This window comes from Paenibacillus sp. J22P169, assembly GCF_059691995.1.
This window is the reverse complement of sequence record NZ_JCAUAO010000009.1, coordinates 173015-230685: the sequence shown is the minus strand read 5'-3', so window position 1 is coordinate 230685 and position 57671 is coordinate 173015. Positions and strand designations below refer to the sequence as shown.

At 44.7% G+C, this 57671-nt stretch carries 42 protein-coding genes and 1 pseudogene (1 of these 43 cut by a window edge); 35 read left to right on the top strand and 8 right to left on the bottom strand.

Annotation, left to right across the window (positions count from 1 at the left end; all coding sequences use genetic code 11):
- The 10 genes and pseudogenes from AC58QG_RS30005 to AC58QG_RS29960 all read left to right on the top strand — a co-directional run.
- Nucleotides 1–434: the final stretch of an ABC transporter permease gene (locus AC58QG_RS30005; protein WP_497365725.1), read on the top strand. 466 nt of this gene lie to the left of the window's left edge; 434 of the gene's 900 nt are visible here — the last part of the coding sequence; its start codon lies off the left edge, out of view; its stop codon occupies nucleotides 432–434.
- 29 nt (nucleotides 435–463) lie between these two features.
- Nucleotides 464–1339 (top strand): carbohydrate ABC transporter permease, encoded by an 876-nt coding sequence (locus tag AC58QG_RS30000; protein WP_497365724.1) that lies wholly within the window; start codon nucleotides 464–466, stop codon nucleotides 1337–1339.
- 39 nt (nucleotides 1340–1378) lie between these two features.
- The gene (locus tag AC58QG_RS29995) at nucleotides 1379–2590 is read left to right on the top strand and encodes a BNR-4 repeat-containing protein (RefSeq protein ID WP_497365723.1); all 1212 of its coding nucleotides are present in this window, start codon (nucleotides 1379–1381) and stop codon (nucleotides 2588–2590) included.
- Between the two features lie 26 nt (nucleotides 2591–2616).
- Nucleotides 2617–3612, top strand: coding sequence for a Gfo/Idh/MocA family protein (locus AC58QG_RS29990; protein WP_497365722.1), 996 nt, complete (start codon nucleotides 2617–2619; stop codon nucleotides 3610–3612).
- 1959 nt (nucleotides 3613–5571) lie between these two features.
- A complete protein-coding gene (locus AC58QG_RS29985) occupies nucleotides 5572–13392 on the top strand; it encodes a LecA/PA-IL family lectin (protein ID WP_497365721.1) in 7821 nt (2606 codons plus the stop codon).
- Nucleotides 13393–13400: 8 nt separating this feature from the next.
- Nucleotides 13401–14642, top strand: coding sequence for an S-layer homology domain-containing protein (locus AC58QG_RS29980; protein WP_497365720.1), 1242 nt, complete (start codon nucleotides 13401–13403; stop codon nucleotides 14640–14642).
- A 613-nt stretch (nucleotides 14643–15255) separates the two neighbouring features.
- A pseudogene (locus tag AC58QG_RS29975) lies at nucleotides 15256–15657 on the top strand (MFS transporter); the annotation flags it as partial.
- A 403-nt stretch (nucleotides 15658–16060) separates the two neighbouring features.
- Nucleotides 16061–16735 carry an MBL fold metallo-hydrolase gene (locus AC58QG_RS29970; RefSeq protein WP_497365719.1) on the top strand — a complete coding sequence of 225 codons (675 nt, stop codon included), beginning with the start codon at nucleotides 16061–16063 and terminating at the stop codon, nucleotides 16733–16735.
- A gap of 761 nt (nucleotides 16736–17496) precedes the next feature.
- Nucleotides 17497–21423 (top strand): S-layer homology domain-containing protein, encoded by a 3927-nt coding sequence (locus tag AC58QG_RS29965; RefSeq protein ID WP_497365718.1) that lies wholly within the window; start codon nucleotides 17497–17499, stop codon nucleotides 21421–21423.
- 252 nt (nucleotides 21424–21675) lie between these two features.
- The gene (locus AC58QG_RS29960; RefSeq protein WP_497365717.1) at nucleotides 21676–22845 is read left to right on the top strand and encodes a copper amine oxidase N-terminal domain-containing protein; all 1170 of its coding nucleotides are present in this window, start codon (nucleotides 21676–21678) and stop codon (nucleotides 22843–22845) included.
- 785 nt (nucleotides 22846–23630) lie between these two features.
- Here the strand turns inward: AC58QG_RS29960 and AC58QG_RS29955 are convergent.
- The gene (locus AC58QG_RS29955) at nucleotides 23631–24569 is read right to left on the bottom strand and encodes a phosphoribosyltransferase (RefSeq protein ID WP_497365716.1); all 939 of its coding nucleotides are present in this window, start codon (nucleotides 24567–24569) and stop codon (nucleotides 23631–23633) included.
- 133 nt (nucleotides 24570–24702) lie between these two features.
- Between AC58QG_RS29955 and AC58QG_RS29950 the strand changes: the two genes are divergently transcribed.
- Nucleotides 24703–25086, top strand: a complete 384-nt coding sequence (locus AC58QG_RS29950; protein ID WP_497365715.1) for a VOC family protein — start codon at nucleotides 24703–24705, stop codon at nucleotides 25084–25086.
- 119 nt (nucleotides 25087–25205) lie between these two features.
- Here the strand turns inward: AC58QG_RS29950 and AC58QG_RS29945 are convergent, their stop codons facing one another.
- On the bottom strand, nucleotides 25206–25361 hold the full coding sequence (locus tag AC58QG_RS29945) for a hypothetical protein (RefSeq protein ID WP_497365714.1): 156 nt from the start codon (nucleotides 25359–25361) through the stop codon (nucleotides 25206–25208).
- 493 nt (nucleotides 25362–25854) lie between these two features.
- Between AC58QG_RS29945 and AC58QG_RS29940 the strand changes: the two genes are divergently transcribed.
- The 5 genes from AC58QG_RS29940 to AC58QG_RS29920 all read left to right on the top strand — a co-directional run bounded on the left by AC58QG_RS29940 (nucleotide 25855) and on the right by AC58QG_RS29920 (nucleotide 31382).
- Nucleotides 25855–27225, top strand: a complete 1371-nt coding sequence (locus AC58QG_RS29940; RefSeq protein WP_497365713.1) for an aldehyde dehydrogenase — start codon at nucleotides 25855–25857, stop codon at nucleotides 27223–27225.
- Between the two features lie 32 nt (nucleotides 27226–27257).
- A complete protein-coding gene (locus AC58QG_RS29935) occupies nucleotides 27258–28445 on the top strand; it encodes an amino acid deaminase/aldolase (RefSeq protein ID WP_497365733.1) in 1188 nt (395 codons plus the stop codon).
- Entirely contained in the window at nucleotides 28442–29752 is a 1311-nt protein-coding gene (locus AC58QG_RS29930) for a D-arabinono-1,4-lactone oxidase (protein ID WP_497365712.1), read from the top strand. Before AC58QG_RS29935 ends, AC58QG_RS29930 begins: the two co-directional genes overlap by 4 nt.
- 29 nt (nucleotides 29753–29781) lie before the next feature.
- The gene (locus tag AC58QG_RS29925) at nucleotides 29782–30993 is read left to right on the top strand and encodes an MFS transporter (protein ID WP_497365711.1); all 1212 of its coding nucleotides are present in this window, start codon (nucleotides 29782–29784) and stop codon (nucleotides 30991–30993) included.
- Between the two features lie 152 nt (nucleotides 30994–31145).
- The gene (locus AC58QG_RS29920) at nucleotides 31146–31382 is read left to right on the top strand and encodes a hypothetical protein (protein WP_497365710.1); all 237 of its coding nucleotides are present in this window, start codon (nucleotides 31146–31148) and stop codon (nucleotides 31380–31382) included.
- Between the two features lie 99 nt (nucleotides 31383–31481).
- Here AC58QG_RS29920 and AC58QG_RS29915 read toward each other — a convergent pair whose 3' ends face one another.
- Nucleotides 31482–32792, bottom strand: a complete 1311-nt coding sequence (locus tag AC58QG_RS29915) for an aminotransferase class I/II-fold pyridoxal phosphate-dependent enzyme (protein WP_497365709.1) — start codon at nucleotides 32790–32792, stop codon at nucleotides 31482–31484.
- A 158-nt stretch (nucleotides 32793–32950) separates the two neighbouring features.
- Complete coding sequence (locus tag AC58QG_RS29910) at nucleotides 32951–33535, bottom strand: GNAT family N-acetyltransferase (protein WP_497365708.1); 585 nt, start codon at nucleotides 33533–33535, stop codon at nucleotides 32951–32953.
- 19 nt (nucleotides 33536–33554) lie between these two features.
- On the opposite strand from AC58QG_RS29910, the gene pdxR reads away from it, so the two are divergent.
- Together pdxR and AC58QG_RS29900 are read left to right on the top strand one after the other, a co-directional pair.
- Entirely contained in the window at nucleotides 33555–35354 is a 1800-nt protein-coding gene (gene pdxR / locus AC58QG_RS29905) for a MocR-like pyridoxine biosynthesis transcription factor PdxR (RefSeq protein WP_497365707.1), read from the top strand.
- A 175-nt stretch (nucleotides 35355–35529) separates the two neighbouring features.
- Nucleotides 35530–36966, top strand: coding sequence for an NAD-dependent malic enzyme (locus AC58QG_RS29900; RefSeq protein ID WP_497365706.1), 1437 nt, complete (start codon nucleotides 35530–35532; stop codon nucleotides 36964–36966).
- A 59-nt stretch (nucleotides 36967–37025) separates the two neighbouring features.
- Here AC58QG_RS29900 and AC58QG_RS29895 read toward each other — a convergent pair whose 3' ends face one another.
- Together AC58QG_RS29895 and asd are read right to left on the bottom strand one after the other, a co-directional pair.
- Nucleotides 37026–38285: an MFS transporter gene (locus tag AC58QG_RS29895; RefSeq protein ID WP_497365705.1), complete on the bottom strand. Its 1260-nt coding sequence runs from the start codon at nucleotides 38283–38285 to the stop codon at nucleotides 37026–37028.
- Between the two features lie 30 nt (nucleotides 38286–38315).
- Nucleotides 38316–39104 carry an archaetidylserine decarboxylase gene (asd, locus tag AC58QG_RS29890; RefSeq protein WP_497365704.1) on the bottom strand — a complete coding sequence of 263 codons (789 nt, stop codon included), beginning with the start codon at nucleotides 39102–39104 and terminating at the stop codon, nucleotides 38316–38318.
- A gap of 110 nt (nucleotides 39105–39214) precedes the next feature.
- Here asd and AC58QG_RS29885 point away from each other — a divergent pair, with 110 nt between their 5' ends.
- The 3 genes from AC58QG_RS29885 (at nucleotide 39215) to AC58QG_RS29875 (ending at nucleotide 41372) form a co-directional block, all read left to right on the top strand.
- Complete coding sequence (locus AC58QG_RS29885; protein ID WP_497365703.1) at nucleotides 39215–39604, top strand: transposase; 390 nt, start codon at nucleotides 39215–39217, stop codon at nucleotides 39602–39604.
- A 131-nt stretch (nucleotides 39605–39735) separates the two neighbouring features.
- Nucleotides 39736–40983, top strand: coding sequence for a beta-N-acetylhexosaminidase (gene nagZ, locus AC58QG_RS29880; protein WP_497365702.1), 1248 nt, complete (start codon nucleotides 39736–39738; stop codon nucleotides 40981–40983).
- A 224-nt stretch (nucleotides 40984–41207) separates the two neighbouring features.
- Nucleotides 41208–41372 carry a hypothetical protein gene (locus AC58QG_RS29875; RefSeq protein ID WP_497365701.1) on the top strand — a complete coding sequence of 55 codons (165 nt, stop codon included), beginning with the start codon at nucleotides 41208–41210 and terminating at the stop codon, nucleotides 41370–41372.
- A 63-nt stretch (nucleotides 41373–41435) separates the two neighbouring features.
- Here the strand turns inward: AC58QG_RS29875 and AC58QG_RS29870 are convergent, their stop codons facing one another.
- Complete coding sequence (locus tag AC58QG_RS29870) at nucleotides 41436–42536, bottom strand: YheC/YheD family endospore coat-associated protein (protein ID WP_497365700.1); 1101 nt, start codon at nucleotides 42534–42536, stop codon at nucleotides 41436–41438.
- A 217-nt stretch (nucleotides 42537–42753) separates the two neighbouring features.
- On the opposite strand from AC58QG_RS29870, the gene AC58QG_RS29865 reads away from it, so the two are divergent.
- The 13 genes from AC58QG_RS29865 to AC58QG_RS29805 all read left to right on the top strand — a co-directional run bounded on the left by AC58QG_RS29865 (nucleotide 42754) and on the right by AC58QG_RS29805 (nucleotide 55119).
- Nucleotides 42754–43944 (top strand): glycosyltransferase family 4 protein, encoded by a 1191-nt coding sequence (locus AC58QG_RS29865; protein ID WP_497365699.1) that lies wholly within the window; start codon nucleotides 42754–42756, stop codon nucleotides 43942–43944.
- Nucleotides 43945–44035: 91 nt separating this feature from the next.
- Nucleotides 44036–47377: a WIAG-tail domain gene (locus tag AC58QG_RS29860; RefSeq protein WP_497365698.1), complete on the top strand. Its 3342-nt coding sequence runs from the start codon at nucleotides 44036–44038 to the stop codon at nucleotides 47375–47377.
- A 225-nt stretch (nucleotides 47378–47602) separates the two neighbouring features.
- A complete protein-coding gene (locus tag AC58QG_RS29855) occupies nucleotides 47603–48322 on the top strand; it encodes a sugar phosphate nucleotidyltransferase (RefSeq protein ID WP_497365697.1) in 720 nt (239 codons plus the stop codon).
- Nucleotides 48322–49323 carry a dTDP-glucose 4,6-dehydratase gene (gene rfbB / locus AC58QG_RS29850; protein WP_497365696.1) on the top strand — a complete coding sequence of 334 codons (1002 nt, stop codon included), beginning with the start codon at nucleotides 48322–48324 and terminating at the stop codon, nucleotides 49321–49323. Before AC58QG_RS29855 ends, rfbB begins: the two co-directional genes overlap by 1 nt.
- On the top strand, nucleotides 49320–50207 hold the full coding sequence (rfbD, locus tag AC58QG_RS29845; RefSeq protein ID WP_497365695.1) for a dTDP-4-dehydrorhamnose reductase: 888 nt from the start codon (nucleotides 49320–49322) through the stop codon (nucleotides 50205–50207). The genes rfbB and rfbD overlap by 4 nt, the downstream gene beginning before the upstream one ends.
- A complete protein-coding gene (locus AC58QG_RS29840; RefSeq protein WP_497365694.1) occupies nucleotides 50201–51289 on the top strand; it encodes a CgeB family protein in 1089 nt (362 codons plus the stop codon). Before rfbD ends, AC58QG_RS29840 begins: the two co-directional genes overlap by 7 nt.
- 16 nt (nucleotides 51290–51305) lie before the next feature.
- The gene (locus AC58QG_RS29835) at nucleotides 51306–52451 is read left to right on the top strand and encodes a CgeB family protein (RefSeq protein WP_497365693.1); all 1146 of its coding nucleotides are present in this window, start codon (nucleotides 51306–51308) and stop codon (nucleotides 52449–52451) included.
- A gap of 82 nt (nucleotides 52452–52533) precedes the next feature.
- Nucleotides 52534–52917, top strand: a complete 384-nt coding sequence (locus tag AC58QG_RS29830; RefSeq protein WP_497365692.1) for a hypothetical protein — start codon at nucleotides 52534–52536, stop codon at nucleotides 52915–52917.
- Nucleotides 52918–53063: 146 nt separating this feature from the next.
- Nucleotides 53064–53462: a glycosyltransferase family A protein gene (locus AC58QG_RS29825; protein WP_497365691.1), complete on the top strand. Its 399-nt coding sequence runs from the start codon at nucleotides 53064–53066 to the stop codon at nucleotides 53460–53462.
- Nucleotides 53428–54156 (top strand): glycosyltransferase family 2 protein, encoded by a 729-nt coding sequence (locus AC58QG_RS29820; RefSeq protein ID WP_497365690.1) that lies wholly within the window; start codon nucleotides 53428–53430, stop codon nucleotides 54154–54156. The genes AC58QG_RS29825 and AC58QG_RS29820 overlap by 35 nt, the downstream gene beginning before the upstream one ends.
- A gap of 59 nt (nucleotides 54157–54215) precedes the next feature.
- The gene (locus tag AC58QG_RS29815) at nucleotides 54216–54503 is read left to right on the top strand and encodes a nucleoside-diphosphate sugar epimerase (protein ID WP_497365689.1); all 288 of its coding nucleotides are present in this window, start codon (nucleotides 54216–54218) and stop codon (nucleotides 54501–54503) included.
- Between the two features lie 5 nt (nucleotides 54504–54508).
- The gene (locus tag AC58QG_RS29810) at nucleotides 54509–54865 is read left to right on the top strand and encodes an alpha-helical endospore appendage domain-containing protein (RefSeq protein WP_497365688.1); all 357 of its coding nucleotides are present in this window, start codon (nucleotides 54509–54511) and stop codon (nucleotides 54863–54865) included.
- Nucleotides 54862–55119, top strand: a complete 258-nt coding sequence (locus AC58QG_RS29805; protein ID WP_497365687.1) for a hypothetical protein — start codon at nucleotides 54862–54864, stop codon at nucleotides 55117–55119. Before AC58QG_RS29810 ends, AC58QG_RS29805 begins: the two co-directional genes overlap by 4 nt.
- A gap of 37 nt (nucleotides 55120–55156) precedes the next feature.
- Here AC58QG_RS29805 and AC58QG_RS29800 read toward each other — a convergent pair whose 3' ends face one another.
- Nucleotides 55157–56146 carry a ketoacyl-ACP synthase III gene (locus AC58QG_RS29800; RefSeq protein WP_497365686.1) on the bottom strand — a complete coding sequence of 330 codons (990 nt, stop codon included), beginning with the start codon at nucleotides 56144–56146 and terminating at the stop codon, nucleotides 55157–55159.
- Between the two features lie 359 nt (nucleotides 56147–56505).
- Between AC58QG_RS29800 and AC58QG_RS29795 the strand changes: the two genes are divergently transcribed.
- Nucleotides 56506–57660: a sulfite reductase subunit alpha gene (locus AC58QG_RS29795; protein WP_497365685.1), complete on the top strand. Its 1155-nt coding sequence runs from the start codon at nucleotides 56506–56508 to the stop codon at nucleotides 57658–57660.
- Nucleotides 57661–57671 lie beyond the last annotated feature (11 nt).

Genomic DNA, 57671 nt, shown 5'->3' with positions numbered 1-57671 from the left:
CTGAGTTTTTCAAAGGCATCCTTGTCAGCATTGGCATATGGAAAGAAGTTGGTTGGGGGATGATCATTTATCTTGCCGCTTTGAGCGGAATCAATCCCAATCTGTATGAGGCCGCTATGGTGGATGGAGCTGGACGATGGAGACAAATGTGGAGTATAACAATCCCTTCATTGTTGCCAGCGATTATTATCCTATTCCTTTTGCAAGTTGGTCATGTGATGGATTCAAACGTCGAACAAGTATTGGTCTTCCTGAATCCCTTGGTTAGAGATACTGGTGAAGTGATTGACACCTACGTGTATAGGGTAGGTCTTTTAAGTTCTCAGTTCAGTTATTCGACAGCCATTGGCATATTTAAGTCAGTGTTAGGTCTTGTACTGATTACGAGTCTCAACTACTTAAGTAGAAAGTCCACCGGGGAAAGCATCTATTAGATTTGATCTTCATGAAGGGAGGAACATTTGTGACAAATTCGAATAAAGAACGCATATTTCAATTGATTATAAGTTTACTCCTGATTCTTTTCAGTTTGTCTATGATTGCTCCGATGATCCATCTTATGGCTATTTCCTTCAGCGCGCCCCTTTATGCTGGAGCTAAGCAGGTTGCGTTTTGGCCAAAAGGCTTCAATCTGGAAGTTTATCGGACGATCTTGGAGATGGATTCACTTTGGCGCGCAATGTCTGTCAGCCTTTACATCACCGTATTTGGTACTATCATTGCTTTGTTCTTCACCTCAACACTCGCTTACACCCTAGCTCGACCTGCTATGCCTTACAAGAAACTGATTTTGAATGGAATGATCGTTACTTTCATTTTTGCGGCACCTTTAATCCCCAGTTACTTGTTGATTAAATCTTTGCATATGGAAAATACGTTATGGGCTTTGATGATACCCGGTGCACTTGGCGCATTCAACGTTATTATTATGAAGTCGTTTTTTCAAGGTATCTCTTCCGAGATGTTCGATGCTGCCAAAATTGATGGCTGTCATGAATTGAGCATCTATATACGTGTGGCCATCCCGCTTTCTAAGCCAGTTATTGCTACGATCGCACTCTTTCATGCGGTTAGCCAGTGGAATTCGTATTTCTCTGCGCTCATCTATATTCGTGATAAGAACCTACTTCCGGTACAAGTCATACTGCGAAATTTGGTCATCGAGGATTCGGGTAATACCTTGTCACAGATAAGTGCTGTAGATACAGTTGCAGCAGCAACTCCAGAAATGATGAAAGCCGGTGTCATTCTATTCGCAACGCTTCCCATTTTATTGTTTTATCCGTTCCTGCAAAAGTATTTCGTTAAAGGAGCCATGTTGGGCTCTCTCAAAGAATAAATGCAGAAGATCATTCGTACAACAATGGAGGGGTTTGATATGAAAAGCGAAAACTATATGGAATTAACAAATGATGGGGCTTGGTGCTTTTTTGCCGATCCTAGAGCGGTCCATTATGTTGGAAAACACAATAGAACATATATCGGGTGGCTGACACAAGCTGGCGATGTGATGATTGGCACTTACGATCACCATGAGGATACCATCGTTTCGATGAGCATCAAGAAAAGCCTGCAAATCGATGACCATGCTAATCCATCGTTATTCATAGCTGAAGATGGGCGTGTGACAATCTATTATTCAGCTCATAATGGGGAGAATATGTTCTTCAGAACGATGGAAAACCCCGAGGATATCACTTCTTTTGGTGCAGAATCCGAGCTACCGTACAATACAGAAGGCTCCTTTGGGTATACGTATTCACATCCCATTTATATGAAACAAGAGCAATTGCTTTATTTATTTTGGCGAGGTGGTAATTTTAAACCTAATTTCAGCACGAGCAGCGACGGGAAAACCTGGACTGAGCCCACAACGTTAATTTCTGGAGATGGCGCCCGTCCTTATATAAAGTATACTTCTCACGGGGATGATACAATTTGGTTCGCTTTTACGGATGGTCATCCAAACGCTGAATTAAAGAACAGTATTTACTGTGCATCCTTAAATGCTGGGGTTATTCGCCATGCTGACGGGAGAATGATTACAACGAGCGATGATCTTCCGATGCTCCCCAAAGAAGCGGATATGGTTTACGATGCCGGCTCTCACGGGACAAAGGCTTGGATCTGGGATATCGCCACCTATCAGAATGGCAATCCTGCCATCGTTTATACTGTCTTTCTTTCTGATACGGATCATCGGTACTACTACAGCTACTGGAATGGAAAGTCATGGGATAATCACGAGATCACATCCGGTGGCTCCTGGTTTCCACAAACACCAAAGGGCTCTGTCGAGAGCGAACCCTATTATTCAGGCGGCATCACGCTGGATCATCTTAATCCTTCCAATGTATACCTCTCGCGTTCAGTGAATGGGATATTTGAGATTGAGCATTGGCATACACCCGACTATGGGGTAACGTGGACGTCCACTGCAATAACTGCAGGGTCCACGCAACACAATGTAAGGCCTATCGTATCCCGCAGAGTCGACAATAAACCTGGTATTCTTCTATGGATGTGCGGCGATTATGTCCACTACACTCAATACCAAACAGCACTAATAATGAAACTGCTTGACCAGTAAGCACACAGAAAAGGTGAAACCACACAATGAGTGAAAGAGCATTGACTGTAGCCGTACTAGGAGCCGGAGCTATTGCCACCGATCATTTTGATGCTATCCAATCAACCCCGGGATTTGCCGCATGTGCAGTTGTTGATATCCAATTGGATAAAGCAAAGGAAATTGCAGCTCGATATGGCATACAAGCTTATCAAAACTATCGAGAAATGATCGAGCAAGAAAAACCAGACGTGGTGACTATCGCTTTACCTCACTATTTACATAAAGAATCAGCAATTTTTGCTGCCAAGCATGGTTGTCATCTGATGATAGAGAAGCCTATGGCTTTATCAATATCGATATGCGATGAGATCATAGAAGCTGCCCAATCAGCCGATGTTCGAGTTCTGATCGGTCATACCCAACACTATATAGCAGAAAATATACTCGCCAAAAGTATTATTCAAGGGGGCGATTTAGGACAAGTCGTCATGATTAACGATGTGCGACATGTGGACTATTTTAGAGATTCACGACCAGATTGGTTTTTGGAGAAGAAGAAGTCTGGAGGGGGCATTCTAGCTAATCTAGGCACACATTCTATTGATAAAATCCAATGGCTTACGGACAGTACCGTACGTAAAGTGAATGCCTCTGTCAGTTTTCATGGGCGAAGGGGTGACGTGGAAGGGAGCGGCGTCATTTATCTTGAGCTTGAGAACGGCATTCCTGCAACAATTGCTCAGTCCGGTTACCCAGGAGCATCACGCAACGAAACAGAAATCATTTTCACAGATGGCATGCTGAAGTTGCTCACTGGCGACAGCTTATGGATCAGCCGTGGAGGCGGGTATGAGCAACTGGAAGTACCGGATATGCCGACTCCCTTCCAGTTGCAATATACTGATTTGCTCACTGCCATCCGAACTTACACCGAACCAAGCTGTCCTGCTGTCTACGGGCGGGGAGTTATCGCAGCATTGGAGATGGTATATCGTTCGACGGAAACCGGTAAGGAACAGATCGGCCATCTCAAATTTTAAGCAAAGTGTGTTTGGCGATTCATTGAAAAGGTTCCCCCACCATCGTGGCAGTGAGTGTGGCGAGTGTTCCTGGCTATGAGAGGGTCATTAGAGGGCAAGTCATTGCGTCATGCTTGCTGAACTCAAGATTTCAGCCTCCTTAGCCTACCGTCACATCTTCCCAGAAGTAATATCGATGATTGCATCTGGCAGACTTAATGTAAAGCCAGTAATTACAAAAAAATATCATTAGAAAACATTGTAGAAGACGGTTTGGAATTGCTAATGAAAGACAAAAGTCAATCCAAGATTTTAGTCAAAATGCAATCATAACAAAATACCATTGAAAATCCCGAATTGGCGCATTAGCCCAATAATCGGGATTTTTTCACATTACTTTTGATAAGATTCCTAAAAGATAATAAACCAATCATTAAAGTAACTTCATAAAAAAAAGGAGCTACATTGCGCAAATTCCTTTAGCTATAGTTTTCCGAGGGAGTTTAGCCTCCGCTGGCTTTGTACAATAACATAATGACCGGCTCTATTTTATGTAACACTGTGGCTCTAATATACTGAAATGTTCAGACAGTGTGGCTTTTTTTGTCCCCTTGAGGTACACAGAAGGTTATTTAGTATGTCCTAACTGATATCATTATAACTTCAAGGGCAGAGTTTTTTCGTCGGTAAATTGGGCGCTGTTTTGTTTTCCGGTATGCAGCATCCGTAACTAATATTGATATGTATTTCCAACCGATCCAATATTTCTTCGATGGAATCGAGAAGAAGGCACCGGCAGACCAGCAAGGATTAATATACTTAGGACTACATATGTACCAATTCTTTTTGTATTGGAAGCACCCGGTAAATAAGTCGGATATGATGGACTTACGATGAATTCCTCTTAAAGGGAAATCAATCATACGAGGTTTGAAGCACTTTTGGTGCCAGAGAATAGCTGGAGTGCGTCCGCAAATACCCACTAGCAATTCCAGAATTAATGGAGATAATTGAACTAAAATATACCCAATAGCTGCATTCTGAAGCATTTGCATCCCTTTCTCTCGGTTCCCAACCATTATGAATAAGCAGCCTCCGGCGATCATAACACCAGCAATCGGATAAGATAGCGATTGAATGAGGTTATTAAGTGGATCGAACGCATGAAGAATTTAGCCCTTAACTGCTTCGGACATAACAGCCATGGCTGGAACTGCTTCGGTGACGATAGGGGCCGCGGTAGTTACTTGCCCTTCCCAGAGTTCCTGCTTTCAAATCATCGACCTTCCAATTATGATGGAAACTTTCATTTCTTGCATATTAGTACTTGTTGGCTAGTGGGGATTTTTCTTTGGAAGCTTCTTTAAAAAGATTCTATTTTATGACGGGTTTCGCGCTTTTTTTGCAATTTGAATAGACCCCGATCGACTCGAAAAAAAAAGTCCCTAGTTATTTTGTACTAGAAAGTCCTTGTTTTATCAGCAAAACTAGAATTATAGGAATATTTTCAAAAAAATAATGTATCAGACAACAACCGACTGTATCTTCAACTTGACTCGTTTATTATCTTCTTAGTGATACTGTTTGTCCGATTCACTTCTTCATGAACGCTTATTCGCTTATGTTCATCTGAAGTGAGCCAAATAAACAATCTATCCAATCTTAATATCCATAATGTCGGTTATATACGACAAATCTCATGGCGGGGTCCGGGCCAATCTCTTATTTATGCTGACTCTTCCGAATACCACTGTTGATGCGTTCAAATCATCTGAGATTGCGATGTCCTTTTTAACAGGTATGGGAATTATCAAGATGGGGGGCTTAATACGACGCTAAGGTAGAATGCTTTTTGTTGCTTTTTTAGTAAGGTCAGTTCTTGCAACTGCGGAAGTACTTCTAAAAGTCTAGTAAATACATACCTGATCCTTCATAAGAAATCTTATCGAAAATAAAAAAATAATATTGGAGTGATAGTGGTTGTCAACGATTTTTAAGAAATGCTTATTAGTATTATTAGCGGTTATAATTTCAATTCCAGGATTATCACTATCAACTACGAGTGCCCTGACCTTCGAGTTATATGTTAGTGCTCAAAAAGATCCAAGTCACGGTCAATGGGAGAATTCTAATTTAAATGTAAGTGCTGGAGAAACGCTCTTGGTAATAAGCAGTGGTTTAGCAAAATTTGATCCTCATTGGAATCTTACCAATCCGGATGGATATTTCTATGACAATACTCAAAAATTCGATCCTTCTACTATACTTCCCAATGCTCCAGTAGGTGCTCTAATAGGTGCAATTCAAACAGAAAATGGTAATATAATTTCCAAGTTTCTTTTAGGAAGCAATTACAATTTAACAGTCCCACATTCAGGAAGATTATTATTAGCTTATAATGACGTACCTGGTCAGTATTCGAATAATGGAGGAGGATATCAAGTTCAAATCAATACCATTTCACAACTTGACAGCATTTCTTTAGCGTTAAGTAATGTTAATTTAAAGATAGGTGAAATTTACCAAACAGTTGTCACAGCTACATATTCGGATAACACAACAATAGATGTAACAACACAAGCCCATTACTCGCTGTTGAATAACGAGGTTGTTAGTGTAAATACGGAGGGGTTTGTAACTGCAATTGGTGAAGGATCAGTCGTAATGACTGTTACTTATCAGGGTAAAATAACGGAAGCCTTAATAGAGGTTCAGAAGCAGTCGCTTGATCCACAAATAACAGGCGTCTCACTGGATACAACAAACTATAGTTTAGTAGTTGGAGAAACCCATCAAACTGTCGTAACTGCTACTTACTCTAATAATACAAAAGTTAATGTAACGAATATGGCTTTATATTCGGTTTCAAATACTGGTGTAATAAAAGTGGCTAGTGACAATACTATATCCAATGGATTGGTAACGGCTATAGGAGAAGGAACATCAGAAATTAAAATCAGTTATCAGGGATATACTGCTCGAGCTAGTGTTACCGTAAGTAAGCCAATTGAAACAAGTGGAGTAATTGCAGGTAAGGTTATAAACAGTAATCGTATTCCGGTTCAAGGCGCTCGAGTTGAGGTAAGTGCAAGTCTAGGCCAGGACGGGTACACATTTACGGATGCTGATGGGAATTATGTGTTCTCGAACCTCGACTCCAATACCTATACCCTTTACATTACTGCGAACGGGTATACGAACCAAACGAAAGATAGTGTGATCGTCACATCTGGACAAGCGACCATTGTCAATATTGTACTGGCATCAATAGGTGTCAATATACCAGTCCAAAGCATCATTATGGACAAAACAGAGATATCATTGCAAAGAAGCCTTGCTGTTCAAAAGCCTACATTCCAAATCAATGCTCTCGTTTTGCCTGTGAATGCTACAGACACATCAATCGTCTGGTCTAGCGATGATCCATCTGTGGCAAGTGTAGATCAAGACGGAGTTATTACGGCTTTGTCTGTTGGCGACGCTAATATTAAAGCAATGACTCCGGATGAAAGTGTCAAAGCATTTGCAAATATAATCGTAATGGAAGATATGGTCCCACCTATGATTCAAAATATCTTACCAGAGAGTAGTACGATAGTGGGAGCGCATCCAACTATAACTGTACAGGCTGCAGATAATGATGAAATATCCGAAATAGAGTTGTACGAACGTCCCTTTGCTCGTCCAACAGTAGAATGGGTCAAGGTAGATTCGGAGGAAGTACATCGGAATTCGGGAACTGTTTCATTTCGTTGGCAAACAGATAGTCATCAGGATGGAACCTATGATATTTTAGCCAAAGCTATTGATAGGGCCGGAAACACTAGTGAACCGAAAATGATCGAAATCGTTTTAGATGTCTCACCTCCCATTAGGCCAATAGTTACAGCTACAGCGAGTGTAAAAAAGGTTAATTTAAGCTGGGCGTCAGGCGGAGAGGCTGATCTTGATCACTTTATTATTATGCGAGGAACTTCACCGGGCGGACCATACCAGGTTATTGCCCAATCGAAAGATAGTACCTATACGGATAGCTTACTTCAACCAGATAAAACCTATTATTATGTCATAGAGGCTATGGATAAATACAACAACAGCAGTAGCAGCTCAGAAATAGAAGCTGTCCCAACTGATAGTATTGTGATTGCTCCCGTAGTAAACGTTGGGGATGACCTGACCGTCGCGGCCGGAAACGCAGTTGAATTTAGAGCTATATTGGAGGCGGGGGAACCGATTTCTTATCATTGGGATTTCGGAAATGGAGCTACTGCGGAAACTGAGATGCCGTCCTATACCTTTGCCCAGGCAGGAGTCTATATCGTCACATTAACAGTCACGGATGCGTTGGGCAATCGAGGAGCGGATCAGTTGACCTTGACCGTCGTGCCACAGGATAAGGTAAGTAAGCTTCGCGTGCAGGTTGTGGACGATGATACTGGACAGGCTCTGCCGTTCGCCGTAGTCATGGCGTTATCCGCAGATGGCACATCACAGAAATTCACTGCTGATGAGCGTGGTCTGGCACTGGTCGTAACAGAGCATGAATCTTATCGAGTGGCGGCGTATACACGAAACTATTTGCCTAAGATGACGAATGTAACGATAAAGGTACCGGAAACATTAGATCTTACGGTGCGACTCCAGAAAAGTCAGCTTGTTAGTGGTGACTTGAATGTCAAACAAATGACGCTGCAAGAAATTAAAGATGCAGGAATCGATGTAACAAATGCAGATAATCAGTGGGTTTACCGCTTTGAGGTTCACCTGCATTTCTTACCAAAACCATTGGTGTTTCCGGTTAATGGTCGAGGAGTACCTGTGGGATTGGGGGGACAATTTCCAAATGTAATCCCAGTACCGGGAGGAGGCAGCATATATCCGGTCTTAATACCATTCAAGGATCATCCTGAGGTAGCTCCAACGCTTGGCTATCTGGTTATCCCTGGTGAGGTAAGTTGGTTAAAAGAGTTTTTTGAAATTGGCATGGTTATTCAAAATGCGGCTGATCCACAATTTGTTATTGACGATGCTTCAGTAGATTTGAAGCTGCCAGTTGGACTCACCTTGATGAGTACCGGGCAGGGCTCCAGTCCAGCAAGCTTGAGCTTGGGCTCGATTGCGGGTCAGGAGCAGAAAGAAATCAAATGGGTTGTGCGTGGTGACCAGAAAGGTAACTATCAGATCGGCGCTGAATTCAAGGGTGTGTTACAGCCGTTTAATGAACAGGTGAATACGATGTTCAGCACGACCAAGCCATTCCATGTTTGGGGTGACGACGCCATAAAGATGACTGTATACGCCCAATCTCAGGCTGAAAAAGGATACCCGTATCGAGTCCGATTTGATCTAAGCAACGTGTCGGATACGACTATATACAACTTTAACTTTAGCCTGCAGCAGGGTGGGGCGCAAAATTTTGTATACGTTTCCGGACCATTGAGGCAGTCTATATCAGAGCTTCCAGCAGGACAAACGAAAACTTTCGAATACACATTAATACCAACACTTTGCGGATGTCTGGACTTACCGGGATCATTTGTAGCTAAAACGGGTGGAAATGCTGATATCCAGACGGAAATTAAGTCAATGGTAGGGCCAACATATGATGAATGGCGTACACCCATCTTTCGGCAAAGCTATGAAGGTGGGGATGTGGTCAAGTTAACGTGGGGAGTAGTAAAAGACTCCAAGGTTAAAACGTACAAGATTTATAAAGTAACAGATGATCCAGAAAGTCCTTTACTTTTAATGCATACCCTGACTCCAGATGAGATGAAAAACAAACTTGTAAAACCACTAATTAGTACGCTTGAACCATTTTATGAAATTGAACTTCATGTTGGGCCGAGCGAGAACGATCGTTTCGTGGTAGTCACGGTGTTTGATGATGAACGCGGAGAACAGCCACAGCACTTGATGGATTGGTATGGGTTTGAGCCTGCGACTCCTTCGGTTATTTTACCTGGTGGCGGCATAACCGGAAGACCTGTCCCTCTGATCAAAACCAGCGGACGCAATTCAATCGAATATTCGCTGATTCCAACAAGCAGGGGGAAAGGCTGGGAGCATAACTTTAACACCCATTTAACCCGCTACGAAGATGGGAGTGTAAGAGTCATTTGGAATGACGGAAGCAGCAATTTGTACAATCCGGATCCGAATGGACATTATGTTTCCAATCAGGATACTGCCCGGCATGATCAGTTTGTTAAAAATGAGAATGGAACCTTCTTGCTGACTCGTCCTAGCTTTGAGAAATTTAGGTTTAAGCAAGATGGCCGATTAGCGGAAAAGGCGGATCCTCATGGGTTTGTACAGAAGCTTGATTACGATGCGCTGGGGCAACTTGTTCGAATCACGGACACTACATTTCAGCAGTGGGTGGAGATCAAATATACGGACAAAGGGTTGCCTAATCTGATTCAGGATAATCGTGGCAGACAAGCTGTACTGAATTATAATGCAAAAGATCAGCTGGAAAATCTCAGGGATATATGGGGAACAACGCTGAGCTACGCTTATGACGATCAAGGACGGCTAAATCAAGTCACCGATACAGCAACGCAGGACAATAAGAAATATGAGTATGATAATAAAGACCGAATATCTGCGATGTACCAAAATGGACAGAGCAATCCAAGCAGATTCAGTTACGAACTAGGTGGGGATGGATCCAGTCGAATTAAATTAACCGATCAGCAAGGATTAACAAATGTATTCATTTATAATAATGTAGGTCAATTGCAGAGCTCAACAGATCCAGAGCAAGGTGTCATACGGTATGAATATGATGAGCATGGCAACATGGCCAAATCGATCAATGTATTCGGTAAATCCTCCAATTACGAGTTTGATGCAAACGGTAATATGAAAAAAGCAACCAATCCGTCCGGCCAGTCTATCTCATACGAGTACGATGATAAGGGACATGTGCTGGCAGAAGTGGATCACCTTGGGGGCAGATCCGTTTACACCTACGATAGTTTGGGGGATATGACGAGTATGATATCTCCTGAAGGCAAGATAACAAGAATGGAGTACGATGATCGCCATAATCTCGTATCCACAACGAGTCCGAGCGGCAGCAAAATGACGTATTCCTATATCAATGGCGTGATTCAAAGCATAACCGATGCTGGCGGCGGCAAAACCTCCTATACATACGATGTTTTTGGGAATGTAGTTTCTGTGACGAATGCCCTCGGTAAAAAAGTAATGTATTCTTATGACGCGTTTGACCGGGTGTCCGAAATGACAGATCCGCTCGGGAATATGCAAAGGTTTGAATACGATAGGCATGGCCAGTTAATTAAACGAACGGATGCGAAAGGTAATGTCACGCAGTATGCATATACAAAGAACGGATTGCTGGCCAGTGAAACGGATGCATTCAATAGCAAGAAAACCAATCACTATGACAGTGAGAACCGATTGGTGATGACGGTTGACGTAGCTGGAAATAGCACCAAATGGGCGTATGATGGTAACGGGAGAGTAATTCAGGAAACGAATGCGTTTGGGCAAGTCAAAAGGTTTGAATATGATGCTTTTGGAAATGTAATCGCAGAGGTGGATCCTAATGGCGTAAGGCAGGAAGTGCGAGCTTACGATGATGCGGGGAACTTGACACAGGTTGTCAATGCTAAAGGTTTTACTAGGAAATATGAGTATGATGCATTAAATAGGCTTGCCAAGAGTTTGGATCCATTAAATAGAGTGACGCAGTATCAGTACGATGCCATGGGACGGCATGTGGTCACGGTAGATCCATTGAATGGCGTAGCTCGTCAGGCTTTTGATGCGGATGGCAATCGTACTGAAATAATGGATCCAAACGGAAATCAAACGATATTCCAGTATAATGTCGCTGGTAGAGTAACAGAGGTTCAGAATGCAACGGGCGGCAAATTGCAGTATGAATACGATCAAGCAGGTCAGGTCACTAAAAAGACTAATGCACGTGGAGATGTCATCGAAAATCAATATGATGATGCGGGACGCCTAGCCAAAGTGATCAGCAAAGAAGGCCAGAGTGAATTCCATTACGATGCTGTCGGTAATCTGTTATCGCAATCGAATAGTAACGGGACACTACAGTACCAGTATGATGCATTAAATCGTGTAATCGGTTATCAAGATATTTATGGCAATCAAATTGGGTACGCTTACGATGTGTCCGGAAACATGAAAGAATTGACTTATCCGGATGGAAAGAAAGTGTACTATGAGTATGATGCTTTAAAGCGATTGACCAAAGTAACGGACTGGGCTGCACGTACTACGACATATGCTTATGATCAGCGTGGAAAACTCGTAGAAACCAGACGCCCTGAACGTTCCGTGGAAAGACGAGAATACAATTCGCTCGGCGAATTAGTCCGACTTATGGACACGGCTGCCAATGGTAATATCATTCATGATTTTAAATACGAATACGATGGTTCGGGTAGTGTGGTGAATGAGAATGTTGCTTTTCAACCAGATCCGAACATCCCCGACAAAAACGTTCAAATGTCATATGGACCAGATAATCGAATTGTAAGCTACAATAACAGCCTTGTTTCCTTTGATGCCGATGGGAATATGATTGAAGGACCGCTTGCTGGCGGCATGTCAGCCTTTGAGTATAATTCCTCTAATCTGCTTATAAAAGCAGGCTCCGCAGCTTATCTATATGATGTAAGCGGTAAGCGTATGGCGGTTACGGAGCAAGGTATTACCACTCGATACGTTGTTGATCCGCTTTCCGTATTAACTCAGGTGTTGATGGAGACGGACGAGAACGGACAACCTAAGGCATATTATGTATATGGTCTTGGTCTTATAGGCTCTGAGTCAAAGGAAGGCACCTATGTCAATTACCATTTCGATAGACGTGGCAGCACGGTAGCTTTGTCGGATGAAGTGGGCGCTGTGACGGATCAATTTCAATACGACCCGTATGGCAAATTGGTTAGACATATCGGCGAGTCAACCACTCCGTTTCAATTTAACGGACGGTATGGTGTTGTTACGGATGCAAACGGGCTGTATTTCATGAAGTCACGTTACTATAGCCCGGAGATAAAGCGATTCATTAATCAAGACGTCTTGTATGGTGATATTGCATCCACTCCATCCTTAAATCGATACGCATTTGCTAACGGGCAGCCGATTTCCTTACTTGACCCCTTCGGGCTATGTGCGTTGGAGGACAGCTGGTCCGAATTGTTCAATCGTGTTTCGGATTGGATCGACGGTCACAAAAATACATTGGGGCTAGTAGCATGGGGATTGACTTTTACGCCTTTGGCGTTAGCAGGTGTGGGTATGAATGGACTTTTGTTCGGCAACTCGTTTATACGTACGGTGCAAGGGAAAAATGACGTTGATGAACTGGTTTGGGATTTGATAGGTATAGGAGCACTAAAGATTGGGACAAGGGTCGTCGCAAGGTCTAGGGATATTACATTTAGATATGAAGTAGATAAAAAAATTAAGGGTAACGCACATATGAATGCTTCGGTTGAATTTTCAATGATTAATGACAAATACAGTAGCTGGGAGGTGCTAAGGTTGCTTCAAAATGAAATACGATCGAAAAGAGCATGGGAGATAGCAGATCAAGCATATCGTAGGTCTAACTATTCCTCAAGCACATTAGAATCCATTTGGAATATTTCAACGCAAGCCGTAGATGATTTTAAAAATTTAAAAATTAAGGAGCTTGTAGGGGCTTATGACGAATGGTTCGATACGACTTTTAGTGAACAGCTTCAATTTGAAAAAAATAAAGCAATTTATCCAAATTATCGAAGATAGTATATGAGGTGAGAAATATTAAAACTTTTCGATTCTGGTTGTTTTTATTTGGCATTTTCTTTACTTTCAATTTCGTAGCTCAAGCTGCTACCTATACGTATGATGAATTAAACCGTCTGAAAAGCGTTACTTATGAAAATGGGATAACCATTAACTACACCTACGATTCTGCCGGAAACCTGTTAAGCGCAACTAAGAGTGCCCAACCGTTACCCCCAAACAATGAGAATAATACACCGTCACCACCCCCACCACAAAGCGGTGGTGGAGGTGGCGGGGGTACTGCAAATAACTATCCTATTTCAGCTTTACATGGTGCAGGATTTACGTTCGATGAGCTGAAAATGATAATTTCTGCAGGGGCAGTAGATAAGGATTTGAAAGTCAATGTAAACAAGATAAGTGATACAGTAATTATTCCAATTAATTCCAATTTACATCTAGTCGGAGACGTTTACGAAGTAAAGGCAGATATTGCAGGCGAGCTTAGTAAACCGGCTACAATTGTTCTTGCTTATGACAAAACGAAGGTAGACTTAAACCAGACCCAAATAGCCATCTATGGTCTGAACTCTGAAACTAGCAGATGGGTGAAATTGGACAATATTACAATAGATACATCAGCGTCTACGGTGTCAGGAACCTTCACTCGCTTTACGAAATTTGCCTTATTCGTCGAAGCATCTGCTTCGTCTGATCCACAGAAGGCAGAGGCTGCTCAATTCGCTGATATCAAAGGGCATTGGGCGGAGGAGAACATTCTAAGTCTTATGAAGTCTGGAGCTATTAACGGGTATGGGGATCAGAGCTTTAAGCCGGATAATAACATTACACGTGCTGAATTTATTGCGATCCTTGTCAAGGCTTTGAAGTTAAGTGCGCCATCTGGGGGAACCTTTAGCGACATAACAGATCATTGGGCTAATTCATGGGTTCTTACCGCCGCGGCACTTGGTATCGTGTCAGGATTCGAGGATGGATCCTTCCAGCCGAATGATTCTATTACGCGTGAACAAATGGCAGCTATCGTGGTTCGGGCTGTTCATCTTCAGTCGACAAGTAAAAGGATCAGCTTTAACGATATCAATGTTATTTCCAATTGGGCAGAGGGATCGCTTGCTGCAGCAGTTGAAAATGGTTTGATGAACGGCTACGAGGATCAAACGGTTCGTCCTAAAGCGAACACGACTCGTGCAGAAGCAACTACAGTGATTCTTAGAGCGTTGTCATTATTTAAAAATAATAAATAACAATGGGGGCATGGCAAACAAAAAGCCTGACGGTTCAACTTCGTCAGGCTTTTTTGGGCTTCAATTCAACACCGGCCTCCGGAGAACCGCCAGATAGTGCCGGTGCTTTCCGGCTACTTCTCAATCTCGTTAATATAGAAATGGGATTCATGACTGAGGGCGATTACAGCAATAAAATGTTCTTTTTATTCTAAAAATTTACATCTAACAAAAGAAGACTGGAAGGAAGAACAGAGAAGATGGCCGGACGGCTGTTCAATAAACTTTCAACCTATTAAGTTTATTGCATCTTGGTTTTAGCGCAGATCGTGAAGCGGGAACTCCAGTCATGCTTGAAATTCGTTTACGCAATTTCCAAAAAAGACTACGGGAAGTGCTCGAATAAATGCTCACAAATTGCTCACACAATACGGTAAAATCCAATGACTTAATATAAATGATGTTACAGTACACTACTGTCATGATGCTGATAACGGTTACAGGAGAAACTCGCGGTCTAAAAATATCTTAAAAATAACAAAATAGATACTTGTTGACGAACTGTTGACGAACTTCGTCCACAAGCAGCAAAGAGCAATCAAATTCAACATAATGATGTTCGTTATTTTCTGGGCTTGGGGGCGTATTATCTAATCGTTTGGGGACACAAAAAACGATTATGATATCTTTTATGTGTTTGGCAGTTTCCAGTTTGACGTACCTGCTCATGTTTAACACACATTCGGTGTGGCTGATTTCGTTTATCTTTTTGCTTGGAGGCGCTGGAGCAGGCTTCGGTACAGCTTCGATGCAACCGGCCTCATTGAACTCTGTTCCCAAACAAATGTCGGGTGTGGCGTCGGGGGTTTATATGACATATCGTTATATGGGCGGTTTACTAGCTTCGATATTCGCAGCGCTGTTCATCGATTACCACTTGTTATTTTATACGCTTTGTGGACTATCTGTCGTAGGAGTCGCTGTTGCTGGGCTGATGTTCGCAAGCGTAGAAACGAAACGTGTACCGATGAAATAAACAGTATCCAATATTTATAATAATCAATTGACACAAAAGGTTTTTTCGAAGCTGCGAGTATTTTGCGATTTTCGCGAAACTCACAGCTTAATTTTTTGTTTAATTATCTTAGCATAACGTTTGAACGTGCAAACCAAGACTCCCCGATTAGTACGTAATTGTCGCAACCACCGCAATACCTAATATAGGCACAAAAAAAGCCGATTAGAAGAGCGCATTCGCACCTGCTTCAATCGACTTGTTCCTGATTCTTTATTGGTCTAGACATCGCCTGATTTAAGCATCGGTTACCCCAAAACTTAGAAATAACATTTGATATTATTCAGTAGCAAAAATTGATCTTGGATACGCCAGATATTACAATGGAATTAAATTATTTTGCAAACATTTCGGAGGTGTAGTAATGGCAGAACAAGCAGGAATTCAACCACTTATTTTGGATATGAACGTCAATGGCAATCCGTTCGTCGTACATGCGACATTACTTTGGGACGAGCAAGAAGTCGTTCTCATTGATACAGGAATCCCTGGTCAGCTAGGACTTATACACGACAAACTTGCCGAAGCATCCTTCCCTTTTGAAAATCTGACGAAAATCATTATTACTCACCATGACATGGATCACATTGGTAGCCTGCCAGAGCTCGTGAACGCTTCAGAGGGACGGATCGAAGTGCTGGCACACGAAATAGGTAAGCCTTACATTTTAGGGGAAGTGCCTGCGGTTAAAAGCAAGCGTCTCGCTACTCCATCCAAAGTGGATGTGACGCTTCAGAATGGGGACGTACTCCCTTATTGCGGAGGCATTCAAGTTATTTTTACACCTGGACATACGCCAGATCATATCAGTCTGTATCACCCAAAAAGCAAAACATTAATTGCCGGGGACGCGCTTACGTCGCAAGACGGTGTGCTTATGCCTCCAAATCCTCAATTCACGCCGGATATGCAGTTAGCTCTCAAATCCGTAGCAAAGCTGCTGGACTATGACATTAAAACTATCATCACTTATCATGGCGGCGTTTGTACGGAAAATATTAAAGGACGTCTTGCTGAAATAGCGAGCGTTCAAGAATAAGCCAATTCTTAGATTTCAGGGATGTACGTAATTTATTGTTTAAAAACGCCAAGCCTAACGCATTTTCTGTGTTATACTTGGCGTTTATTTTTAGTTCAAATAACTATGGGTAAAAGACCAAAGCCAGCGCAATGGAGAGAAGATATCATTGATAGGGTAGCGGAAGCATGCAAAGGGCCAGGAGGATCACATCTACTTCGCTTCCATGATTGCTAAAAACAACCATTATCACAAACCCCCGATTCATTTGCTATGCTCATTGCTTCTCGAAAACGAGGAGCAATTTTTTTGTTCTGAAATTTTGCTTGCATAACTAATACATAGTGTCACAAAGCGAATGAGCAATCGATTTTGATATTCCCTTACAAAAATGTATCAAAAGACTGATATTACCCAAGTAAATCCAAAAAACTTTATATTCTTTTAGCTCGTTTCGACAGTCGATCACCTTGTATTATATATATTACAAATGTTAATATCATTAATGCTAACATAAATTGTGAGGGAGTTGATGTATAAAAAGAAACGTTTATTGCTTCTACCAATCGTAATATTTTTATCTTTAGTCGTGGTAACAACTGCCTTTGACTAATCCCTGATGCGAAAGTTCCGAACTCTTACTTACAAATTGGCGCAAAAAATGATGTATCCACTGTAAAAACAGTTTCAGGGAACATTTATCGGATTGAGCGGTTCCATTTTTTCCACTGCTGTAAGCAGTGGGGAATTAAATAAAGCGACATAGAAGGAGTTTTTTTGTCATGAAATTCTTAAATACGAAGAAAATTTTTATGGCATTAGCCTTAACCACAATGATTACGACAGCAGTTACACCGGTATCGTCTGCTGCCTTTAGCGATGTTCAGGGGCATTGGGCAAAGAGCTCCATCACGAAGTGGGCCGATTATGCCGTCATTAATGGCTATGCTGGGTCATTTAGACCAGATGATTCAGTGACAAGGGCAGAGTTCTCAGCGATGCTTAACAATTTGATGAGATACATCGAAAAGGGAGAGAATATTTTCTCTGATATTAATTCTTCACAATGGTATTACGACGATATGGTAAAGCTACATGCCGCCAGAGTCATGAATGGTGATAATGGGATGGCATACCCCGAACGAAACATTACGCGGCAAGAAGCTGCTGTGTTGGTTGCCAAAGCATTCGACCTTCAGGGCGACGTGGGATCACCTGCGTTTAGTGATTCGGATACGATCGCGGATTGGGCCCACACTTCTGTAAAGATCTTGGCAGCTAAAAAAGTGATTTCGGGTATGCCGGATGGCTCCTTCAGCCCTAAATCAAATTTAACTCGAGCAGAAGCCATAACGATGTTTAACAACTTCGTTCAAACGCTAATCTCCAAGCCAGGTGAGTACTCCCAGAATATAGATGGAAATTTAGTCGTAAATTCGCCTGGTGTTGTCCTTAACAACATGAAAATATCGGGGGACTTATATATTGCTCAGGGCGTGGGTGAAGGTGAGGTCACGTTAAATAATGTAGAAATTACCGGTTCTGTATTCGTACGCGGTGGTGGCGAACACTCCATTATTTTCAACAGTGTTAATGTAGAAGGTGCGCTAGTTGTTAACAAATATAATGGCAAACTTCGTGTCCTAGCTACCGGAAGCACTTCTGTTTCCGTTACCAAAATGGAAAGTGGGGCCCTTCTGGTTACAAAGCAGCTTACCGGCGGTGGTTTTGAAAGCGTAGTAATCCCAGCAAATGTGACAGCAGGTCAAGAGATCATACTCGACGGACAATTTAATAAGGTCATTAATCAGTCCACCGGTATACCTATTACAGCTAACGGCACAATTAAAGAGTTAATCGCCGAGGCTCAAACAAATATTAAAGGCAGTGCCGTGATCAATAAAGTGACAAATGTTGGCGGTGTCCAGACAACAGTAAATGATCGTCCAATTCAACCCTCTAACAGTGGTACCAACACTACGCCAACCCTTCCAACGGCAAACGAAGACTCTCAGAAGATTTCAGTTACCGGCGTTTCGATAAATGAACAGAATCTAGCTTTAATTGTCGGCGAAACTAAACAGCTTAGCACAACAATTACACCAAGTAACGCCACAAATAAGAAAGTATCGTGGAAGGTTGTGGATAATAGTACGGATGTCGTAACAGTCGATCAGAACGGACTTCTCACAGCGGTTGGACAAGGCATTAAGACAATTGAAGTAATTACCGAAAACGGTGGTAAAACAGCTCGAGTAGCTGTAACCGTAACGAAGCCAGCCCTAAAAGTCGCCATTTCAAAATTCGAAGGCTCTATTGTTGATTCTAATGCGACCTCAGAAGCTTCGATTCTTACCAATAGCAGTAAGCTTTCTATTCTGAATGTGACTCAATCGGTCTATCAAGACAATCAGTATGATGCAGTTGTAGTTGCAGAGCAACCTCTAGATCGATCAACAGCAGCTTCCGCAGGTCACTTGGCAAACCTCGTAGTTACGCTAAAGGATCAAACTGGCCAGGCAATTGCGGATGCCACCGGATTTACTGCTTCCGTAACAAATGTAACATATTCATATAATCCGACATTTGGAACTTATTTAGCTGGGGATTCGAAGAAAGACAGCTTTGTTGTTCAGATTGATGCAGGTGAGCCGGAAGCGATCCAGAATTATAAAGTGACCATTTCACATCCAAGATATGAGAGCATTACTTTATTTATAACGTATGTTCCACAGGGCGCAGCCTATATAAAAGCGATTAGCACAATCACGGGTGAAGCAAAGACAGGAAAAACGTTACATGCAGGTCAAGTCATCGTCGAGCAAAATCTGACGTCTGATAACTTCACATACCAATGGTATTGGGCAAATCAGGAAGCTGGTCCTTATTTTATCTTTACTGGTGCAACCACTTCCGAGTATACACTGACGGAAACTGATGCCGGCAAATATATTCGCGTTCAAGCCATTGGTGACCAAAAGTCGGTTGGCGGATTTGCCCTAAGTGCCCCATTTGGCCCTGTACAGCTGCCCATAAATACGGAAGAGGTTTTCAGGGCTATTGAGCCCGCATTGCTCGCACATAATGCAGACCGAAACAACATTATAACGAATGTGAATCTGGTGACGTCCTTGCCTGCTTACCCTGGCGTACAGATCTCTTGGCAATCGGATAATATCAATGTAATCACAAACTCAGGTGTTGTAACAAGAGGTGAGAAGAACGATCAGTTTGTCGTGCTGACCGCTACACTGAGTGGTGAGGCTATAGGAACAAAAGCATTCGATCTTATTGTTCGGGCTAAGGGTACGGATCATGTAGATATCATCGGCTATACGGATCCCTACTTCATTAGTGGTTACCCACAAGCCTACGTGAGGGACGGGAAGATTTGGGTCCGTTATAAATTAAACGCGCCTGCTGAAGTATATATGGTTGTGAACGCTATTAATGGTCATATTGAATCCAGCGTGAAATCCGTACTGGAAGGACATGCTGGGAAAGATAACCAAGTTGTTCAGGTCCAGGACTGGCCTTATTTTAAGATCGATAGTTCCCAGGTTAATGAATTGCAGGAATTTAATACTGGCTTTTCATTGAGCGAAAGAGCCGCTCGAGTGGAGTTTGTCATTCGTGACGTAAATAAGGGGTATACGTCTAGTGCGGTAACGACGGTCTTGTTTGAACAAGCGACGGTGGATGCCCTCGATACAACTGGTCCATACCTTTCTGAGGCATATATTAATGATAACCTAAGCTCAATCTACTTGTATTACAATGAAACGCTAGATGCAAACAGCTTACCACTACCAGAGCAGTTTGCATTAAACATAGGAAAGGTCAATAACGTCTCGGTATATAACTATCCGGATAACTCTGGTGGCGGGAGCTCGTATGTGAAGCTCGAAGTAGGCGGAATTACAGAGGCAGGAAAAAATAACATAATTCTTTCGTATACTGGAACAGCTATTCAAGATACGTCGGACGCTAGAAATAAAGTCAATACCTTTAGTAATAGGCAAGTTATCTATATTGATGAAAAAATTGAACGTGTGACCGTCAGCTCCGATCGTAAATCTATGACGATTAGGTTAATTCCAGGTTGGAATCCAAGGGATAACAATACGACTTTAAACCAAGATTTTAAATCACGGTTTGTAGTTTCTGTGGGCGGTCAGAGCAGCTCCACGCCTAGTTCGGCAAACTACAGCTACAGCAGTAACACTCTTTGGTATACACTGAAATTTAACTCTCCACTTCCTGCTGGACAAGTGTCGGTACAAATGAACACCTCTGGAATTAAGAACTGGGCTTTAGATGCCTATCCGAATGCACTGACATCAGAGCGAGTAACAGAGATTGCCGTACCGGGTATCCCATCAGCGCATTACGAGCACGGTCACATTGTGTTGACGTTTGCTAATGGATTTGAATTTGACTCTGGAGGTAGTGCTGCGGGACTTGTGCTAAAAGTTGATAACACCGAACATTCATTAAGAGGATATATTCTACAACATTATCTCGGTAACGGCAATGTCTTACACATTAATTTAGATGATAAATACACACGTGTCGTTAAGCAAGCGGTTGAAGCTGGTACTCACGTACAAATTAAGTACTTCAAAGTGAATGGAACCGCCAGTCAGCAGTTATCTGATTCAGCAGGTTCCTTAGTTCCAGACTTTGATTACGTAACAGTCACCAAGTAATGTAATGTTCTGAGCTAATTAAATATTCGCACAGGAAGGGTTATTTCAAGGCAGATACCATCTGCTTTGAAATGACTCTTATAATTGTGGCGCTCGATTATTAAGTTAGACCTTATCGTGTTTTTTTGTATGCCCTTCCACTTTTTAACTCTTTCAGAAATAAAATATGTTGGTAGATGTAAAAAATTATCTGTTGACGGATAAACAGCAACATGGGTAGGGTGAAATTTCTTACTTTGAGGAGGAATTCTTTTGAAAAAGGTAATGAAAGGGTTGCTTTCATCGGTTTTATTTACTACAGTCATTGCATCAACACTCTCTGTTCCAAGCTATACACATGCCGCTCTAACGACAGTCAATGTAACTATTGATGGAGAATTACAAACTTATGAACAGTCGGCTACTCTCATCAATGGCTCAGTGCTTGTTCCATTTCGCCCTATTTTTGAGGCATTCGGTGCGGGAGTTCATTGGGATAATAACAATCGATTAGTGACGGCTTATAAGGACAACCAAATCATTTCACTAACTATTGGCGGTCATAGCGCTTTAGCAAATAATCAATTGGTTAACCTCGAACAAGCTCCAACAATTATCGAAGGTAATACAATGGTTCCAATCCGTTTTGTTAGCGAAGCGTTAGGTGCCGAGGTCAATTGGAATGGTGATACATCGACAGTTGAAATTAAAAAGCCAAACCAGAATAGTTCCGATAAGGTCTATGGATTTACTCTTGACGTTCCAAAACCATTACAGAATTTATTGAAAATCGAAGGGAATTTTAGCGGCTCTTCGGTTCTTTCAACCTATCCGTTGAGAAATGGAGATGTTTTTAGATTTTATCTCGACGCATCATTCAGTGCCTTTTACGGTACTGGTGTTCCTTTCTTTGAAGTCCAAGTCTTTAATCAAACAGAAGACGAATGGAAAGTCGATAAACATCCAGGCTATACATTTCTAACCTCGAAAAATCATTTAACGTTTGCATATCTACAATCGTGGAGAAACCTTAAAGCGTATGATATACAGGATGCGTATAAAAAACTAGAAGATATTTCTAATCAAATCCCTACTGTATTATCTTCCTTTAAAACTGTTAAAGAAAAGCCGGAAAAAACAACGCTAAATTCATACCGTCAATATGGTGGTACATGGACGACTAATGATGTTGCTGAATATACAAGCTTTCAAATTTCCCCCGTCCGAATAACATTCATTACTGATAAATCTGCGATATTAAAAGTAGGAGATTGGGCTGATACCGTGATTCAGTTTAATGAATATGGTTTCTCAACCGATTTAAAACCTTTGCGAGATGCTAGCCTAAGTATGCGCGATGGGAAATTATCTCTTCAGGTTCCAGTTATAAGAAATGGTATGCGAAGTGGTTCTAGAACGATCTCCTATATTCAACAAAAATAAGTTACTAGAGCTGTGCTAGCTGGAGTTGTATTTTCCGTCGTGTCTTATTGAATTTATAAGTAAGAGGTAAGAATAAGAGGGTTTTATTGCAAAATTTTATAGCAATATACCTATTGTCTATCGGGACTCCTTTTCTCACTGCCTTCAATCCCGACGGTACGCTTCAATGGAAATACAGCATACAGTCCAAAATAACAGCATCATAATATTATTAATGTAATATTAAGCGCACGAGAGGGGAATTAGCGAATGGCTAAATAAATGGACGTGAACCTCCAATTAGAGAGGAGTGCTGATGTCGGATGCTCAATCGTTTTGTGGACTTATTCTAGCTGTGATTATGCACGTTATAACGGCATTTGAGTCATAGTTCCAAACAACGCTGGAATAATGGACAATTGATCTGAAGGAAGATCCGCAAGAACTGCATAACCGTTGGGACGACCACGAGTATGTACACATAAAGAGCGATTTACTTCTCAAATTTATATGGGCGGAGCTTGGAAAATTAGCGCTTCCGATGCCTCGCATATGGCATGCCTAGATTACTATTTTCTGTAGTTGTTCAGTCAGCAGAATAAAATGCCACTTAAATCGAACAATACGCAGATAAATACCATTTTTGGGACTTGCAATCAAAAATATGAATCGTGTTAACTAGAAAACCCTGAAATCCTTTCTAAGGATTTTCAGGGTTTTGGAAATTAATTTTAATAAACGGTGCAGGAAGCTGGGTCGAAAATGACGAAGGAAGAAGTTGGAAAACTCTGTTCTCGAAGTCCGCGTCATGGCAAAGTACGTTCATGATTTTCCACTACGCTGTTAATTAATCGACTTGTGGCTTGGATGACGACTGGCTCACCATCATTCCACCATACCACTTGAAGCTCAGGATATAGTTTTGCAATATGAACGGCTTGATTTGCTTCACTTTCCACATATCGGGTGCAGCCAAGATTCAGTGCTTGTTTTCCTTTCCATTTTGCAGTGCTTTCTTTTGTGGGAGCATCTATTTGGTCGTCCCTAAGATATAGAGGAAACTTTATGCCATGCTTAGCCATCCAAAGCATCGTACGAGCTTTATCGATCATTGGTCTGCCGGTAACTATGACATCTTGTTCTTCTAGAATAGGTGCTTGGGGCAATAAAGGATAGGTGTCTCTGAGTAATAATGCATTCGAATGGTTTTTACTGTAATGTTCTGACGGTACGTCATCTAGAAAGATACCATCCATGTCCCAAGCGGTTTTATTATACTCATGATCTTGAAGCTTTTGACCCCCATACAACGTTGTCTTATACAATCGGTGGCGCTCCCATGGCAGAATGAATCTGGCTCTTTCATCTTGGCATTCAAAACAATAATAGTCTGGTTGACTGGCAGATAAATGATCTTTACACACAACAAAAGTATCCGTGCTAAAACCGGAATCAAGTAGGAACTGTTTGCAATCAATGAGGGTTCGACCAGAGCCAGCAAAGTCTTCAATTAGCAAGATACGATTAGATTTCGGTGGTTCTTGAAACCAAGTGGGTTTATTTAAACAGCGCTCATAGTTCAAAAAATAAAAGGGTAAACCCGTCAAAAATGCTAGTTGTATACCAGCAAAAGCTCCGCCGCGCAGAATAATGACTAAAGCATCGTATTTTTTTTCTTTTACTTCATGTGCTAATTGAGCTAATCTTAAAGAAATGGCATTATAGTCTAGATAAATGTTTCTCATAAGACCTCCAGTATAAAAGTGACAGATGTTGTATTTATAATACAGTTCAAAAGACCTACCGTAAACGATGAATCATGTCGTAAAAGATTAAGAATTACTAAAGAAAAAGGTGTAAACTAGGAGGAACATGAAAATGATTGATTATGAACGTATCCATCATGTAAGTCTCGCTGTAAGAGATTTAGAAAAAGCTAGGGAGTTTTATACCGAAGTCCTTAGATTACAAGAGATAGAACGTCCACCTTTTAAATCTAAAGGTATATGGTATGCGATAGGTGATCAACAACTTCATCTACTTGAGCATCCCAATGGTGAAACGCTTAGAAAAAGTGAGATCGACTCTGTTGATGGTCATTTTGCAATCTGGGTAAAAAGTTATAATAAAACAATTGAGTGGTTAATGAAGTCTGATGTTAATTTCGAAGCCAGACCGAATAGTGTTGCTGGATTTGCTCAAATTTATATTTTAGATCCAGATAACAATATAATTGAATTTGACGCAGCGTATGGTTCCTAATCAACCTAATATTAAAAGCAAGAAGGACTCTTCATTAATTTGAGGGGTCCTTTATTTAATTTAATAGACGAACAAAAATGAAGAAGAAATAAGTTAATCCTTTTAGCTAGCTTCGTTTTTCAATTTGAACAGATAGAAGGATGATAGTTTACCAAAGAGGTGATGTTGTTCGTTTCCGTCGTTGCTAAATTGCCGTTTCCTGCGGTATCTTCCGCAACAGCAACAAGATTCGCCCCTGTCGTAGGCACCATGCCTGTCTTTACGGTTGCTTTCAAAGTGCATCGGTGTAACGTCCTGTTCCGTCAAAGGTTATGAAATTGCCAGGAGTTAGTTGTGAATGATCAGGTGCTGAAGTCCGTTGCAGCTAAAGGTGAAGGATCGAATTGCGGCTCATTTAAGTCTTACCGGATGGATCGACATCTAGAGCTGGGAACGCAAGCTACACGGAATTGACGCCTTGGGTATTCAAATACCATTGATATCCATTTTCAATACCAGCGCCGAGCAGAAGCTGACCAGAGCTGTTGGTCGGCTTTTTTTGTGAGTGATGATGTTTCATTTATATTAGAGAGGTCCTGAGCAATCAGGGCTTTTTTCAACATTTTATGTTATTTGGATCGGGTGGGGGATCGTGATATTGTCACTGTGGGGATTGGGGTGGTAAAATAATAAGATTATGTAATTGTTGAATACAGTGGCTTGTAAGCGTTTTCAGAAAAGTTGGGATTACACAGCCGGGATATAAATATCCGAGAGGATGAGAGCCGTATGGCGATAAGCCAATTGATGGATCAGCAAAAAAAATACTATCACACAGGCGCTACGCGAGGACTCGATTTCCGGCTTACACAGCTCAAAAAGCTGAAGCAAGCGATTGTTGAACAGGAATCAGAGATCATCAAGGCGCTTCGCACCGACTTGAATAAGGGAGAGAAGGAAGCGTACGCGTTTGAAATAGGCATCGTATATCAAGAAATAGCGCATGTCATCAAGCATCTGAAACGTTGGATGAAGCCGAAAAAAGTGAAATCCCCAATGACGCATTCGGGGAGCCGCAGCTACATAATCCCCGAACCACTGGGTGCGGCACTTATTATTGCACCGTGGAATTATCCCTTTATGTTGGCATTTGATCCGTTAGTGGGAGCGATTGCGGCCGGCAATACGGTTGTCTTGAAGCCTTCTGAGCTAGCGCCAGCTGTGTCTGCCGTGATGACCGCGATCATACGTGCGACCTTCGAACCACAGTATATAGCTGTGGTGGAAGGCGGCGTGGAAGAAAGTCGTGCGTTGCTGGAGCAGCCGTTTGACAAAATCTTTTTTACGGGCAGCGTAGCTGTCGGGAAAATTGTGATGGAGGCGGCAGCGAAGCGGCTCACGCGAGTCACGCTAGAGCTCGGAGGAAAGAGCCCTTGCATCGTACATAATGACGCACATGTAAAGCTAGCGGCGCAGCGTATCGCTTTCGGGAAGTTCTCTAATGCGGGGCAGACCTGCGTTGCTCCAGATTATTTGCTTGTGCATCGAAGCGTGAAAGAAAAGCTGCTGTCCTATCTTCAAGAAACGATTGTCTCCTTTTATGGCGACAAGCCGCTGCAAAGTCCCGATTACGGCAAAATCATTTCTCGCCGTCATTACGAGCGGTTGCATCATTTTTTGAATGACGGGAAGGTCGTTATCGGTGGGTTGGCTGACGATCAGACGCTGCAAATCGAACCGACGGTGCTTGATCAGATTACATGGGATATGCCCGTCATGCAGGAGGAGATTTTTGGCCCTATTCTTCCTATCTTGACCTATGACAGTCTCGATGAAGTGGTAGCTATGATAAATGCTCGGCCGAAGCCGTTAGCACTGTATGTATTTTCGGAGGATAAAAAGGTGCAAGATGCCATACTTGAGCGAATTTCATTCGGCGGCGGTTGTGTCAATGATACGCTGATGCATTTTGGATCAACGCATTTGCCTGTCGGCGGAGTTGGCGAGAGCGGAATGGGCAGCTATCATGGCGAGATGAGTTTTCAAATATTTTCACATATGAAAAGTATATTAAAGCAGACGACGAGGTTCGATATCCCTTTTCGATATCCGTCTAGCAAAATCGGGTTGAAAATCATTCGGAGGCTGACAAAGCCTTAAATACGGCTCACTAGGAAGAGGTAAGTCTCATGATGGGATCCTACGAGTACTATAAACAGATTTTCAAGGATGTACCGAAGCCATTCGCATTCGTAGATTTGGATTTATTGGACGCTAACATCAGGGCCATTGCGCAGGAAGCCGGGGGGAAGAAGATTCGGGTTGCGAGCAAGTCAATTCGCTGCCCGGATGTGCTTCGCCGTATTTTGGCAGCTGACGATGTGTACCAGGGGATTATGTGCTACACGGCGGAGGAAGCTGCTTTCTTAGCGCGCGAAGGGTTTGATGATCTTTTATTGGGTTATCCACAGTGGCACGCTGAGTCGCTTAGCGATGTGATTTCGCTAATAGGCAAAGGCAAGACGATTACGTTCATGGTCGACTGTATCGAGCATGTTGAACACTTGGGGCGGCTCGCGACGGCCAAGCAAGTTATTGTGCCAGTTTGTATCGACATCGATATGTCGACCGATTTTCCTGGGCTGCATTTTGGGGTATGGCGTTCACCGTTGACGCGATGGGAGCAAGTTCGCCCTCTGGCTGAGCGGATCGTCGAAGCAAGTGGGCTGCGGCTTGACGGCATTATGGGGTACGAGGCGCAGATTGCCGGTGTTGGCGATAATGTGCCAGGGCAAGCGGTGAAAAATGCGCTAATCCGCAGGTTGAAAAAATCCTCCATTCGCAAAGCTGCTCAGTGGAGAGAGGAAGTGACGCGTGGGCTTGAGGCGATGGGGGTCCAACTTCGTTTTGTCAACGCGGGAGGTACGGGCAGTATGGACAGTTCGCGGAGAGAAGCATGGGTGACAGAGATCACCGCAGGATCTGGGTTTTACGCACCAGGCTTATTCGACAACTACAGGTCATTTCGCTACAAGCCTGCTGTCGGGTTTGCGGTAGAGGTGGTGCGTCGTCCTCAGCCAAACATCGTGACTTGTATGGGCGGCGGTTATACAGCCTCGGGGCCAACGGGGTTAGATAAACGGCCGAAGCCGTATTTGCCGGAAGGTATGGTGTTATTTCCGTTAGAGGGCGCAGGTGAAGTGCAAACACCGCTGCGCGTGCGGGGCGAAGTCCAGTTGGAGCTGGGCGATCCGGTATTTTTCCGTCATGCAAAGGCAGGGGAGCTATGCGAGCGATTTCTTAAACTATATGCTGTATCGCAGGGCAGCATTGTAGGTACATATCCAACGTATCGCGGTATGGGGGCGAGTTTTCTATGATTAGCAAATTAGGGACATGGACGAATTGGTCGGGTATCGTTCAGGCATCGCCGCAGACGGTACTATATCCGGACTCCATAGAAGCGGTGGTCGATGCGGTTCTGCTTTGCAGACGAGAAGGACGCAGGTTGCGTGTTGTCGGTACAGGGCATTCTTTTACGCCGATTGCGGCATCTGATGATGTGCTTATCACGCTAGACCGAATGCAAGGTCTAATCGAGGTAGACGCTGAGGAACGGACCGCGACGGTATGGGCAGGCACAAAGCTCAAACTCCTTGGGGAGCTGTTGTTCGCCAAGGGGCTAGCACAGGAGAATCTCGGCGACATCGATGTACAGTCCATTGCCGGTGCTATCAGCACAGGGACGCATGGCACTGGTCAGCAGTTCGGCAACATCGCGACACAAGTGGTTGGACTGACAATGGTGACTGGCGCAGGGGAGGTTATCACATGTACACCTGTGACTCACCCAGATTTGTTTAAAGCGATGCAGGTATCACTTGGCGCGTTAGGTATTATTGTGCAAGTGACGCTCCGGCTTCAACCCGTTTACAAAATGAAGTACGAAAGTAAGCGCATGCCGCTGAAACAATGCTTGCAAGAGCTGCCCGATATCGTGGGCGGAAATCGGCATTTTGAATTCTATTGGTTTCCCTATGCGGACCCGTGTCAGCTCAAATTCATGAACCCGACAGATCAAGCGGTGACGAGCCGCAAGGTTCGTGATTACATTGGGGATGTCCTGCTCGAAAATACGGTTTTCGGACTGCTGTCTGAAATATGCCGTAAAGTCCCAAAGCTCAGTCCTACGGTGAGTCGGATTTCCGCATCGCAAGTGCCCGTAGGTAGCAAAGTCGATTACAGTCATCGCCTGTTCGCGACGCAAAGACTCGTTCGATTTAACGAGATGGAATACAATCTCCCAGCCGAAGCCATGCCAAGCGTCATCGAAGAAATGCGCGAGAAGATGGCGAAGGACAAGTACAACGTTCATTTTCCGATCGAGTGCCGTTTTGCCAAAGGCGATGACATCTGGTTGAGTCCGGCGTTCGGACGTGATTCTGCCTACATAGCGATTCATATGTATAAAGGGATGCCGCATGAGGACTATTTTGCGCGGATGGAGGAAATTTTCCTGAAACACGGGGGCAGGCCGCATTGGGGGAAAATGCATTCACTTAACGCAGATAAGCTGAACGAAAGGTATCCGATGTGGCAGCCATTTTGCCAGACTCGAGAGAAGTTGGACCCAGATGGCATTATGCTGAACGGGTATCTGGAAAAGATTTTCGGCGTAACAGGTTAAGGTTGGCAAGTTAATCGGGAGGTGTCGTCATGCTGGAACCAAGATTAACTCGTTCTCGCTGGTCGGTTGTCGTTGCTTACTCCTTGCTGGCAGCTGTGACTCAACTGCTATGGGTAACATTTACGCCTATTACAACGGCGGCTTCCCGCGAGTGGCATGTTTCTGTCGATGCCGTAGGGTGGTTATCACTAGTGTTCCCGCTTGTCTACGTACTGCTGTCCATTCCATTTGGCATGGCTGCTGACCGCTGGTTTCGAGGATCGCTGCTCATCGGCGGTGCGTTGACTGCGATTGGAGCGCTTATTCGCATACTGCCTGGCTATGAATATGCTTTCATCGGACAGATCGTGATCTCCGTAGGTCAGCCGCTTGTACTCAATGCCGTGAACAAATTAGCCGTGCTCTATGTGCGTCCAGAGCAACGAGCCCATGCCATTGCGGCTGGTACGGCTAGTTTGTTCGTCGGTATCCTTGTCTCGACGGTTACGGTTCCTTTTTTACTGGCTTGGCAGGGGATGTCGGCTGTCCTATGGTCGCAAGGAGCCATTAGCGTAATTGCCGCAGTGGCGATGTTATTAGCGCTAAGACGAGCGCCGGTCTTTGAGGTCGATGCGGCTGCTGAAACGAGCAGCGCTTTCGGGTTCAACGCGATTACTACCCTGTGGTCGCAGCGTTGGGTAAGACTGTACAGCCTGCTACTGTTCGCAGGCTTCGGCATTTTCATTACGCTGGCGACATGGCTGGAAGTGCTAGCCAGCGCTATCGGATACAATGCCCAGCAAGTCGGCATTGGCATCGGTGTTATGACAGCGGCAGGTATTGTCGGCGCTGCGGCCGTGCCACGATGGGCGCTGCGCGGTCAGCGCGCGAGAGTGGTCGTACTCTGTTCACTTGTGGTGAGTGTGTTACTTCTGCTCGGGCTCGCAGTAGGTATGCCACAGTGGATGTTTATCAGCTTGCTGGCGGTGTGCGGTTTTCTTCTACTTGCCGATTTGCCCGTGATGCTCTCGCTGGCAGAGGCCAAATCCGATCCGCAGTCAGTCGGTGCAGTTACAGGCTTACTGTTGCTGTTTGGCAACTTAGGGGGCATTGTGCTTTCCTTAGTTGTTCAAATCCTGTTAAACAACCGAATTGTTGCTATTGGCACGTTAGCTGCGGTCGCGATTCTCATTTTGCCAGCAGTTAGGTGGCTGCAGACGGCACCTTCGATGACCCGAAGTGAAAAAATCGAGCAGATGTAAGTAATCATGATGCTGTTCGATTGGGTCAGAAGTGGCGGAGAGCGAGAATAAACGACAGGGCAGGGATGTTTTCTTGCCTTGTTTTTTGCAGTAATTAAAATGTGTAACTGAACTGTAACGCTGGAAAAGGTATAGTGAATATATAAAGAGAATTGGCTAGTAATCTACTATTCGGGGGGCTTATGGACATCATTCATCGGGATGCTGATTTCACAAATGCGATGTTGTTTGGAACGTACATTATGGTTTTGATGGATGGAAAAATGATTGGCGGCGGACTTGTCGTAGAGTTCGACGAAACCGAGGTGAAGGTGGGGCGTGGTCGATATTTGCGCAGCAACTCAACATTCGTATTAGCACCACCTCCGCAATGCTCGACAAATATGTGAGTGTTTCACTGTAGCGTCAATTGTCGTATGCAGTTTCCGATTGTAGTAAAAAAGCACGTGCTAATAGTTACTTAGCACGTGCTTTTTTACTTGGTCCGCCTATTTGCTCGCGGCAACCGTCTCTATTTCTTTAACACTTTGATAGATGATACTGAATAACTCTTCCAAATTGCCTTCTTCGATGCAAGAGAATGCTACACGAAGGTCAGTCTCTCCTAGTGCAATTGTACCTACACCATGTTGATTCAACAAATGTACGCGCAATGTTTCAGCATCAACGGTTTTGAGCTTCAAACACATGAAATAGCCGGAGTTGAAAGGGTAGTAACCCCAAGCATCGTCGAACTTGCCGCTGTCCAAAATGGACTTTGTCTGGTTCGCACGACCTTTCATGATTTCGTATTTCTCTTGTTTCTGAACATTGAATTCTGGTGAATTCAAGGCGTGTAGCACGAAGGTTTGGGATGGATGAGGTCCGCTGGAAATTGTTGCGCGGATGATCCCCTTTGTTTTTTCTTCAAGTGCATCAAGAAGTGCGTTACTTTGACCCGCATACGTAATGAAGCCTACACGGAAGCCCCAAACGTACTCTTCTTTGGTTGCTCCATCGATTTTGACCGCAAGCACACGAGGATGCAGGTCAGCCAATTGACCGAATAAGGATTCATGCAACGAATTTTCAAAGAAAAGACCGAAGTAAGCATCATCTGTAAGGACAACGACGTTAATTCCAGCTTCAGCAGCTTCTTTGATCGCGGCCGTAATGGCATTGCCATCTTCTACATCAGGCGTGTAGCCAGTTGGATTGTTCGGGAAGTTCAGCACGACGATCGCTTTGCCCTTGGACTTTTGAGCGAGAAGCGCTTCACGCAATCCTTCGGAATTAAAACGCTCTTGTTCGTTATAAAGCGGGTAGTTCACGATTTGAGCACCGCGGCGAATCTCGAAAGTGAGCTCGTAATTTTCCCAGTTTTTATCAGGAATAATAACAGCATCACCTACGTCTGCAAAAAGATCAGCAGCGATACTTAGTCCATGTGTCAAGGCATTCGTTACAATCGGGTTACCGATAAGCTTGCTGCCAATGCCCGGGTTTTCTTCGAGCATTTTTTTGCGCCAAGCTGTACGAAGCTCAGGCTTACCAGCTGGTGGAGCGTATTCATATATATCTTTAGGATTGTAAGTGGAGAGTGTATCTTGAATGACCTTCAGATGCATTGGTTGACCATTTTCGATTGCAATACCGATGGTAGCATTGAATTTCTTGGCTTTGGCCTTCGCTTCAGCCGATTGGCTGAGAATGCCTTCTTTCGGGAAGTAAATCGATTTACCTAATGCGGAAAGCATGTCATGTACGTGAGAATTTTCACGTTGCAGGGTCTCGTTTAACTGACTTGCCAAAGGATTCATAAGAGTGGGTCATTCCTTCCAATGAGCGATTCATTTTTTCCCAGTTATTATATCACTTTCACACCTGCACGTCACTGCGCTGAATAAATTTTCTGCGAAACGATACGAAAAGAAGCAAGTGCTATGGATGAACGCATTCCTGTCACTTGCTCTTATGTTTAGTTCATTAAAAAGCCTTCTAGTCGCTGCTTGACCTGCGGCCATTCCTTGTCGAGGATACTGTACATGACTGTATCTCGCACATAGCCGTCAAAGAGTACACGATGTTGCCGCAGGACACCTTCCTTCTGAGCTCCTAAACGGGCGATTGCGGCTTGGGAGCGTTCGTTCCGAAGGTCGGTTTTGATTTGAACACGGAGCAGGTTTAGGGATTCAAAGCAGTATCGAAGCAACAAATACTTACATTCTGTATTTACGCGGGTGCGCCAAACGCTGGGATTGTACCAGGTATGCCCAATCTCCATATTCCGATGAGGCACCGAGATATCGAAGAGTCGCGTACTGCCGACTATCGTATCGGTAAGCCGATCATAAACGCTGAAAGGGATACCTTGTCCTGCTTTCTGCTCGTTGAGTGCTTGGTTAACAAACTTGTGGACTTCATCCGGGCTTAGCAAGGGTGTCATAATGTTCGTCCAAATGTTAGGGTCGTTCGCAGCGATGATTAGGCCAGGAATATGAGATTCATGCAGAGGAAGCAGGGTAACACGCGTGCCTTCAAGGGTTGGTGGATGCAGATTCATTGTTCAATTCTCCTTACCTGTGAATGAATTTAATGTGATTTTAGTTAGCATACTGTATGATTGGATTAATAATAAGAGCCAATATGGCTCAATTTTTATGTACCATTTTAAAAAGAAAAGAAGTGGTTGGATGGCTATTTATTTGCCGTTTCAAGCGTACCTCACACGATTCCCAAGTAAATATGCAGCTTTGTATCATGTGCTTCGCGATGAAATCGTGGGAAATAAGCTAAAGGTGTCGACCAAGTTGCCCTCAAGCCGTGAATTGGCCGATATACTTGGCATTTCCAGAGGGACTGTTAATCAAGTGTATGATATGTTGATCGCAGAAGGATATTTGCAGGCAGATGTTGGAAGGGGCACATTCGTCGTCTACGCTGACGGTCAAGTGATGCATAAGGCGAATGCTGGGAAGACTATTGAATTGTCGGCTTGGGGTACTCGGGTGAGTGAAGCCGAGATAGTTGGAGGTAGGGGGCAAGGGCAAGGGAAGGAACGGGAGCGGGAGCTGGAGCCGAAGCAGGGGAAAGTGCGGGAGCGAGAGCAGGGTAAAGTGCGAGAGCAAGAGCGGGAGCGAGGGAAAGTGCGAGAGCGGGATCAGGGAAAAGTGCGAGAGCAAGAGTGGGATCGAGATCAGGGGAAAGTGCGGGATGATCGAGATCAGGGAAAAGTGCGAGAGCAAGAGCAGGAGCGAGATCAGGGGCAAGAGCGAGAGCGTGCAGGTAAATCTCGAAGAGGGGAGATTGCTTTCGTGGTGGCTCGGCCGCAGATGGAGCAGTTCCCGCGGGAGCAATGGAACCGCGGCATGTACGAGCAGGTGCGGCGGATGACGGAGTCGCCGCACGAGGACGTTCACATCGCCGAGGGGCACTACGCGCTTCGCGAAGCGATTGCGGTGCACCTGAGGCGGATGCGAGGCATCGATGCGTCTCCGGAGCGCATCGTGATCGTCAATGGGTCGATGCAGGCGATCGCCTTGCTGACCCAACTGCTCGTAAACCCAGGCGATCCAGTGGTGCTGGAGCGCCCCGGGTATCAAGGCGCCAGCCGCGCTGTGCTGGCGGCTGGCGGCGTGCCCGTCCACGCGGCGGTGGACGAGCAAGGGCTCATCCCGCAGCCGTGGAACGCGCGGCTGCTGTTCGTGACCCCCAGCCGCCAATTCCCTACGGGGGCTGTGCTGGGGCTGGAGCGCCGCCAGCAGCTGCTGCGCTGGGCGGCGGAACAGGGCGCTGTCATCGTCGAAGACGATTATGACAGCGAGTTCAGGCACCGCGGGCGGCCGATTGAGCCGCTCAAGGTGCTGGACCAAGAGGGCCGAGTGGTCTATATCGGCACCTTCTCTAAGACGATGCTGCTGGACCTGCGCATCGGTTATGTCGTGCTGCCGGAGGCGCTGCACGACGCTTTTGTAGCCGCGAAGCGGCTTTACGAGCCGCACCCAACGGGGCTGCTCGAACAGCGCTCGCTCGCCGCCTTCATGGCGAGCGGCGGCTACGAGCGACACCTGCGCCGCATGCGGCGGGTGTACGCGAGCAAGTTCTTGCTCCTGCAGGCGCTGCTGCAGGAGCAGCTGTCCACCCTCTTCGAGTGGGTGGACAGCGACAGTGGGCTGCATCTATTCGGTTGGTGGCGCGGAGACCTCCGCACCTACAACGACTATGCAGCTGCGTGCCGCACGGCCGGCGTGACCTGGACGGACGCAGGCAACTACGCGCTCCCTGAAGGCAGAGCAGGAGCCTGCTTTGGATTTGCTCATTTAACAGAGGCAGAAATCAGGCAAGGCGTCGTCATTCTCCGTTCAGTCTATGAAAGCCTTTGATGACTCTTTTCGTTCGAACTAGGCAGGCCTTTCCTAACTTTTTTCACTAACCATAAAAAGTCTCTATCGGTGCGCAAAAGAAGTCTTTTGGGTGTTTGCTTTGATTGCAATAGGTTGTATGTTATCATCTAACATGTGGTCAATTAAATTATTTTTCGTAGGAGTGATCCTTAACATGGCAGGATTAAATGGTGGGGGCACAAGTGTCATCGTGCGTCTGGAAATACATAAAGAACTCGTAACCTTTGGGAAAATTGCAACAGCCATTGGTGATGCAGGCGGAGATATCGTGGCGATTGACGTCACAAGAGCCAGCAAAACGACGACAACACGTGATATTACAGTCAAAGTAAGTGATCCCGAGCATACTGAAACGATTACGAAAGTTTTGAAGGGTATTCCCGGTGTTCGCATCATTAACGTGTCAGATCAGACCTTCCTGCTTCATTTGGGCGGTAAAATTGAAGTCACCCCCAAAGTACCGATTAAAAACCGGGACGATTTGTCCCGCGTCTATACACCAGGAGTTGCCAGGGTTTGTATGGCGATTCATGAAGACCCGAGCAAGGCACATTCGTTGACGATTAAAAGAAATACGGTTGCTGTCGTTTCAGATGGTACGGCCGTTCTAGGGCTTGGGAATATTGGACCCGAAGCGGCAATGCCCGTGATGGAAGGGAAAGCAATGCTATTTAAACAAATGGCAGGCGTAGATGCGTTCCCTATTTGTTTGAACACACAAGATACCGAAGAAATTATTCGTACCGTGAAGGCGATTGCGCCAGGATTTGGCGGTATTAATTTGGAGGATATTTCTTCTCCGCGTTGTTTTGAAATCGAAGAGCGTCTTATTGAGGAGCTTGATATTCCTGTTTTCCATGATGATCAGCACGGAACTGCGGTTGTCATTCTTGCTGGATTGCTGAACGCAGTTAAATTGGTAGGAAAGCAGTTGGAATCATGTAAGGTTGTCATCACAGGCATCGGGGCAGCAGGAATTGCGTGTACCAAAATGCTGATCTCAGCGGGCGTTACTAATGTCATTGGTGTAGATCGTCAAGGGGCTATCGTACGAGGCGATGAATTCACGAATAAGGCTTGGGAGTGGTACGCTGAAAATACGAATCCTGGGCTAGAACGGGGTACATTATCTGATGTTATCTCGGGTGCAGATATTTTCATCGGTCTTTCAGGACCAGGTGTGCTGAAGCAAGATGATGTGAAGCGTATGGCAGCAGACCCGATTGTTTTCGCTATGGCGAATCCAACGCCGGAAATCACGCCAGAGGAAGCGGAACCTTATGTTCGCGTGATGGCAACAGGACGTTCGGATTATCCCAATCAAATTAACAACGTACTTTGTTTCCCAGGCATCTTCCGTGGCGTTTTGGACTGCCGTGCATCCAAGATTACACAAGAAATGAAGCTTGCAGCAGCCAAAGCGATTGCAGCCGTTGTAAATGAGGACGAGTTGAACGAGTACTACATTATTCCGAGCGTATTCAACCATGCGGTTGTTGAGAAGGTTAGAGAAGCTGTTATGGAAGCAGCGTATGAATCTGGTGTAGCTCGTCGTCGCAGCCAACGTGAGGCACACGAAGCGCACGATTAATTGAAAAAAAGCAGTTCGGTACAACGCTGATTCAGCGTGCCGAACTGCTTTTTTTGTTTTTACGCTTGTTCTTCTGTCCATTCCTTCAACTTACGATCCGTAGGAAGCAAGAAAGTAAGTACCCCTAGCAGAGGCAGGAACGCACATAGCTCCATGACGCGAGTCGTTCCGATCGTATCACAAAGGTTACCGAGTACGACGCTTCCGATACCTCCTAGACCAAAGGCTAGACCCGTTATGAGACCAGATACGGTCCCAACTTTACCAGGGAAAAGCATTTGGGCATAAACGACGGTAACAGAGAAGCTGGCTAAGAGAATGACACCAATAATAACGAGCAACACGTATGCCCAAGCGACTGACACATGCGGTAGTAATAAGGCAAAAGGTGCAGATCCTAGCATGGAAAAGAAAATGACATTGCGCTTACCGAAGCGATCCGCAATCGGCCCGCCAAAGAAAGTGCCCACGGCTCCAGCTGCTAGAAACAAGAAAATGAAATTCTGTGCACTGTCTATGGTAATGCCATACTTATCTTGAAGGAAAAAGGCAAAATAGCCGCTCATCGCTGCGCCATACCAAGAACGTACAAACACTAGGAAAATCAAAACACTGATAGCAAACATAACTTGCTTGCGTCGCTGAGGACTCACGACACGCTTCACGACGGTTTTGGCTTTCACTGGTGCGTCCTGAAGAACAACCTTGTACCAACGCGCTATGTACAGTTGTACTGCAATCGCGATAGCCGCGACGCCGGTAAACCAGATGGATCCGAACAATCCTAGCGGAATGAAGATCCATTTGGTCATAATCGGAGCCAAGGATTGCCCAGCGTTGCCGCCGACTTGGAAAATCGATTGAGCGAGTCCTTTACGGTTTCCAGCGGCCATATGAGAAACACGCGATCCCTCTGGATGGAAAGCAGCCGAGCCTAGTCCGACAAAACAGACAGACAAGAGAACGACCCAATAGGAGTGAGCGAATGCCAGCAGCAGCATCCCGGTTAAGGTCGATGCCATCCCGATTGGCAGCATGTAAGGCGATGGCTTACGATCTGTGTAGAGGCCAACAACTGGCTGCATGATCGAGGCTGTAAAGTTAATGGCGAATTGCACCCAGCCGACTTGCGCGTAGCTAAGCCCCATTTCACTTTTCAAAATGGGAAAAATAGCTGGAATCACGGATTGAATGGAATCGTTAAGCAAATGAACAAGCCCGATTGCAAATAAAATCCGGTAAACAGTTGGTTTGATATCTCCTGTTCCTTGCAAGCTCTTCGAGCTTTGGTTAGGAGATGATGTCGAAATGGATGCCATGGTTTTCTCCTCTCAGGTTCTGATTCCCGACTAGGTGTCCAAGAAACGTCCGAGGTCTTCGCCCATTTTTACTTTTGAGCCTAACTTAAGATCAGGACGCGATTCGAACATCCCATCTTCAAATAGCAGAACGACCGTGGAGCCGAACTCGAAATAAGCGAGCTCTTGACCGCGCTCGAGCGTTTTCGGAAGAGGTGTTACATATTGAATAGAGCTTACATTCAGTGCGCCGACTTTGACGACTGCTACTTCTCCGGTTGCATGTTGAATGAATGTAATTAAACGTTCGTTTCGGCTAAGGACGCGCTTCATATGACGCAAGCCGAACTCATTAACAGGATACACTTTCCCGAGGACATGCTCTTTCTCCAGGATATCACCAGAAATCGGCGAGTGGATACGGTGATAGTCTGTCGGACTCAAATACAAGACGAAATAAAAGCCGTTATTGTAGTTCACTGTGCGCGGTGAGCGGTTGAGCAGCTCGTCAATTGTATAGTCTTGACCTTTGACATTAACGATTAAGCCCTCTTTGATGTCGCCGATACCTGTAATCATCGCATCAACAGGACTTACAACACGGGTCGTATCTTCATGGATCGGGCGTAAACCTGGTTTCAATCTGCGTGTGAAGAAGTCATTTAAGGACTTATAATCCTTGATATGCTTCTCAGCGTCTTCAATCTGAATTCCATAGGTTTGGGCAAACCGAGGGATAAAAAGTCGGCTTATTTTGGAACGGGCAAGGGCACCAGTCAATTGAGAAACCCATTTGCGTGAAGACAATTCGGTCAGTAATCGAAAAAAAGGTTTAGACATAGATCGTAAACTCCTGTTCATTCGTTGGTTAGGAGGGACTTGGGCATTCGCCCAGAGTTTCCTATTAGCTGTTCTTCGCTAATCTTGCCACAGAAAGGTAAAAGAATCAATTGTCTATTGTTCAATTCCTTGGGACAAGCGGTGATGATTTTTGTATTTTCGACAGCAAAATCGTCAATGCTGTTGAAGAGGTGAAAGCGACAATGTCGATTATAATCGTTATCTTTGTTATTTTGATTCCACTAGTCATGCTATGTAGTGCTTGGGTAATGCAGTCCTTCAAGCATGTATTCGCAGGTGCAGCGGTGCTTAGTGCCTATGTAGTTGGTACAATCAGCTCTCTGAACGTGTACCAGATCCTACGGGATGATACGGTTTTCATGACGAACATCCATGTTGTTTTTACAAATAAGCTATTTCTTTTCACGAGCGCTTATTTGGGTGCATATGGCATTTATGTTTTGCTGCATTGTTTCTTGCAAGGGCTTCGTAGTGATTGAAGCTGCGATTCAACGAATTCTTGGGATAGAGCGTCTACTCTATATAGTTGATTGTGAATGTAAAGGCAGGCGAGCATATGGAACGAGTGTTATCCAAAACCATGCGTAGAATAGGAAGCATAGGAGTTCTTATGCTTTTTATAACGGGATGTACGTCACATCATGAAGTTCAGCCAAGTGGAACCCCTGTACCAAGTACACCGCTAGCTAGTGTTTCACCGTCAGTAAATCCAACTACTACACCTATGCCAACGATTGCTGCTACTCCATCTCCTACTCCAGTAGCATCGGTAGGTCTTCCTAAGATGTCTTTGGAGGAGAAGCTGGGTCAGATGATTATCGCAGGTATTGATGATTACAGTATGAATGAAGAAGCAAGGACATTGATTACAACCTACCATGTTGGCGGCATTATTCTGTATAAGCCGAATGTGAAGGATACGAAACAACTGGTTGCATTAGTTAATGAGTTGAAAAAGACGAATACGGAGAACAAGCTTCCGCTTTGGCTTGGCGTGGATGAAGAAGGTGGTCGGGTAACGCGTCTGCCTGACGAAATTACGAAAACACCAACAAGCCAAACGATAGGTAAATCGGGTAAAACCCAGCTGGCCCACAACATCGGTCAACTGCTGGGGAAAGAGCTCAATGCCTATGGGCTTAATATGGATTTTGCGCCTGATTTGGACATTAATAGCAATCCCAAAAATCCGGTCATCGGTGATCGCTCTTTTGGTGCGAATGCAGCACTTGTCAGCAGTTTCGGTATTCCGATGATGAATGGCATACAAGAGATGAAGGTAGTTCCGGTAGTGAAGCATTTCCCAGGACATGGGGATACGGCAGTAGATTCACATATTGGATTGCCAGTTGTTCAAAATGACCTTGCTCGTTTGCGAAAGCTTGAGCTAATTCCTTTCGTGGATGCGATTAAACATCAGGCGGATGCCATTATGGTCGCACATATTTTGCTGCCCAAAATAGATACGAAGTATCCAGCGTCGATGTCGAAGACGATAATGACGGATCTATTACGCAAGGAGCTTGGCTTCCAAGGACTTATTATGACAGATGATATGACGATGGGCGCCATTGCGGAAAATTATGAAATGGGGGAAGCCGCAGTAAAGTCTGTTCTTGCGGGTTCCAATGTCGTGATGGTCGGTCACGATCCGCATAAAGCGATTGCGGTTATCAACGCGCTACGTACCGCAGTTCAAGCGGGGCGGATTCCGATGGACGCGATCGACCAGAGTGTTGCACAAGTCTATAAGCTGAAGCAAAAGTATAAGCTTCAGGATCATCCGGTGACAGCGCCGGATCCGAAGCTGCTCAACGCTGAAGTTCAGCGTGTGCTCGCTCCGCTTAGCGCGAAATAAGGCTTTAGGCGGCGAGGGTGTGGCGATTCAGCGATTCAAAGATGGGTTATCGTTGCCTTCTGCGAACTAACTGGAAAAACTACATCTATTTATCTGGTTTTGATCCATATATAGAGAATAGATGGAAAATATGCAGTTAATTTATTGGTTTTTAACTCGATGTGTTGAAATGCCGTTATTTAGCTGTAGTTTTTCCAGTTATTTACCACTAGGTGCGGATATTGGTGAAATTAGCTGTACTTTTTACAGCTAATTTCCTCGTGAGTCATGCGTTGAACTCACCAAGCCAAACATACCGCTATGTGTGCTCCTGGTGCCGCGACGTGTCAGCGAAATGGGGGCACTGGTTGTCGCTGTGCAAGCCGCCTGCCTACCCGCGAGAAGAATAACATCATCGTCAAAAAAACACCGGACCTCCGAGTCGATTCTCGGCAGTCCGGTGTTTTTTTTCCTTAGCATGGGGGCGTGCCACCATCTAAAATGAATTTGGCATAGGCCATCGGGTTGAAATAGGTGGCTTTCCAACAATCTTGCATATTTGCTTCGCGGAAACTGTAACGTTGATCCTTCCCATTGCATTCGATAAACAATGGGAAACCATCACTAGTCATAGCAATGTCGAGTCCTAAATCAGCCAAGTTCGGCAATTCTGTGCTGAGATGCTTGGCGACCAAGAGCGCGAAATTCGTCATCTGGAGACATACTGTTTCTGGGTCAAGTTGCGGATAGTGGTTTTTCAAAATATCGGATAAGGATTTTACTCGCCCGCCTTGCGCGACATTCGTTAGGAAATGCTTACGGGAGGCAACCTTGGCAATGATGCCAGTAACACCCCATGCTCCATCGGTTCCACGCTGAACGGAAATGCGAAGGTCAAAGGGAGATCCATCTACAGTCGCAAGAGGCAGGCATTGTTGAACCATATAGCTGCTCCTTGCAATGCGCCGGCGGAGAAGTTGGGGCAGGTGTTGACGGAACTTGAGTGTTCGCCAAGTCCGATTAGTAAGCTTCATGTTAACTGGATAGACGAGTTTCCATAAATTTCCTTGTTTCTCTAATTTCATCACACCGCGTCCGATGCTAGAATTGGTGGGTTTGATAATGAGCGAGTCATACGAATCCATCATAGCCTTAACATTTTCAACTGTAGCGGGAAATGTACAGGGGAGATGGGGGCGAATGCTCTCATTTTTCATTAAGAGTTCATGTATACGCATCTTGCTGTAACGGTTCCAATGATTAAACAGCGTAACGCCTCGCTGTGTCCATGCTTCCAAAATTCTCGCTGAGTTTGAGTCCAAATAAATGGCTCGATTATGAATGACCTTAGGGAGATCTGACCATTTTTTTTTGAAATGTTGACCATCCTTTACATAGGCATGTACTTTCATTGTTTTCATATGAACATCATGAATACGGAAATAACAAGGCGTTAGGCCATAGAGTTTGCAAGCATCCTCGTAAAATCGAATGGCTTCGTATTGTGTGTTCCCTAGAGGAATACCTGCAAACAAGGAATCGTTAACTAAAATACCCACATAGGGATTACTCATTGACTTCACTCCCTCGCTAGTTGGGGCTTGAATATTCACCGAAAACGGAACCACTCTTAGTTTATGGAAAAAGAACGCTACTTGTTTGTACAAATGCTGATACTTTCTTGTAAAACAAGGACAGTTGCCCATGCTTTACCACTTTATCCGCATATGTATAGAAGGAAGAAGCGAATGTGGTGGAGCTCAGCCTTATTTTAGCCAGGAGGTTTAGAAATTGAAGACTAAGCGGAAGCCCAAATCGAACCGTCTCGTTATCGTTACACCGGGATCCTTTCCTATACCATCAGGGACTAGTAGCTCGGTTGAGCAAGTAGTTCAGAAGACAGCAGAGCAATTGGTGAATAGCATGCCTGTGGTGGTACTTGGAAGGAAAGCATCCTATCAACCTTGGAGGGAAGTCCGGCATGGTGTAACGTATCAGAGAGTACCGTATCAGGGGCAAACCGGCTATATTAAACAGGTAGTAAAACAGATCTCCTCATTAAAACCTGGTATTATTCAAGTTGATAATCGGCCGAGATTCCTTCCTTTTCTTCGCAAACGATATCCCCATGCCATATTAAGTCTCGTCCTCCACTCTACGTCATTTATCACAAAGCCATATATTTCTATATCATCGTTAACCGGTTGTTTGCGTGCTGCTGACGTCATTATCGTTAATAGCGACTTTCTTAAGCGGTTTCTGCAAAAAAAAGTGCCGAGAGCTGCCCATAAGATAGTTACGCATTATTTAGGTGTTGATGCTGCTCAATTTAGTTCCAAGTGGTCGGATGAAGGCATCGACTCTCGTAATGAAATGCGCAAAGGACTAGATTGTGAGCATCGCAAAATTATTTTATTTGCGGGCAGATTGATTCCTAAGAAAGGTGTTCATCATCTGTTGAAAGCGATGAAAAGTGTCATAAAGAGTGAACCAAGCGCCAAGCTTGTTATCGTAGGGAGTGCTTTTTATGGATCTAAGATAGTAACCAAGTATGTAAGGCAATTAATTAAAGAAGCAAGGACTATGCCTACATATGTGACATTTATCCCATATGTGAAGCATCAAGAAATGCCCAATTGGATCCGAATCGCCGATGTTTTTGTTGTCCCCTCGATTGGAAACGAAGCTTTTGGTCTTGTCAATGTAGAAGCCATGGCTACCGGTGTCCCTGTTGTTGCAACGAGAATAGGCGGGATTCAAGAGGTTGTGGAAGATGGCAATACCGGCTATTTAATAGACCCAGGTGATATTGAAGCGGATCTCCCAGAACGTGTCATACGGTTACTGAAAGATGAAAGCCTGCAGCGTAAGCTGGGGGAAAACGGCATCAAAAGGGTTGATAACATGTTCACATGGCAGAGAGCTGCTGAGGTGAGGTCAGCGTTGTACAGTCAAATGTTGAAGGCAACGGCTCTAGTCTAGGTTAGCGCACATTTTTGGGGGCTAATGTACTTATTAAGGTGAGAATGAATATGTTACCAATGATAAATCTTGGTGAATGGAGAGGAGTCATATGAATAAGCGTAAGAGCAGCAATACCCAGAAAGCGAACGTGCATAAAGTAAACTCCAGCTTGAATGAGTTAAAATGGCTTGATGAAGCACCAATAAAGCAAGAAAAAGTGGTAGAACAACCCAAACTAATCGCGAAAATGAATCCATCGGTGACAGAGAAGACAGAGAAGACAGAGCCAAACAAAGTCTTGCAAGTCACCAAGGTTACAGAGCAAATCACACCTGACTTGTTATTAACGGAGCGAAAAACAGGGAAATTCGTTGACCCTGTTGTCTATACGGATGACATTGTAGATGAAGCGGTAACATGGGACAAAATTGCAAGCCGGTCGATCGATGATACGAAAATAAAACCGTTTAGCATAGGTGTCAAATCGATTAAGGATGGAGCCGTCGAATCCTCCAAATTAGCTCAGGCAAGTGTAACCCGTCCTAAAATTGCCAACCAAGCCATCCATGACGAACATGTTGCTCCAAACAGTATTGCGGGAGATAAAATTCAAGATAATACTTTGTCTGGTGGAAAGCTGTTCGATAACAGTATTACAACTTCCAAAATTGCTGATAAGTCCGTCGATGCCTCGAAATTGGCTGACGGTGCCATTTTGCCACAACATCTATCGGAACTGATCATTACAAGTGAATTGATTGATCAACAAGCGATCACATCAGATAAGATTCTTAGCAGCGCTATACAGACAAAGCACTTGGCTAATTATATTGTGGATACAGCTAAGCTCATGGACGCTTCCATCACCTCTGCGAAAATGAGAGATGGTGCTGTCACGGAAAATAAATTGGCGAGTGGCAGTATCGGTTCTATCCATCTCCAGGGCGAGAGTATTCAGACAGAACATCTAAGAAATCACTTAATAACAAGTGACAAGCTCGCCGATCAGGTTGTAACAGGCGCTAAGCTTGCTCCGCAAGCCGTAGATTCGATGCATATCACACAATCCGCGGTGAGAGGAATTCATATTGAGGGGGCGGAGGTAACCAGTTACCACATAGCTGATCAAGCAATTCGCACTAAACATATTGGAGAAGGCGTCATAGACACGAAGCTCATTCAAGATGGGGCGATTACCGTCGCAAAATTGGGCGAAAAGATCATCGCGAGCAAACATATAACGCCGCAAGCTATTGAGTCTGACCACTTGAACGATCAAGTCATTTCTAGCAGCAAATTGCAAGACGGCGCGGTCACTGCGGATAAACTTGCGCAAGGTGCTATCATCGCCAAACATATTGGTTCACATATGATTCGGACCGAGCATCTGGAGGAGAATGTGGTATCTAGCTCCAAAATTGCTGCAGGATCCGTTATTACAGATAAATTGGCAGACGCAAGTGTAGCTAATTCCAAACTAAAGGATGAGAGTGTCACCTCCAACAAAATTGCCTACCGCACCATCGTTTCTGCTCATTTGCAGGAAGAGATTATTTCTACGGGTCATATTGCCAAAGGAGCGATTGGTGAGAAGCAAATCGATTTGCACGCGATTCATCGCAACCATATTGCAGATGAAGCGATCACAACTAGACATATTCAGGAAGAATGCATTACGACGAGTAAGCTTGCTGAGGAAGCCGTAACAACGGCGAAGATCGCGTCGATGTCCATTGAATCACGTCATTTGCAAGATGAAATTATCGAAGGTACTCATATTAAACCGGGGATAATTACTTCTGATCATTTGGCACAAGGCTCCATCACGCTGGATGTATTCGCAGATCGAAGTCTAGTGGGCAGTAAACTACAGGAAAACGCAATCACGACAGAAATCTTAGCCGACGGGGCAGTCACCGAAGAGAAGCTCGCGAATGGAGCAGTTGGCACTCAGCACCTTCAGGCGGAATCCGTGACTACGTGGACCATTGAAGATCAAGCCATAACGAACGCGAAGCTAGAGGATGAGGTGGTGACTTCAGATAAGCTGGCTGACGGCAGTGTAATTAGTACCAAAATTTCGAACAAAGCGGTGAATGCAGAGCATATCATCGATGGTGCTATCACAGCTTCGAAATTGGCAAATGAAAGTGTACATGGCAGTAAGTTGGCAGCTGGTGCGGTCGTTGCTCGGCATCTGGCTGACGGCGCCATTATTAGCTCGAAAGTCGCTTTTCGCGCGATCAATAGTGAGCATCTGGCAGAAGGAGCGGTCGTTGGTACTAAGCTGGCGAATCAAAGTGTAGACGGCTCAAAAATCTTGTACGGTACGATTACAGATGAGCATCTTTCACCAGGCGTGGTGAATGGTACGAAGTTGGCGCATGGTACCGTTAGTAATCAGCATCTTGTTGCAGGTGCTATTGACTGTGAAAAGTTAGCTGTGAACTCGGTAGACAGCAGTAAACTGATGTCTGGCTCAGTGAATAATTATCATCTTGCCGATAATGCCGTATATGGTGTGAAATTGGCACCGGAAAGCGTGGATGGAAGTAAGCTGGCTACAGGGGCTGTAACTAGTGACCATCTGACTGATCATGTTGTGGATGCCTCCAAGCTGGCATCTGGAAGTGTGGATAGCAGTAAAATCGTCTATGGTGCGATTCAACGAGAGCATCTATCGGACTTTATCATTGATGGATTGAAGCTCTCCCTGGGCTCTGTGACAAGCAGTCATCTTGCACCTGGTTCTATTGACGGGTGGAAGCTGCAAAATAGCAGCATCGACAGTTCAAAGCTAACCAATAATGCGATTGGAAGCGATCATCTGCAAGATGAAGCCGTCACTGGTGATAAGCTAGCTCCTAGTAGTGTTGACAGCAGTAAACTCATATTCGGTGCGGTGAATACGGAGCACTTGACCGATGAGGCTGTTACAGGATCAAAGCTATCCGTTGATAGTGTGGATGGCACCAAAATTATCGATGGCGCGATCGATACAGCTAAACTGGCTGATGGCAGTGTAGACAGTTATAAGCTGGCAGAAGGAGCGGTAACTGATTTTCATCTAGCTACGGGCAGTATCGATGGAACTAAACTGCAAGCTGGGGTTATCACAAATCAACATGTTGCAGATGCCTCAATTACGGTGACGAAATTGGCAGATAGTGTTGTACGTACCTCCTCTGGGCAACGAAATGTGTTGCAGCAGTTTGGCCTTGAGCCATTTGTTATGAAGATTCAGGATGAGACCATTGAGCTGGTACTCCATTTTGAAGAGGAATATGCGAATACGGACTATGTCATAACAGCGATCACGAATCATCCAGCTTGTTATGTCATTGTTAGTCAAAAGTCTACTGGCAGCGCGGTACTGTCCATTATCCGAGCCAAGTTTTCACCTGATCAACAAGGCGTTGTGAATTGGATGGTTATCGGTAAGAGTAAGTAATCAGAGTAACTTGTACAGACCTTAATTTTGTGAAAAAAACGGTATTTCGCACCCTGTGCGAGACTACCGTTTTTTTGTTGTCTTGGTATTTGATAGATAGATGACCAATTTTCAAATTAGGGGTGATCGTCCAATTTCCGTCTATTACGAAAGCATATGATAGTAGAAATGGATGTGACTAAGCGCCATATGAATCATACGAACGTTCGTGAAGGGGGATGACTTGTGAAAGGTGTCGTACTTGTAGGAGGAACTGGGAGTCGCTTACGCCCTTTGACGAATATTATTAATAAACATTTGCTTCCTGTTGGTGATCAGCCCATGATTCAATATGCGATTGACAAACTAGCTTATGCAGGTGTTCGGGATATCCTCATCATCACGGGGAAACAGTCTGCGGGCTTATATCTCGATTATTTGGGCAGCGGTGAAACGTTCGGCGTCAATCTGACTTATAAGATTCAAGAGAAAGCTGGAGGCATAGCGCAAGCCTTGTCTTTGGCAGAGGATTTTGTGCGGGAGGAAGAGAAATTCGTAGTTATTCTAGGGGATAACTTATTCCAAGATCCACTCTCGCCCATGATTGAAGCTTTTAAGCAGCAGAGCGAAGGAGCTATGGTTATTTTAAAAGTGGTGGACGATCCTAGAAGGTATGGCGTAGCCCAAATGAAAGATGAGCAAATTGTACGCATTGTAGAAAAGCCGGAGAATCCAAGCTCGCCATACGCTGTGACAGGTATTTATTTATATGATTCTACTGTGTTTAACATTATTAAATCACAGTCACCTTCTGCAAGAGGAGAGATGGAAATCACAGATGTGAACAATGTGTATGCGGCCTCAGGTACACTTTCCCATAAGTTTCTCACAGGATGGTGGATTGACGCGGGGACACATGAATCGCTCTTTCAGGCCACTCTTTTAGTTAGGAAGGAGAACATCTAATGCAATCGTTGCTTGTAACGGGCGGTATGGGTTTTATTGGAAGCAATTTTATACATTATTGGAAGAAACATCATCCAGAGGATCATGTGATCAATGTCGATTTACTTACGTATGCAGGAAATAAAGACAATGCCAGCATGTTGGATGGGCAGGCCGGTTATCAATTTGTACATGGGGATATTGGCAATGAGGAACTCATGATGAGGCTGATGCAAGGCGTCGATGTGGTTGTTCACTTTGCCGCTGAATCCCATGTAGATCGAAGTATTCATAACCCCGGAAGCTTTGTGAAAACGAATGTGGTTGGCACACAGATATTGCTTGAAGCTGCACGTCAGCGGCAGGTTAAGAAGTTTATTCATATTTCCACAGATGAGGTCTATGGCTCACTTGGGGAAGATGGGGCTTTCAGTGAAGAGACGCCAATAGCTCCGAACTCTCCCTACTCCGCAAGCAAAGCAGGCTCTGATTTACTAGTAAGAGCTTACTATGAAACATATGGATTTCCAGCTGTGATAACACGCTGCTCCAACAATTATGGTCCTCGCCAATTTCCCGAGAAGCTGATCCCTCTCTTAATTACCCGTGCCCTTCGCGATGAAATGATACCCCTATATGGTGATGGATTGAATGTACGAGACTGGTTGCATGTAGATGATCATTGCTCTGCCATTGAATGCGTAATTGCAGCTGGTGTACCTGGGGAAGTGTACAACGTCGGCGGTCAGAATGAGCGAACGAATCTGGAGGTAGTCCAAACCATTTTGAAGCTGCTGGGCAAACCCGAGTCTTTAATTCAATATGTAGCGGATCGGCTTGGACACGATCGGCGATACGCCATTGACAGCTCGAAGATACGTCGTGAGTTAGGGTGGTCGCCGGCTTACTCTTTTGAGCATGGACTACAAAAGACGTTGGACTGGTATGTGCAAGAAAGAGAATGGTGCGCCCGTACTGCGGACGGTTCGTACCGTGTAGATAAAGAAGTTGATCGCACTTGAAAATCGTCATTACAGGTGCCGGCGGGCAGCTAGGCTATGACCTTAAGCGTGTACTGAGTCCCATGCATGAGGTCATCTCTTGGGAGAAAGAGAAACTGGATATTAGAAATGAGCAAGAAGTCATGGATAAGCTGTTGAACGAACGACCGGACGTTGTTGTGCATGCTGCTGCCTATACGAATGTTGATAGGGCTGAATTGGAGCGGGAGTCTGCCTATCAAGTAAATGCATTAGGTGCACTCCATATCTCGACGGCTTGTGAGACCCTTGGGGCCAAGCTCGTCTATGTCAGTACAGATTATGTGTTCGATGGAACGAAGATCACTCCCTATGACGAGAACGATGCGCCGAATCCGCTTAATATCTACGGACAATCCAAGCTTCTTGGGGAGAAATTCGTCGCGATGACCTGCTTGAAGCATTTTATCGTACGAACCTCTTGGTTATATGGTCTGAAAGGAACGAATTTTGTAACCAAAGTATTGGAGAAGGCGCGCGCGAATCCGACGCTATCCATCGTAGATGATCAATTTGGCTCTCCCACCTATTGCTTGGATCTGGCCATTTTCATTCGTGAACTCATCGAAACGGACCGATTTGGCCTCTACCATGCCTCAAATCAAGGGGTGTGCTCCAGGTATGAATTCGCCCTGCATATCCTCCGAGCGGCTGGCATGTCGCATATTTCCCTGCAGGCTGTGCCTACGCATGCTTTTCCGCCAGCACCGGCAGCAAGACCCATGTATACAGCATTTGCACATAAAGCTATGCAATACAATGGGTTTGTGCCGATGCGAGATTGGCGATCAGCACTGGATTTCTTTCTACAGGTAGATTATTACGATACAGCTGTTAAGGCTAAGAGGGTGAAAGAAAAATGGTGATTCGTAACCGCATAGAGGAGGGACGCAGCCAGGGACTTCAGGCAGGCCGGGAAAGTGGCTTCCGTATGGGCAGATGCCAGTTTGCACTCGACACTTGCCACCCAGCGCCTATTCCGATTCGAGACGCAAGTGTGTTATTTATCGTTCAAGGCTTTGATGCGATTGACCAAGGCATCATTCAGGGCTTGCAGCAAACCGTACACATCATGCGTGCAGCAGTAGCAGCCGATATGCTCCGATTAGCCAGAGAGCTTAGGCCGAATCTCGTACTCGTCATGAATGGACTTCATGTTTTTCCGACTGACCATGCTCATCACATCGATCTAGTTAGACAGATGGGGATACGTACCGCTATCTGGTTTGCGGACGATCCCTATTTTACTGACCATACAGCCGCATTAGCCCCTCACTATGACTATGTATTCACGCATGAAATGTCTTGTGTACCATTCTATCAAGGACTTGGCTGCGGGCAAGTTCATTACTTGCCTTTGGCGGCAAATCCCGCTGTATTTAAACCTCAACACGTGAGTCCTGATTACCTAAGCGATATCTGCTTCATCGGTATGGGCTTTCCTAACCGTATTACCCTCTTCAATGAGATAACCCCCTTTTTACTAGGGAAAAAAGTGGTTATTGCCGGGGGACTCTGGGATCGGCTAGCACACTATAAGCTCCTCCGACATGGGATTAAGCCCCACTGGGTTCCGATTGAAGAGTCGGTTAAGTACTATAACGGCGCCAAAATTGTCTTGAACGTCCACCGGCTCACGTATGACGCAACGTTCAATAAAAACAGTAGAAATATACCTGGATTATCGATTAATCCCAGGACGTATGAGATAGCAGGGTGCGGCACGCTGCAAATAACGGATTATCGTCAGGATCTGGAGCAGTATTATCGACCTGGGCATGAAATTGAAACCTTCCATCATACGGGAGAGCTTCTTCATAAAATGAGTCATTACTTAATTCATGAGGAAGACCGACTGCGCATTGCGATAAATGGCATGAGAAGAACACGTATGGAGCACTCATTCGCATCTCGATTAGTTAAGTTGTTAGATATTGTATTCGCCTAGAAGGGAGTGAAAGTTTGTGGTTTTTATCAATAGGTCGCATGCGCGCGAACGCGGACTTGCTGAAGGTTATCAATTAGGTTACACAAATGGAGTCAGACTGGGACAGTGTGAAGCGATCATACAAAAGGCGATTCGTGACCGTCCGCCAAGTCCTGTATGGGACGTACGCGTATTGTTTGTTACATCGGGAAAAGGCTACCCGTACGAGCCATTGGATATCGCTGTTATGAACAGCCTTCGTCCATTAGTTCGCGAATTAATAATAGGAAACTCCGAGAAAGATGCTACGCGAATTGGACATCCCAAGGCCAACATCGAAACACTTGCCGCTAGGTATCGACCTGACGTAATGATCGTTCTAGAAGGGATGAATCTCTCCCTGAATACCGTTGATCGGGTTCGTCAAATGGGAATTAAAACCGCGATATGGCTAACGGATGACCCCTATTACACGGACATTACGGCATCTTACGCGACGCACTATGATTATATATTTACCTTGGAAGTGAATTGTGTACAGTTCTATCAGGAGATGGGAGGCGGGCAGGTTCATTATTTGCCTTTAGCTTTTCAACCAGATATGTATCGTCCAAAACCTGTACCGAAGGGGATTCAGCGTGATATTTGTTTTATTGGTTCTGCCTATTGGAACCGCGTTGGTGTTTTTAATCAGATTGCACCATTTTTAGCGACCAAAAGTGTCATCATCTCTGGGATATGGTGGGAACGACTGCGACACTATCGTCTTTTGGCACCTCAAATCCAATTGAACACGTGGATGCCGCCAGATCAAACCGCCACATTCTACAATGGGTCCAAAATCGTCATTAATATGCATAGAGCCTTCGATGATCATTCGTATAACCACAACTCTCGTCGAATTAGCGGCGCCTCGCCTAATCCGCGGACATTTGAAATTTCTGGTTGCGGAGCCTTTCAATTGACCGACGTTCGAGATGATTTAGTCAATTTCTATACGCCAGACTATGATATTGTGACGTATGCATCACCAGAAGAAATGCTTCACAAAATGAATCATTATTTAATTAATGAAGAGGAACGTAAGTTAATAGCTATGCGTGGACTCTATCGCACGATGCGAGATCATACCTATACCAATCGGCTGATTACGATGCTTTCCGTCATTTTTGGGCCTAGATAAAGGCTGAACAATGAAACCAATTTCATAATTCGTTATGAAATTGACTTCAAGAGAACCATGTTAGAAAGATGAGGTGTAGAAAGTGATCACGAAAAAAAAGGTTCGCAAGCTTACCGTGAGCAGAACGATTCGAAAGAAGCGAGTGTGGGGACCGCCAAGTAAGGTAGGTCTTAAAAAACGAACCCTTGTTAGAAAAAAGGGACGTGCCATTCGTCGGTTGAGGCCAGTAGCAAGGCGAAAGGGGAAACACAGATTAGTTCGTCGTTTGATCCGATTTCCTAGACGCAAGGGGAGTCGAGTCATAGCTCGTCGCCGTAAAGTCCCGCGCCGTATTATCCTGAGTCCTAGAGCTAGGAGAGCCCAATTGGCCTATGATCGAGCCTTTAATGAAGCTTATAATGCGGGCTACGGTGTTGGCTTCGCAGAAGGATATACCTGGGAGCTTACGAATCCAACGATTGCTTAAAGCCAAGTCATGAGGTGAGCCAGTTGCTTAAACTTATCAGAAAGAAGCGAATGAGGGGGAAGGTTTTCTTAAGGAAGGGAAGAAAACGAAATCTCCTAAAGAAACCAAAACGCCGATTCATTACTAAGCGTAAGAGATCTTTTGCTATGGTAAATAGGACAAGTGTCCATCCTGTCGGTGCGATCATCACAGCTTCTAATGCAGAAGGTACAATCGTAAATGTGCTGGAGCAGTTGAAACGTTTACCGCTTAGGGAGATCATTGTCATTGTTCACGGCTCTGTAGACCGTACGTTAGATAAAGTTAGAAAACATTCTCGCGCCATTATTATTCATGATCCTCACATAATCGAACCAGATGTCGCAAGAGCTCTGGCAGCGAGGATATCGCGGTCGGACTTCTTGCTTTTCATAGAAGGGGACAAGGATGTTAATGCGGATGTGCTGCTTCCGTCTATTCAAAATGTAGCGCTAGGAATTGAAAACGGCACATTAGTGAGGAGGCATGAACTTGCAATTAACGAGCATCATTATTCCTACGTTTAATGGTCTAGCTTTGCTGAAAGCCTGTGTCGCATCCATCCGTCAGCATACCTCCGTGCCTTATGAAATTATAGTTGTGGATAATGGCTCCCAAGACGGTACATTGACTTACTGTCGCAATGAACATATCAAGTTTGTGGCGCTGCGAGCTAATCTCGGTTTTCCAGCGGCTTGTAATTACGGGTTGCGTTTAGCAGAAGGTGACTCGTTAATGCTCTTGAATAACGATACGATCGTAACACCTAATTGGCTGCCCAAGCTACTGAACTGCTTATATAGTCGTGAAGATATTGGAATGGTAGGTCCCGTCTCTAACTATGTCAATGGCAAGCAAAAAATTCGTGTCCCCTTCACTGGTATTTCGAACATGGCCCACATATATAATCATGAAAATCCTAGAAAATGGCGGGAAACGAGGCGCTTGGTTGGCTTCTGTATGTTATTTAAGCGGCAGCTGTTTGATCAGGTAGGTGTGTTGGATGAAAGATTTGCACCTGGATATTACGAAGATGATGACTTCTCCTACCGTGCACGGTTAGCGGGCTATCAGCTGCTCATTGCAGGCGATTGTTTCGTATATCATCGGGGCAGTGTTAGTTTTCGAAAAAATAGCCGTCGATCTAAGCTCTTGCTGCTGCGGCGCAACCGTAAGAAATTTATTCAAAAATGGGGCGTCGATCCCTTTCAGTTTATTTAGGCACCGTTTCTTAAAAGACAGCATAACGTAGAGTTAAAAAGGTTGTAGGAGGAGTAAGTGTGGAGGAGCGGGTGACAAATATTGTTTCTCAAATTGCGGCTTCGCATAGCCAGATGGCACGGATATTAGAAACACATCGGCATGTGTCTGCGCAAATGGCAGCAATTGCTGGAGAACTGCCTGATTCTCATCCCCAATTTGCAGGACTAGAGATGTTGCAGAAGCGGGCGTTGCAATTGACCCACAATGTAACGGCGTATTTAAATAGCCTTGCTGAATTGGAGGAAGCCATGGCCATCCAAACGGAAATACTTATGAAGGAAATCCATGAACTTGATGAAGAATAGAGGGAATGACTTTGGATAGAACGGATCTCTATATGCAAATGTTAGATGCGACAGCCAAGCTGCAATACGAAATAAGTCTAATGCTGGAAGCAAGAGTCGTTGAAGCTTCGAAGTCGCAAAACTGGATTTGTCAGCATATCAATGGGGCGAATCTGGAGGGGCATGACCATAAAATGAAAGTTACGGGTGAAATCAATGAGAGCGTCATTAATCTAATAGATGGCTTAACGAAGTTGGAGAATGCCTTTAATCGTCAAATGAAGGCGTTACTTGGGAATCAACATGCAAGTTCAACTTTAGGCTCCGGTGACGGCATGGAATTTGGCAGCCTACTTCCATTTGGTGAGGATGGGAAGCTGTGAAGGAATGGAATCGAGAACACGTGGAGCTGCACATGCTGATCTCGCTGGCGAGGAGCCAGCGAGCATTATGCAGAATCATGGAATCTGTGGCGGATCACATAGAGGGTTCTGAACAGCTAGCCAGCCATATTGCTGATAATCTGAAGACGATAAGCGACTATCAACATGCGATGATGTTGAAGTTAACGAATCAGAGCAGACGCAAGCGTGTTATAGGTAAGCCTGGTAAGCCTTGGATAAATAAGCGCGTGTAGACTGACTTTGATACACCCTCAAGTGAATGAAACGGACTTAACCCCAGCGAACAATTAATCCTGCGTGAGTTAATCCACCGCCAAAACCGTATAGTAACAAAGTGTCGCCGGTTTGTACTTTCCCTTCTCTAATTCCCAAATCCAGCGCAAGCGGAATGGAAGCCGCAGAAGTGTTGCCGAAGTATTCTAGGCTGTACAATGCTTTTTCAATCGGAATATCGCTCTTCTCACAGATGGAATCAATCATGCGCAGATTCGCGCTATGAGGGACGAACCAATCGATAGCCGTGAGCGGCAGCCCGCTTTTTTGCAGCAGCATCTCGATACCTTGCGGTACGGTCGAAACTGCGAAACGGTACACTTCGCGACCGTTTTGGACAAGCTTCCCTTCGCCTAGTAGTGAATCACCATTCAGCTCAGCCGCGAGTCCGGTTCGATATACATGTTTGGCTCCTGAACCATCTGATCCCATGTGATAGGCAAGAAAGGCAGGCTGAGCTTCTTCACGCTCAACAACAACTGCGCCAGCGCCATCGCCAAATAAAATGCAGGTGGATCGGTCCGTGTAATCTGTGATTTTGGATAAGGCATCGCCGCCGATCACAAGGATCTTCTGATGCACGCCTGCAGCAACGAGTGCGCCAGCGGTATGAAGCGCATAGGCGAAGCCGGCGCATGTGGCATTGAGATCATAGGCTCCCGCGGCCTCGATATCGAAATGCGCCTGAACCTGACACGCAACTGGCGTTGAGGGTAAGTCTGGCGTATGCGTGGAGACGATAATGAGGTCTACATGATCCAGGGAACCTGGGTAACGATCGAGAAGATTCTGTACGGCTGCAATACATAAGTGGCTGGTGAACTCCTTCGCTCCAGCTATTCGGCGCTCTCGAATACCAGTGCGTTGAATGATCCATTCATCGTTCGTATCCACCATCTGGGAAAGATCTTCGTTGGTTAAAATGCGATCAGGCACATAAGTGCCGATAGCTGAAATTCGCGCTTGCAAGGGAATAGAGGAAGGCATGAGAGACACTCCTTAGTGATATTTTGTGTTTTGTTTATTTTAGAACCAGGTAATAGTATTAAGTATTAGTATCAAGTACTAAATTTAGTTTAAGGTATGGATGTGTACTTTGTCAATGGGATCGTGTTGATCCGCCGTATGTACTGGCATGATATGTTTAGTCTGTATCAAGGAAAAGTTATTAGTTAATAAAAATGAGGGGTTCCATTACTGGAGCCCCTTTTATAGTTTTTAAATGACAATTTGTTTAATTTTTTTGAAAAAGTCAAAGATTCATAATAGGGTTAATTAAAAAACATTTCTAAGTTGAGCGGCATGTGCTATTCTAAATAAAAAAAATTCTTCTGGGGTGAAGAGAAATGCAAGTTACTGATGTCGAAAAAGTACCGTCCTTGTTTTCCAGAACTAATCCGTTTCAAGCGAAAGTGTTGAAAAATATTAATTTAAACGGAGAAGGCTCCACGAAAGAAACACGCCATATTGAACTTTCACTCGAAGGCTCTGGCCTGTCCTATGTGCCCGGCGATTGCTTAGGCGTAGTTCCTGACAACGATCCTGAATTGGTCGCTTCTATCCTTGAGATTATGAAGTGGGATGCGGACACGGCGGTTGTCATTAATAAACAGAACGAAACGCTCCCATTGAAAGAAGCGCTTTTGAAACATTTCGAGCTTACTCTGTTGTCCAGAAAAATCGTTCAGCAAGCAGTTGAATTTTCCGAAAATGAAGCGTTGAAGAAGCTTGTGGCGGATGTGGAGCAGCTGAAGGCTTATACAGACGGCCGCGATTTGCTTGACTTACTGAGTGAATTTGGACCTTGGAAAGCTTCCGCGCACGAAATTGTCGCTTTATTAAGAAAAATGCCGCCACGCTTATATTCCATTGCAAGCAGCTTTGCAGCTAGTCCAGGGGAAGTTCACCTCACGATCGGTGCTGTTCGCTACATGGCGCACGGCCGCGAGCGCAAAGGCGTATGTTCCGTGATGTGCGCAGAGCGCCTGAACGAAGGAGATGCCGTTTCGGTCTTTGTTCAAGTAAACAAACACTTTAACCTGCCGGAGTCCTCGGAGCAGGATATCATCATGGTAGGTCCTGGTACAGGTATCGCGCCATTCCGTTCCTTTATTCAAGAGCGTGCAGTGAGCAAAGCGACAGGCAAAGCATGGTTGTTCTTTGGTGATCAGCGTTCCGCAACAGATTTCTTGTACCAGGAGGAGCTGGAGCAATATCAACAGGAGGGTGCACTGACCAAAATCGACGTAGCCTTCTCCCGCGATACGGCGCAGAAAGTGTATGTGCAAAATAAAATGCAGGAGAGTAGCCAGGAGCTATTCACTTGGTTAGAGCGCGGAGCTTACTTCTACGTGTGCGGCGATAAACAAAACATGGCGAAGGATGTTCACAATACCCTAATTGACATTATTGAAAAAGAAGGCAAGTTGAGCCGCGAAGACGCTGAAGCGTATTTGAATGGCTTGCAGGAGCAAGGACGTTACCAACGCGACGTTTATTAATTAGAATTAAG

Excerpts from the sequence above, each read along its gene's own strand:
- AC58QG_RS29870 (WP_497365700.1), bottom strand. The coding sequence starts at position 42,536 with ATGAGTAATCCCTATGTGGGTATTTTAGTTAACGATTCCTTGTTTGCA.
- AC58QG_RS29860 (WP_497365698.1), top strand. The coding sequence starts at position 44,036 with ATGAATAAGCGTAAGAGCAGCAATACCCAGAAAGCGAACGTGCATAAA.
- AC58QG_RS29915 (WP_497365709.1), bottom strand. The coding sequence starts at position 32,792 with ATGAATCCTTTGGCAAGTCAGTTAAACGAGACCCTGCAACGTGAAAAT.
- AC58QG_RS29930 (WP_497365712.1), top strand. The coding sequence starts at position 28,442 with ATGATTAGCAAATTAGGGACATGGACGAATTGGTCGGGTATCGTTCAG.
- AC58QG_RS29795 (WP_497365685.1), top strand. The coding sequence starts at position 56,506 with ATGCAAGTTACTGATGTCGAAAAAGTACCGTCCTTGTTTTCCAGAACT.
- AC58QG_RS29950 (WP_497365715.1), top strand. The coding sequence starts at position 24,703 with ATGATTGATTATGAACGTATCCATCATGTAAGTCTCGCTGTAAGAGAT.
- rfbB (WP_497365696.1), top strand. The coding sequence starts at position 48,322 with ATGCAATCGTTGCTTGTAACGGGCGGTATGGGTTTTATTGGAAGCAAT.
- AC58QG_RS29840 (WP_497365694.1), top strand. The coding sequence starts at position 50,201 with ATGGTGATTCGTAACCGCATAGAGGAGGGACGCAGCCAGGGACTTCAG.
- AC58QG_RS29895 (WP_497365705.1), bottom strand. The coding sequence starts at position 38,285 with ATGGCATCCATTTCGACATCATCTCCTAACCAAAGCTCGAAGAGCTTG.
- asd (WP_497365704.1), bottom strand. The coding sequence starts at position 39,104 with ATGTCTAAACCTTTTTTTCGATTACTGACCGAATTGTCTTCACGCAAA.
- AC58QG_RS29940 (WP_497365713.1), top strand. The coding sequence starts at position 25,855 with ATGGCGATAAGCCAATTGATGGATCAGCAAAAAAAATACTATCACACA.
- AC58QG_RS29970 (WP_497365719.1), top strand. The coding sequence starts at position 16,061 with ATGGCAGAACAAGCAGGAATTCAACCACTTATTTTGGATATGAACGTC.
- AC58QG_RS29910 (WP_497365708.1), bottom strand. The coding sequence starts at position 33,535 with ATGAATCTGCATCCACCAACCCTTGAAGGCACGCGTGTTACCCTGCTT.
- AC58QG_RS29935 (WP_497365733.1), top strand. The coding sequence starts at position 27,258 with ATGGGATCCTACGAGTACTATAAACAGATTTTCAAGGATGTACCGAAG.
- AC58QG_RS29810 (WP_497365688.1), top strand. The coding sequence starts at position 54,509 with ATGACTTTGGATAGAACGGATCTCTATATGCAAATGTTAGATGCGACA.
- AC58QG_RS29965 (WP_497365718.1), top strand. The coding sequence starts at position 17,497 with ATGAAATTCTTAAATACGAAGAAAATTTTTATGGCATTAGCCTTAACC.
- AC58QG_RS29800 (WP_497365686.1), bottom strand. The coding sequence starts at position 56,146 with ATGCCTTCCTCTATTCCCTTGCAAGCGCGAATTTCAGCTATCGGCACT.
- AC58QG_RS29825 (WP_497365691.1), top strand. The coding sequence starts at position 53,064 with ATGGTAAATAGGACAAGTGTCCATCCTGTCGGTGCGATCATCACAGCT.
- nagZ (WP_497365702.1), top strand. The coding sequence starts at position 39,736 with ATGCTTTTTATAACGGGATGTACGTCACATCATGAAGTTCAGCCAAGT.
- AC58QG_RS29995 (WP_497365723.1), top strand. The coding sequence starts at position 1,379 with ATGAAAAGCGAAAACTATATGGAATTAACAAATGATGGGGCTTGGTGC.
- AC58QG_RS29925 (WP_497365711.1), top strand. The coding sequence starts at position 29,782 with ATGCTGGAACCAAGATTAACTCGTTCTCGCTGGTCGGTTGTCGTTGCT.
- AC58QG_RS29990 (WP_497365722.1), top strand. The coding sequence starts at position 2,617 with ATGAGTGAAAGAGCATTGACTGTAGCCGTACTAGGAGCCGGAGCTATT.
- AC58QG_RS29900 (WP_497365706.1), top strand. The coding sequence starts at position 35,530 with ATGGCAGGATTAAATGGTGGGGGCACAAGTGTCATCGTGCGTCTGGAA.
- AC58QG_RS29955 (WP_497365716.1), bottom strand. The coding sequence starts at position 24,569 with ATGAGAAACATTTATCTAGACTATAATGCCATTTCTTTAAGATTAGCT.